This is a genomic window from Cellulosimicrobium sp. NPDC055967 (assembly GCF_042269845.1).
GTDB lineage: Bacteria > Actinomycetota > Actinomycetes > Actinomycetales > Cellulomonadaceae > Cellulosimicrobium.
Genome location: NZ_JBHJYJ010000001.1, coordinates 268,333 through 326,003 on the forward strand (window position 1 = coordinate 268,333; position 57,671 = coordinate 326,003).

Sequence of the window (57,671 nt, forward strand, 5' to 3'; positions counted from 1 at the left end):
CCCCTGCCCCCCTCCGCAAGGCCCGGGCATTACCCCAACACGGCGCCCCGGCCCCCCCCCCCCCCCCGGGGGGGGGGGGCGGGCGCGCGCGCCCCCCCCCCCCCACCTCCCCGAGGACGCCGTCGCGCGTCCTCCCGACCGGCCGGGCACCGCCCGTCGCCGCGCACCGTCCCGCTAGGAGCACGCATGTCTTCCCCCACCCCGTTCCGCTGGCTGCGCCGTCCCGGGCCGCACACGCCGCCGGGCGAGCCCGGTGCGTACACGCCGTCGGTCCTGTCCTACGGCGCGGACTACAACCCGGACCAGTGGCCGCGCGAGGTCTGGGACGAGGACGTGCGCCTCATGCGCGAGGCGGGCGTGACGGTGGTCTCGCTCGCGATCTTCTCGTGGGCCCGCATCCAGCCGACCGAGGACACGTGGGACTTCGCGTGGCTGGACGACGCGATGGACCTGCTCCACGCGCACGGCATCACGGTCGACCTGGCGACGGCGACGGCCTCGCCGCCGCCGTGGCTGACGACGAAGCACCCGGAGGTCCTGCCGCAGACGCGCACGGGCGAGACCCTGTGGCCGGGCGCGCGGCAGCAGTGGCGCCCGACGTCGCCGGTCTTCCGGGAGCACGCGCTGCGCCTCGTCGAGCGCATGGCCGAGCGGTACGGCGACCACCCGGCGCTCGTCGCGTGGCACGTGTCCAACGAGCTGGGCTGCCACAACGTCGACGACTTCTCCGACGACGCCGCCGCGGCCTTCCGCGCGTGGCTGCGCGAGCGCTACACGACCCTCGACGCGCTGAACGACGCCTGGGGCACGGCGTTCTGGTCGCAGCGGTACAGCGCGTGGGAACAGATCCTGCCGCCGCGGCTGGCCGCGTCGCACCCGAACCCGACGCAGCAGCTCGACTTCAAGCGCTTCTCGTCCGACGCCCTGCGGCAGTACCTGCGCGCGGAGGCCGAGATCCTGCGCCGGATCACGCCCGACGTCCCCGTGACGACGAACTTCATGGTCATGGGCGAGACGAAGGGCATGGACTACGCGGCCTGGGCCGACGAGCTCGACTTCGTCTCCAACGACCACTACGTGCTCCCCGGGCCGCAGGCCCTGGACGAGCTCTCGTTCTCCGCCAACCTCACCGGCGGCATCGCCCGGCACCAGCCCTGGTTCCTCATGGAGCACTCGACGAGCGCTGTGAACTGGCAGCCCGTCAACGTCGCGAAGAAGCCGGGCGAGCTCGCGCGCGACTCGCTCACCCACGTGGCCCACGGCGCCGACGCGGTCTGCTACTTCCAGTGGCGCCAGTCCGCGGCCGGCGCGGAGAAGTACCACTCGGGCATGGTCCCGCACGCGGGCGAGCGCTCGCGCCTGTTCCGTGACGTCGTCGCGCTCGGCGCGACCCTGCGCGACCTCGCGCCCGTCGCGGGCAGCACGCAGAAGCCCGCGCGCGCCGCGATCGTCTTCGACTGGGACTCGTGGTGGACGAGCGAGCTCGACTCCCACCCGACGGACCGGCTGCGCTACCGCCAGGAGGCGCTCGACTGGTACTCGGCGTTCCTCGCGCTCGGCGTGCGCGCGGACGTCGTGCCGTCCGCGACGGACCTCGCGACGTACGACGTCGTCGTGGCGCCGGTGCTGCACGTCGTCCCGGCCGGCCTGCGCGACCGCCTCACGGCGTTCGTCGAGGCGGGCGGCCACCTCGTCACGACCTACTTCTCGGGCGTCGTCGACCAGGACGACCACGCGTGGCTCGGCGGCTACCCGGGCGCGCTGCGCGACCTGCTCGGCATCCGGGTCGAGGAGTTCGCCCCGCTGCTGGACGGCGAGAGCGCGACGGTCGAGCTCGCGGGCGAGCAGCTCGAGGGCACGGTGTGGACCGAGCCGGTGGACGTCGTCGACCCCGACGTCGAGGTGCTGGGCTGGTACAAGACCGGCGAGCAGGCCGGCCGCGCCGCCGTGACGCGCCGGACGGTCCGCACCGGCGACGGCACGGGCGCCCGCGAGGGCTCCGCCGCGTACGTGTCCACGCGCTTCGGCCGCCAGGGCCTCGTCCCCGTGCTCGCCCGTCTGCTCGACGACGCGGGCGTGCGCAGCGAGCTGCCCGCCGCCGTGCGCGGCGACGTCGAGCTCGCGGTCCGCACCGACGGCACGGACGACTTCTGGTTCCTCGTCAACCGCACGGCCCGTCCGGTCGAGGTGCCCGACGTCGCGGGCGACGTCCTCGCCGGGCGCCGCCTCACGGCGTCGGGCACGAGGGCCGGCACGGCGGAAGGCACGGCGGAAGGCACGGCGGAAGGCACGGCGGAAGGCACGGCGGAGGCCGCGGTGGAGGGCACGGTGGAAGGCGCCCTGCTGCTCGAGCCGCGCGGCGTCGCGGTCGTCCGCCGCCCGGCCGAGCCGACCCCGCCGAGGAAGCAGCCCGCCACCGCGAGGTAGAGCCCCGGTACCACGAGGTAGAGGCCTGGTACCGCGAGGTAGAGGCCTGGTAACGCCGAGGTGGAGGCAGCGGTCGCGGTCGTCGAGACCACGCCTCTACCTCGGCAGACCAGGGCTCTACCTCGGCAGACAGACCCCGCGGGAACGACCCGCACCCGGTGCACCCCGCCGGTTCGCAGCGACGCGAAGGAGGTGGCTCAGGGATGAGCCCGACCGACACCGACACGACCACGCGGGGTGGACCACCCGGTCCTCGCCGCACGAGCCCGGGCGGCCCGGCCGCCCGCCGGACGGGGGCCCGCGTCGTGGCGGGCCTCGGCGCCGGGGCGCTCGTCGCGGGCTGCGCGCTCGCGACCCTGCCCGCGCAGGCCTCGCCCTTCGGCGCGGTCTCCGCGGCGGGCACGATGGCGGCCGCGGCCGACGTCCCGGGCGTCACCGTCACGCCCGACCCGTCGTACGCGGGCGCTCCGTTCGAGGGCTGGGGCACGAGCCTCGTGTGGTTCGCGAACGCCACGGGCGACTACCCGGACGAGATCCGCGAGAGGCTCGCGGACATGGTGTTCGGCGACGAGGGCCTCAACCTCAACATCGCGCGCTACAACGTCGGCGGCGGCAACGCGCCCGACGTGCCGGACTACCTGCGCGCGGGCGGCGCCGTCGACGGCTGGTGGAAGGCGCCCGAGGGCACGACGCGCACCGACGTCGACTGGTGGGACCCCGAGAACCCCGACCACTGGGACACCGACGCCGACGCGACGCAGCGCTGGTGGGTCGACCGGATCAAGGACGACGTCACGCACTGGGAGACGTTCAGCAACTCCCCGCCGTGGTTCATGACCGTGAGCGGGTACGTCTCGGGCGGGTTCAGCTCGACCGCGGACCAGCTCAAGACCGAGAGCATCGACGACTTCGCGGCCTACATGGTCGGCGTGACCGAGCGCCTCGAGGACGCGCACGGCATCGAGGTCGACACGATCGACCCGTTCAACGAGCCCAACACGAACTACTGGGGCACGCAGCTCGGCGCCGACGGCAACCCCACCGGGGGCCGCCAGGAGGGCGCCCACATGGGCCCCGCGCTCCAGGCGAAGGTCGTCCCGGCGCTCACCGCGGCGCTCGAGGGCTCGTCGACCGACGCCGTGATCTCGGCGATGGACGAGACCAACCCGGGCACGTTCGCGACCAACTGGAACGCCTACCCGCAGGCGGTCCGCGACCAGGTCTCGCAGCTCAACGTCCACACCTACGGCACGGGCCAGCGCACGACGGTCCGCGACATCGCCAAGGGCGAGGACAAGCCGCTGTGGATGAGCGAGGTCGGCGGGAACTGGAGCTCGACGGGCCAGGACTTCGAGACCATGGAGTCCGGCCTCGGCAGCGCGCAGCACATCGTCGACGACCTGCGCGAGCTCGAGCCGAGCGCGTGGGTGTTCTGGCAGCCGGTCGAGGACTACGCCAACATGGCGCCCGGCGGCGAGAGCGCGAACGGCATGAACTGGGGCGAGATCCAGATCCCGTTCGACTGCACCGCCGAGGACACGCTCGAGACGTGCCCGATCTACACGAACACGAAGTACTGGGCGACCCAGAACTTCACGCACTACATCGAGCCGGGCGACTCGCTGGTCCGCTCGGACGACGCCAGCAGCACGGCTGCGGTGTCGGCCGACGGCACGTCGGCGACCGTCGTGCACGTCAACGCCACCAAGGCCGAGCGCGCCGTGACGCTCGACCTGTCGAAGTTCGGTGCGGTCGGGTCCGATGCGACCGTCACCCCCGTGGTCACGAGCACGGCCGGCTACCTCGTCGAGGGCGAGCCGGTGGCCGTCACGCCCCGCGCCGCGGACGGCACGACCGGCCCGAGCGCGACGCTCGTCGTGCCGGCCGAGTCCGTGACGACGTTCGTCGTCGACGGCGTCTCCGGCGTCGCGGACGACGCCGCGCTCGTCCAGGACGGTCACGCCTACCGTCTCGACGGCGTGCAGGCGGACCGCTCGCTCGCGCCGTCGGCGTCGGGCACGGGCGTCGTGATCCGCACCGACGCGCCGGTCGCGGAGCAGGCGTGGGAGCTCACGGCGCTCGGCGCCCCCGAGGGCTCCGGCACGCACCGCACGCGCTACGCCGTGACGAACGCGGCCACGGGCCGCCAGCTCGCCGTCGCGGCCGACACGTCCGCCGTCCTCCAGGACGCGCCCGCCGACGTCACGGACACCCCGCTCGCCGCGCAGTGGATCCTCTCGACGACCGGCGACGGCACCTTCACGCTCGTCAACGCGTCCTCGAACACCCTCCTCGAGGTCGGCGGCCAGGCGACGGCCGACGGGTCGTCCGTGGGCACGTACCTCGCGAACTCCGGCGTGAACCAGCGCTGGCGCGTGGTCGACGAGACGGTCCTCGGCACCGAGCCCGTCCAGGCGTTCACGACGCCGGGCACCGCACCCGCGCTCCCCGCGACCGTCACCCCGGTCTACCGCGACGGGGCGCGCGGCACGCTCCCCGTGACGTGGGACGTGCCGGACGACGACGCGTGGGCCGAGCCCGGCACCGTCGAGGTGACGGGCACCGTGGCCACGCCGACCGGCGGCGAGGTCGCCGCGACGGCGACCGTCGTCGTCGACGAGCTCGCGTCCACGCTCCCCGCGCGCGCCAAGGCGTACGCGGGCGGCACCCCGGCCCTGCCCGCGACCGTCACGGCGGTCGCCGCGGGCGGCGCGGAGGTCCAGCGCCCGGTGGTCTGGGACGACGCCCCCGCGGGCGCGTACGACGCCGTCGGGGTCGTCGAGCTCGCCGGCACGGCCGACGCCGGGGCGGGCGCCACGCTCCCGGCCACCGTCCGCGTCCAGGTGACCGAGGCGGCGTCCGCCGACGGCGCGCTCGCCGCGGGCACGACCGCGAGCGCGACGTTCACCGAGCCGGGCTACGCCGTCGGGGGCGTCGTCAACGGCGACCTCACGGACAAGGCGTGGTCCAACTGGGTGTCGGGCACCAAGCGGACCTCCGACACGCTCACCGTCACGCTCCCCGCCGACCGGGACGTCACGGGCGTCGTGACGCGGTTCTGGAAGGACGGGTCCAGCGCGAGCTGGGCGCAGTCCGTCCGGCTCCAGGCCCTCGTGGGCGGGACATGGACCGACGTCGGCGCGCCTGTCACCGTGGACGCCTCGCCGGACGGCCCCGCGCCCGCGGTCGAGATCCCCGCGGACGTGCGGACGTCGTCCGTGCGCGTCGTCCTCACGGCGCGGGCGAGCACGCACATGGTCGTCTCCGAGATCGAGGTCCTCGCCAAGGTGCCGGGCACGGGGACCGACGCCACGGCGTCGGGCCTCACGGTGGACGGCGAGCCCCTCGCCGGGTTCGACCCCACGGTCACGGCGTACGACGTGCCCGTCGCGGGCGGGGTGCCCGTCGTCGAGGCGGTCGCGCACGACCCCTGGGCGACGGTCGCGGTCGAGGCCGCCGACGCCGTCCCCGGCACGACGACCGTGCGCGTCACCGCCGAGGACGGGACGGAGCATGCGTACACCCTGCGCTGGTCCGCCGACGCGGGCGCCGCCCCGGTCACCGCGGTCGCCGAGACGCGGTGCCTCGCCGGGAAGGTCTACGTCGCGGTCCGCGCCACGAACGACGGCGACGCGCCGCTCGACGTGACGCTCGCGACGCCGTACGCCACGCGGACGTTCACGGGTGTCGCCCCGGGCACGAACGCGTACCAGTCGTTCGCGTCGCGCGCCGCGTCCGTCCCCGCCGGGACGGCCGTCGTGACGGTCGACGGGTACGCGCCGCTCGAGGTCGCGTTCGACGCGCGCACCTGCTGAGCGGTCCGGCCCACCGTGCGGGCCCGGTCGACGTCACCCGTGACGCCGGCCGGGCCCGTCGCCGTCCCGCGGGCCGGCACGTGAGGCGGCACGCGAGGCGGCACGTGAGCCGGCCCTCCGGCCGACGCGCGGGACGGATCCGGAAAGGTCGGCGCCACGCCGCCGATCGCAGAGCGAGCGTCGGCAGGTCCGCGTACCGTGTCCCGGGTGCCCGGCACCGTGCCGGGACGAGGAGGAGCGCACCACGGTGACCCCGACGACGAGCGGCGACGTCCTGACGACGAGCGGCGGCACGCGCTGGACCATGCGAGGCGAGATCGACGCCGCGGTCCAGGCCCGCCGCGAGGACGAGCTGCTGCGGCTCGCGCAGTCCGCGGACGAGCGCATCCACGTCGACCTCGGTGACGTGACCTTCATGGACTCGGGCGGCCTGCGCCTGCTCTACCACGCCGCCACCGCCGGGTCGGGGTCGCCCGTGCTGGAGCGCGTCCCGCGCCGCGTCCGCGACCTGCTGGAGCTCAGCGGGGTCGTCGAGCTCTTCGAGATCGCGGACGACACCACCGGCGAGGGCGGCGCGTGAGCGTCGAGCACGCCGCGGTCCCCGTCGGCTTCGTCGAGATCGGCTCCTGGCCGCTGCGCGGGCTGGGCGACCTCGCGACGCTCCGCGAGGGACTGCACCGCCTCCTCACCGGCGGGCCGCTCCCGCCGGACCGCGCGCTCGAGGCGACACCGGAGCGCGTCGTCCTCGTGGCGAGCGAACTCGCCACCAACGCCCTGCGCCACGGCCTGCCGCCCACTCGCGTCCGCCTGCTCAGCGACGGGCGCGAGCTCGTCGTCGACGTCGTCGACCACTCGCCGGACGCGCCCGTGGTCGCCGGTCGGCGCTCACCGGGGGCGGGCGGGTTCGGCCTCGTGCTCGCGCAGCGGGCGTCCACGGCCGTCGGCTGGTTCCGGGCCGGTACGGGCGAGAAGCACGTGTGGGCGCGGTTCGACGTCCCGGTCTTCCGCGGCGGCGCCTCCGTGCGCAGCGCGCTCCTCCCCGTCGGCTGACCGCTGTCGGCTGACCGCTGTCGGCTGCCCGTTGACCCGCCGCGAGGCGCTCAGGCGTCGCGGCGCACCAGGAGCAGCGTCGCGTCGTCCGCGGAGCGCGGGTCGCGCGCCGCGGTGACGATCCCGTCCGCGTCCACGTCCGGGCCCGCCGCGAAGACCGCCGCGAGCCGGTCGAGCCCGTCCCGGATCGACTCTCCCCGGCGCTCGACCAGCCCGTCGCTGTAGAGCACGAGCGCTCCCCCGGGCGGCACCTGCAGCACGTGCGCGGTCGGGACGCGGTCCACGATCCCCAGCGGGGGGACGCTCGCGCGCTCGGCCCACGTCGTCGTGCCGTCCGGCCGGACGACGAGCAGGGGCGGGTGCCCCACCGACACGTGCTCGACGACGCCGCTCACCGGGTCCAGGAGCGCGACCGCGAGCGTCGCGACCTCGCCCGGCAGCGTCCAGCGGGCGACCTCGCCCAGCCGCGCCACGGCCTCGACCGCCGAGCCCGAGCTCACGAGCGCGGCGCGCAGCGTCGTGCCGAGCTGGCCCATCGTCGCGGCGGCCTGGAGCCCGTGCCCCGTAACGTCTCCCACGACGAGCGCGAGGCGGCCCGACGGGAGCACGAGGGCGTCGTACCAGTCGCCGCCGACCAGGCCCGTGCCGGCGGACTCGTAGCGCGACTCCAGCGTCCAGCCCGGGACGTCGGGCAGGAGCGCCGGCAGGAGGCTGCGCTGCAGCTCCTCCGTCGCGCGCACCGCCTTGCGCCCACGCAGGTACAGCGCCTCGACGAGGTGGCCGCGCAGCGACGTCGCGACGTCGGTCTGGTCCGAGGTCCACGGCACGCTGTGGCCGCGCACGACCTCGCGCCAGCGCTCGAACGACCTGCGCGGGCTCAGGCGGACCGTCTCGCCCTCGCGCAGCGCGATCGCCTTGTTGTACGGGTCGCCGCCCCAGTCGACGTGCCGCAGCACCTCGTCGCGCACCCACACGACGACCTGACCCTCGGGGAGCACGATGCCCAGCACCCCGGCGACGTCGGGCGCGAGCGCCGCCACCTCGGGCGCGTCGCGGCCCAGCGCCTCGGTCGCGACCAGGTCCTCGCCGTGGCCGAGCACCCAGGCGACGAGCGCGCGGCACCCGTCCTCGCCGGGCGTGCTGCCGACCTTGATGAGGCCGCCCTCCGCGACGACGACCGCGCCGTCGGCCCGGACGAGGCGGCGCAGCCACCCGGATCGGGTGAGCGCGGTGCCGATCGGGACGCTCTCGTCGCGGCTGTCGGCGGCGAGGTGGGCGAGGACCCCCTCCGCGCGCCGCACCTCGGCCTCGCGCTCGTCCTCGGCCTGCGCGACGAGCCGGACCGAGAGCGCGGACCCGAGGAACTCCGCGGCCGTGCGCACCTCGTAGGGCGGCTCGTGCGGCCCCGCGTAGTGGTGGCACGCGATGAGCCCCCACAGCCGCCCCTCCCGCAGGAGCGAGATCGACATCGACGCGCGCACGCCCATGTTGCGCAGGTACTCGAGGTGGATCGGCGAGACGCTGCGCAGCGTGGAGTACGTGAGGTCGAGCGGCGCGCCCGTGGTGGGCAGCAGGGTCGGCACGATCGGCTGCGGCGCGTAGTCCACGTCCGCGATGAGCCGGATCCAGTTCTTCTCGTACAGCGCCCGGGCCTGCGGCGGGATGTCCGACGCCGGGTAGTGCAGCCCGAGGAACGCGTTGAGGTCCTCGCGGCGCGCCTCGGCGACCACCTCGCCGTTGTACGCGTCGTCGAAGCGGTAGATCATCACGCGGTCGAACCCGGTGAGCTCACGCACGTGCCGGGCTGCGTCGTCGTACAGCTCGTCGAGGGTCGCGGCGCGCTCCAGGTCGCGCAGCGCGTGCCGCACCGCCAGGTACGTGTTGGGGAACGTCAGCGGGCGCGCGCCCGCCGCGGTCTCGAGCTCGACGACGAGCACCGGCTCCGTCTCCGGCCCGTCCGCGGGCAGCGGCGGCCGGTGGAGCACGGCGTCCACGGCGAGGGCGGCCCCGTCCCAGCGGTCGAGGTGCAGCGTGACCGGGTTGCGCGTCGCGAGGTCGCCGACGCTCGCGGCGTGGTCGAGCACGCGGCGCGCCGGTTCGGCGCCGAGCGCGTCGCCCAGCGGCCGGCCCACCAGCTCCTCGGCCGGGACGCCCACGTGCTGCGCGACGTTCGCCGACGCCTGGAGCAGCACGCCGTCGTGCTCGCGCACGACGAGCAGCACGCCGCGGGGCTGGATCATGCCGGGCACGTGGATGGGCTCGCGCGCGCAGTTGTCGAGGTCCACCGCCTCGCCGGGCGCCAGCAGCTCCGGCTCGTCGACCGTCCTGGTCACGTGGTCCTCCGTCCGGGTCACCGCACGACGACAGGTGCCGCGGTGCGGGTCGACGGACCACCTGGGCTCGAGGATCCTGGTCGAGTGCCCCAGGCTACCGCGCCCGGGACTCCGGGCCTGACCGGGCCCCGCGTCGTGACGCCGCACCGGGGGGCGACGGTCCCCCGCGTGAGCGACGCCACGGAACTCCGCGGTAGCGTCGTTCGTCGGACGAGCGGGGCCCCGGAACCGCCCGCCCGGCCCCGACGACCAGAAGGTGACCCATGAGCACGACGACCACCCCGATCCTGCGCGCCACCGGCCTCGCGGCCGGATACGGAGGGCCCGACGTCGTGCACGGCATCGACCTCGACGTCGTGCCCGGCACGCCGCCGGTCGGGATCGTCGGCGAGTCGGGGGCCGGCAAGTCCACGGTCGTGCGGGCGCTCGTCGGGCTCGTGCGCCCGACGGCGGGCCACGTCACGTACGCCGGCCGCACGGTCACCAAGCTCTCGCGCCGCGACAAGAAGCAGTTCACCGCCGACGTCCGCCGTGTCTCCCAGGACGGCCTCGCCGGGATCGGGATCGACCCGCGCTGGACCGTCGACCGCACCCTGTCGGCCGCGCTCAAGGACGCCCGCAAGGCCGGTCGCCCCAGCGGCCGGTCCGTCGAGGACCTGCTCGGCGACGTCGCGCTCGAGCCGCGGTACGCGCCGCGCACCGTCCACTCGCTCTCGGGCGGCGAGAAGCAGCGCGTCGCGCTCGCCGTCGCGCTCGCCACGCGCCCGCGCGCCCTGCTCCTCGACGAGCCGCTCACCGCCGTCGACCCGGCGATGCGCGGCGACGTCGTGCGACGCCTCGGCGCCGCGACGGCCGAGCTCGGCACGGCGGTGCTGCTCGTCTCGCACGACCTGGAGCTCGTCGAGCGCCTGTGCCCCACCGTGCACGTGCTCGCCGACGGGACCTTCGTCGCCTCCGGCGCGCTGCGCGACGTCTTCGCCGGGACCGCCCCGGGTGCCGACCACCCGGCCGTGCGCGGGCTCGCGGAGGCCGCCCCGCTCGCCGTCCAGCGCTTCCGCTGACGCTCCGGAGAACTCGTCGTCGGCTCGTGTCGAAAACCGGGGGGCGCCGTCCGACGTCAGGGTGAACACGCCTTCACGACACTAGGGTCGAGGAGGCACTCACCGAGGAGGAACGTCATGCGCGTCATGGTCATGATCACGGGCAACGGGGCCGACGAGGACAAGATCGCCCCCACCCAGGAGATGCTCGCCCAGATGGGCGCGTACAACGAGGAGCTCGTCAAGGCGGGCATCATGCTCGACGGCCAGGGCCTGCAGCCCACGGCCAAGGCCGCACGCGTCGTGTTCCGCGGCGGCGAGACGTCCGTCGTCGACGGGCCGTTCACCGAGTCCAAGGAGATCGTCGCCGGGTACTGGATCTGGCAGGTCTCCTCGCTCGAGGAGGCCGTCGAGTGGGCCCGCAAGTGCCCCAGCGACCCGAGCATGGGCCTGGAGGAGGTCCTCGAGATCCGGCCGATCTTCGAGGTCGAGGACTTCGGCGCCGAATACACGCCCGAGCAGCGCGAGAAGGACGAGCGCCTCGCGGAGCAGATCCGCGCCCAGCAGGGCTCCTGAGGGTCACCGGGCGAGGACGGGCACGGCGATGACCGACGTCTCCCGCACCGTCGAGGCCGTGTGGCGCATCGAGTCGCCGCGGCTCGTCGCGGGCCTGGCCCGGACCCTGCGCGACGTCGGCCTCGCCGAGGAGGTCGCCCAGGAGGCGTTCGTCGCCGCGCTCGAGCAGTGGCCCGAGCAGGACGTCCCGGACAACCCCGGCGCGTGGCTGACGACCGTCGCGCGCCGCCGCGCCGTCGACCTGGTCCGCCGCGAGCGCACGCGCGACGAGAAGTACGCGCGGCTCGCGGCGGACCTCGCCGCGCCCGGTGCGCGGTCCGGCGGAGGGACGACGGCGCTCGCGCACCCGGGCGACGGCGGCGCCGTCCTCGTGGGGTCGGTCCCGTCCCCCGACGCGATCGTCGAGGATCCCGTGGGCGACGACCTGCTCGCGCTCGTCCTCGTCGCGTGCCACCCGGTGCTCCCGCGCGACTCCCGCGTCGCGCTCACCCTGCGCCTCGTGGGAGGACTGACGACGGACGAGATCGCGCGGGCGTTCCTCGTCCCGTCGGCGACCGTCGGGCAGCGCGTCTCGCGCGCGAAGCGGACGCTCGCCGAGGCGAACGTCCCGTTCGACGTCCCGCAGGCCGACGAGCTCGCCGCGCGCGTGCCCGCCGTGCTCGAGGTCGTGTACCTCGTCTTCACCGAGGGCTACGCCGCGACGTCGGGCGACGCGTGGGTGCGGCGCGAGCTCGCCGACGACGCGATGCGGCTCGGGCGGGTGCTCGCCGGGTTGCTCCCGGGCGAGCCGGAGGTGCACGGGCTCGTCGCGCTCATGGAGCTCCAGGCGTCACGCTTCGCCGCGCGCACCGGGCCCGACGGCGAGCCCGTGCTCCTCCAGGACCAGGACCGTGCACGCTGGGACCGCCTCCTCGCCCGCCACGGCCTCGCCGCGCTCGACCGCGCGCTCGCGCTGGGCACCCGCGCCGGGAAGCCGCTCGGTCCCTACTCCCTCCAGGCCGCGATCGCCGCGTGCCACGCGCGCGCCGCGACCTGGGCCGACACCGACTGGGAGGCGATCGTGGCGCTCTACGACGCGCTCGCGTCCGTCGCGCCCTCCCCCGTCGTCGAGCTCAACCGCGCCGTCGCCGTCGGCTACGCGGACGGCCCCGACGCCGCGCTCGTCGTGCTCGACGCCGTCGCGGACGACCCGCGCCTCGCCCGCCACCACCTCTACGGCGCCGTGCGCGGCGACCTCCTGACCCGGCTGGGCCGCCACGCCGAGGCCGCCGACGTCCTCGAACGCGCCGCGGCCCTGGCCCCGACCCGCCACGAACGCCAGCTCCTCCTCGAGCGCGCCGCCGCCGCGTCGTCGTCTGCCCATGGCCACGAGGTAGAACCTCCGGGCCCGAGGTAGAGCCCCGCGAGCTCTACCTCACGTCCGGTGGTTCTACCTCGCGAGGGCGGACTCGATCGCGTCCGACTCGTCGGGCGTGAGCGGGGGTGCCGAGAGCGCGGCGACGTTGTTCTCGAGCTGGCGGACGCTGCTCGCCCCGATGAGCGCGGAGGTGACGCGGTCGTCGCGCAGGACCCAGGCGAGGGCGAGCTGGGCGAGGGTCTGGTCGCGGCCGGCGGCGATCTCGTTCAGCGCGCGAGCCTTCTCGAGATACGCCTCGTCGAGGTTCTGCTCGGACAGGAACGGCGAGTCGGGGCGGGCTGCGCGGGACCCCTCGGGCGCGGAGCCGGAGAGGTAGCGGTCGGTGAGCAGGCCCTGCTGCAGCGGCGAGAACACGATGGTGCCGACGCCGAGGTCACCGACGACGTCGAGCAGCGACTCGCTCTGGACGCCGTCGTACCGGTCCTCGTGCGCCGGGTCCTCGACGTGGCGGTTGAGCATCGAGTAGCTGGGCTGGTGGATGAGCAGCGGGGTGCCGAGGTCGGCGAGGATCGCGGCGGCCTCGCGCGTGCGGGACGGCGAGTAGTTCGAGACGCCGACGTAGAGCGCCTTGCCCTGCTGGACGGCGTCGTGCAGCGCCCGCATGGACTCCTCGAGCGGCGTGCTCGGGTCCGGGCGGTGGTGGTAGAAGACGTCCACGTAGTCGAGACCCATGCGCGTCAGCGACTGGTCCAGCGAGGACAGGAGGTACTTGCGCGAGCCGCCGTCGCCGTACGGCCCGGGCCACATGTCGTACCCGGCCTTGGAGGAGATGACGAGCTCGTCGCGGTACGCGCCGAGGTCCTGGGCGAGGTGGCGGCCGAAGTTCTCCTCCGCAGAGCCGTACGGCGGGCCGTAGTTGTTGGCCAGGTCGAAGTGCGTGATCCCGAGGTCGAAGGCGCGGCGCAGCACGGCGCGCTGCGTCTCGAACGGGTTGACGTCCCCGAAGTTGTGCCACAGGCCGAGCGAGATCGCGGGGAGGTCGAGGCCGCTGCGCCCCGTCCGGCGGTAGGTCATGGTGTCGTAACGGTCGTCGGCGGCGACGTAGCGCGGGGCGAGAGGCATGGGCCCATTCTGCCCCTCCGGCACGGTGGGGCTACGCCGAGTCGCGCACGACGAGCACGGGGTCGAAGATCCGCGACGTGACCCGCGGCTCGCCGGTCTCCACCTGCTCCAGCAGGAGGCGCGCCATCTCGGCCGCCATCTCCTCCACGGGCTGGCGCACGGTCGTGAGGGCCGGGCGCGCGAGCGTGCCGGCGGGGCTGTCGTCGAACCCCACGACGGCGACGTCTTCCGGCACCCGGCGGCCCTGCTCGCGCAGCGCGTGGACCGCCCCCTGCGCCATGACGTCGTTCGAGACGAAGACGCCGTCGAGCCCCGGCGCGGCGCGCAGCAGCTCGAGCATCGCGGCCTCGCCGCTCTCGACCGTGAAGTTGCCCTCGACGCTCGGCACGTACGCGTGCCCCCGCCGTGCCATCGCGTCGCGGAAGCCCTCGAGGCGGTCCCGGGCGGCGAGGACGTCGAGCGGGCCCGACACCACCCCGACCGTCCGGCACCCGCGGTCGAGCAGGTGGTGCGCGGCGAGGCGCGCCCCGTCGGCGTTCGCGACGTCGACGTAGCTCACCGGCAGCGGGCGCGGCGGCCGCGCGAAGAGGACCACGGGTCTGCCCGTGGCCAGGAGCTGCTCGGGGAGCGGGTCGTCGGCGTGCGTGGAGACCAGCAGGGCGCCGTCGGCGTTGCCGAACCGCAGGTAGGACACGACCTGCCGCCTCGCCTCGTCGCCGTCGGCGAGCATGAGCACGGGGTGGACGTCGTGCGGTCGCAGCGACCGCACGAACGACCCCACGACGCGGCCGAAGAACGGGTCGGCGAGCAGGCGCGGGAGGTGCAGGCCGTCGTCGGGGCCCGGCTCGGCGCCGGAGACGACGACGGCGACCGTCCCGGTGCGGCGCGTGACGAGCGAGCGCGCGGCCCGGTTGGGCACGTAGCCCGTCGTCGCGACGGCCTCCAGCACGACCTCCTGGACCGCGGGGGCGACCTTGCGCTTGCCGTTGACGACGCGCGAGACCGTCGCGCGCGAGACGCCTGCCACCCGGGCGACGTCGTCGAGCGTCGGCGCCCGGTGCTGCACGTCCTCGCTCACGCTCCCGACGATAGCAGGGGTAAGAGCGCTTTCCCGGCCCTGCGCAGAAGCCGCCACCCTTCCGGTGTGACACGTTTTTCTTACTGACCAGTTTGTCAGACTTATCGTCCGTTTTTACCCTGTTTATACGGGTATTCCCGCCGCATTGAACGTGCCCTGCGCTTGACAGCCCTGGTGAGCGGGTGAAAACTCGGGCCTCGGGTAAGAGCGCTCTCCCTGCTTCACACCTCAGCCGCGGCGCCGCGGCTGGGGGCACGGCTCGACGACGAACTGTGCCCCGGGTCGACGCCGACCTGGGGCGGACGGAGAGGTAGACGAACACGATGCGCACCACATCCCCCACCGCCCCCGGGCGGCCCCGCAGACGCCGAGCGGCTCGCGCCGCGCTCGCGGCGCTGGCCTCCGGCGCTCTCGCGGGTGCGGCGCTGGTCGTGCCGGCGACGACCGCGAGCGCCGAGCCGGTGCTCCTGTCCCAGGGCAAGCCCGCCACCGCGTCGTCCGTCCAGGACGACTGGGCCGGGTACGCCGCGGGCAACGCCGTCGACGGCGACCTCGGCACGCGCTGGTCCAGCGCCTGGAGCGACCCCCAGTGGCTCCAGGTCGACCTGCAGCAGGACGCGGACGTCGACCGCGTGGAGCTCGTCTGGGAGGGCGCCTACTCCTCCGCGTACCAGGTCCAGGTCTCCGAGGACGCCTCCGCGTGGCGGACCCTCTACTCCACGACCCAGGGCGACGGCGGCACCGACGTGCTCGACGTCGACGGCGAGGGTCGGTACGTGCGCGTGCTCTCGACCGCGCGCCCGGGCGGCTACGGCCACTCGCTCTACGAGTTCCGCGTGTTCGGCGAGGCCGGCGGCTCGGGGCCGACCGACCCGACCGACCCCACGGACCCGACCGACCCTTTCCCCGACTACGTGCACCCCGGCCACCCGACGGTCCCGGTCAAGGACTCGGGTCCGAGCGTCGTGAAGGTCGTCGGCGGCAACGGCGACTGGGACCTCCAGGTGGACGGGCAGCCGTACACCGTGCGCGGGTTCACCTGGGGCGGCACGAGCGCGGAGGAGACCGGTCCGCGCATGCAGGGCCTCGCCGACATCAACGGCAACACGACCCGCACCTGGGGCACGGGCGCCGACTCGCGCGCGATCTTCGACGCCGCGGCCGAGCACGACGTCCGCGTCATCGCGGGCTTCTGGCTCCTGCCCGGCGGCGGGCCGGGGTCGGGAGGCTGTATCGACTACCGCACCGACACGACCTACAAGAACGACACCAAGGCCGACATCCTGCGCTGGGTCCAGGAGTACAAGAACCACCCCGCGGTCCTCATGTGGAACATCGGCAACGAGGCGATCCTCGGCCTGCAGAACTGCTACTCGGGCACCGACCTCGAGGAGATCCGCAACGCCTACGCGTCGTTCGTCAACGAGGTGAGCGTCGCGATCCACGCGATCGACCCCAACCACCCGACGTCGAACACCGACGCGTGGACCGGCGCCTGGCCGTACATCCGCGACCACGCACCCGACCTGGACCTGCTCTCCATCAACGCCTACGGCGACGTGTGCAGCATCGCGAGCGCGTGGGAGGCCGGGAACTACGGCAAGCCGTACGTCCTCACCGAGGGCGGCGCGGCCGGCGAGTGGGAGGTTCCCGACGACGTGAACGGCGTCCCGGACGAGCCCACCGACATCGAGAAGAGCCGCGCGCTGCCGCTGTCCTGGAAGTGCCTCATGGAGCACGAGGGCAAGGCGCTCGGCGCGACGTTCTTCCACTACGGCGTCGAGGGCGACTTCGGCGGGGTGTGGTTCAACGTCACGCCCGGCAACAACAAGCGCCTCGGCTACCACGCGATCGCCAAGACGTGGGGCGTCGACCTCACGGGCGTGAACACCGCCCCGCGCATCACCGGCATGGCGATCCCGGGCTCGACGGCCGTGACCGCCGGCGCCACGCTGGACGTCGACCTCGCCGCGACGGACCCCGACGGCGACCCGATCAACTACGTCGCGTTCTTCAACAGCAAGTACGTCGACGGCGCCGGGGGCCTCGCCTGGACCGAGCTCACGAGCACGGGCCGGGGGACGTTCTCGGTCACCGCACCGTCGCGGCTCGGCGTGTGGAAGCTCTACGTCTGGGCCGAGGACGGGAAGGGGAACGTCGGGGTCGAGACGCGGTCGTTCCGCGTCGTCGCACCGCCGGTCGCCGGGACGAACATCGCGCAGGGCAAGACCACCACGGCGTCGAGCTTCGACCCCTGGAACGGCAACTGGTCCCCCGGGCAGGCGACCGACGGCGACCAGGGCACGCGCTGGGCGAGCAGCTGGAACGACGACGAGTGGCTGACGGTCGACCTGGGCTCCGTCCAGGCGTTCCAGCACGTCCAGCTCGTCTGGGAGACGGCGTTCGGCAAGGCCTACCGGATCCAGACCTCCAACGACGGGCAGTCCTGGACGACGGTCCGCACGGTGACGGACGGCGACGGCGGGGTCGACAGCCTCGACGTCGCGGGCACCGGTCGCTACGTGCGGCTCCAGCTCGACGCGCGCGGCACCGAGTGGGGCTACTCGCTGTTCGAGCTCGGCGTCTACCAGCGCTGACACCCACAGACGTCCGGGTGGGGGCGGCGGCAACCGCCCCCACCCGGCACGGCGCCCGGTGACAGACGCCGGGCGTGCCCATCATCCGCGCAGCGTCGCGCGCTCCTGCCCGAGAGGCTCCGCAGCGCGCGACGACCTCGAAGGAGGAGGAAGCATGCACGGCACGACACGCACCACCACGCTAGCGCCTCCCCGGCACGGTACCCGCCGCCCCGGCACGCGCCGACGCCGGGTCGCCGCGACGATGACCGGCGTCCTCGTCGCGTCGACCTCGGTGGTCGTCACGACGAGCGCCGCGGCCGCCCCGGACACCCTGCTCTCCCAGGGTGCGCTCACGGCGGCGTCGAGCTCCGAGTCCGGTGGCCTGGGGCCCCGGTTCGCTGTCGACGGCGACCGGTCCACCCGTTGGGCCAGCCAGCCGAGCGACGACCAGTGGCTCCGCGTCGACCTCGGCGAGCCGCACGACCTCGACCGCGTCGTCCTCGACTGGGAGGCGGCGTACGGCAAGGACTTCACGGTCCAGGTGTCGCAGGACGGCCGGTCCTGGACGACCGTCGCGACCGTCGTCGACGGGACGGGTGGCGTGCAGTCGTTCGACGTCGACGTGGCGGGACGCTACGTCCAGGTCGTCGGCACCGAGCGCGGCACCCAGTACGGGTACTCGCTGTACGAGCTCCAGGTGTTCGGCGACGGCGACGCGCCGGACCCCGAGAACCCGCCGCAGTGGGACGACGAGGTCACGCACCACGAGTTCCAGGCGAACTGCTCGTTCTCGCACTTCCTGCCCGACGACCCGATCGTCTTCCCGGGGCAGCCGGGGAAGTCGCACCTGCACACGTTCGTCGGCAACCGCGTGACGGACGCGTTCACGGTCCCGGAGGACCTGTTCGAGGACACCGAGTCCACGTGCACGGTCCCGCAGGACCACTCGTCGTACTGGTTCCCGGCGATCGAGAAGAACGGCGTCCCGATCGAGCCCGACATCCCCATGACGATCTACTACAAGTCGGGGATCGACGACTACACGAAGGTCAAGCCCTTCCCGCCCGGCCTGCGGTTCGTCGCGGGCGACATGATGGCGACGTACGACGAGTTCCGGACCGCGCCGGGCGCCGTCGAGGGCTGGGAGTGCGGCGACATCTCGAAGAGCTGGGACATCCCGGCGTACTGCCCCGAGGGCACCGAGCTCAACATCCGCTACCAGGCGCCGAGCTGCTGGGACGGCCTGCACCTGTCCCCCGACGCCTCGGCGCACATGGGCCACGGCGCGCACATGGCGTACCCCGTGGACGGGCAGTGCCCCATGACGCACCCGATCGCGGTCCCGATGATCGAGTTCAAGATCGCGTGGCCCGTGAGCGGTGACATGTCCGACGTGCGGCTCGTGAGCGGCTCCGACCAGTCGTGGCACTACGACTTCATCAACGGCTGGGAGCCCGAGGTGCTGGAGCGCCTCGTGGAGCACTGCATCAACGGCGGGCTCCAGTGCAACCCGCGCGGGTACGACCTCTACAAGCCGCACCGCGGCACCGTCCTCGACGAGAACTACCAGCTCGTCGGCTGACACCCCACCGCCCGACGGGTGCGGCGTCGTCGACCACGACGGCGCCGCACCCGGGGCTCGGCCGTGCCCGTGGCACGACCCACCGACCCGAAGAAGGCAGGACCATGCATCTCCGACTCCCGGCCAGGCTCCGCCTGGCCTCCCTCGCCGCAGGGCTGACCGCGGCGTGCGTCGCCGCGCCGCTCGTGGCGGGCGCGGCGCCCGTCGCGGCCGCGGCGGAACCCGTCAACCTCTCCCAGGGCAAGCCCGCGACCGCGTCGAGCGTGCAGGGCGACTACGCCGCAGCACGGGCCGTCGACGGCGACCTGGGCACCCGCTGGGGCAGCGAGTTCGCCGAGGGCCAGTGGCTCCAGGTCGACCTCGGCCAGGTCTCGACGCTCTCCTCCGTCGCGCTGAGCTGGGAGGGCGCGTACGGCAAGGGCTTCCGCATCGAGGCGTCCGACGACGGCTCGACCTGGCGCACGCTGCGGACCGTCACCGACGGCGCGGGCGGGCAGCAGACGCTGCCCGTGTCCGGGAGCGGGCGCTACGTGCGTCTGCTCGGCACCGAGCGCGGCACCGGCTACGGCTACTCGCTGTGGGAGCTCCAGGTGTTCGGCACGCCGGGGACCGACGGCGGCCCGGTCGACCCTGGCGACCCCGGCGACCCCGGCGACGACTGCACGGCGAACGCCGCGCTCGGGAAGGCGGCGACGGCGTCGTCCGCCGAGGGCGCGTACGCCGCGGGCCTCGCGGTGGACGGCAAGGCCGACACGCGCTGGAGCAGCGAGTTCTCCGACGCGCAGTGGCTCCAGGTCGACCTGGGCGCGATCAAGCCCGTCTGCGGGATCGAGATCGACTGGGAGGGCGCCTACGGCAAGGGCTTCCGGGTCGAGACCTCCGACGACGGCACCCTGTGGCGCACGCTGCGCACCGTCACCGACGGGACGGGCGGCACGCAGGTCCTCGACGTCACCGGCTCGGGCCGCTACGTCCGGCTCGTCGGGACCGAGCGCGGCACCGGCTGGGGCTACTCGATCTGGGAGCTGCGCGTGCTGACCACGGCTGACGGGACACCGAACCCCGGCACGGGCGAGCCGATCGAGGGCGGCGGGGACCTCGGGCCGAACGTGCACGTGTTCGGCCCCGGCACCCCGGTCGCCGACATCCAGTCCGCCGTCGACGCCGCGTACGCCGCGCAGGAGGAGAGCCAGTTCGGCCTGCGCCGCGACCAGTTCCTCTTCGAGCCCGGCACGTACCCGGTGCACGTCAACGTCGGCTTCAACACCGCGGTCAACGGCCTCGGCAAGAACCCCGACGACGTGAACATCACGGGCGGCGTCTGGGCCGACGCGGAGTGGTTCGAGGGGAACGCGACGCAGAACTTCTGGCGCTCCATCGAGAACCTCGCCGTCACGCCGACCGGCGGCGACATGCGCTGGGCCGTCTCGCAGGCTGCCCCGATGCGGCGCATCCACGTCAAGGGCAACCTCATGCTGCACTCGTCCCGCTACGGCTGGGCGTCGGGCGGCTTCACCGCCGACTCGATCGTCGACGGCCAGGTGCGGGGCTACACCCAGCAGCAGTGGTACACCCGCGACTCGACGCTCACGGGCGGGTGGGACGGCACGCTGTGGAACATGGTGTTCTCCGGCACCGAGAACGCCCCGCCGACCACGTTCCCCGAGCCCGCCGTCACCACGCTCGACACCACCGGCACGATCCGCGAGAAGCCGTACCTCTACCTCGACGGCGACGACTACGCCGTCTTCGTCCCGTCGCTGCGCGAGGGCACGCGCGGCGCGACGTGGAAGAACGGCTCCACGCCCGGCACGTCGATCCCGCTCGACGACTTCTACGTCGCGCACCCGGGCGACACCGCCGAGCACATCAACGCCGCGCTCGACCAGGGCCTCCACCTCCTGCTCACGCCCGGCGTCTACGAGCTCGACGAGACGATCAAGGTGAACCGCGCCGACACGGTCGTGCTGGGGCTCGGCTACGCGACCATCGTGCCCACCGCCGGCCAGACCGCCCTGCAGGTCGGCGACGTCGACGGCGTCCGGGTCGCCAGCGTCCTGTTCGACGCCGGGGCGGCCGAGTCCCCGAGCATGCTCACCGTGGGCACGGACGGCTCGACCGCCGACCACGCGGACGACCCGATCTCGATCCACGACGTGTTCGTGCGCGTCGGCGGCGCGCACGCGGGCAAGGTCGACAGCGCGATCGTCATCAACGCCGACGACACGATCGTCGACCACATCTGGTCCTGGCGCGGCGACCACGGCGAGGGCATCGGCTGGGACGTCAACACCGCCGACTACGGCCTCGTGGTCAACGGCGACGACGTCGACGGCTACGGCCTCTTCGTCGAGCACTACCAGAAGTACAACACCCTGTGGCACGGCGAGCGGGGGCGCACGATCTTCTACCAGAACGAGCTCCCGTACGACCCGCCGAACCAGGCCGCGTGGAACCACGACGGCATCCGCGGGTGGGCCGCGTACAAGGTCGCGGACCACGTGCAGGACCACGAGGCCTGGGGCCTGGGCTCCTACTGCGTGTTCACCTCGGACGCGTCGATCGTCTCCGACAACGGGTTCGAGGTCCCGATCACCCCGGGCGTCAAGTTGCACTCCCTGCTGACCGTCTCGCTCGGCGGGGTGGGCACGTACGAGCACGTCATCAACGGCGTCGGCCCCCGCGCCAGCGGCGTCGAGACCGTCCCGGCGAAGGTCGTCAGCTACCCGTAGGCCGGTTGCGTCGGGCGGCCTTGCGGTCGCCCGACGCGACGCCGTTCACCGATCGGTGCGAGCGGTCACTGGTCACCTCCGGCCCGACACCTCCGCGGAGGGCGGGGCGGGTCTACCATCCGCCGCTCGTTCCTCGCGGCTCCCGCCAGGCCCGCCACGACCCGCCCCACCCTCCGCTCCGGCGTCGGACCTCGTCCTGGCCCTCACCTCGGGCGACGGTTCAGGACGTGGGCCGGGTCGGCGTCGGGACATCACCGCCGCCGCCCTCCACCCGGTGCAGGGGCCGGGTCGACGGCGACGCACCCACCGACCGTCACGGCGACGGCTGACAAATGACGAGATGCGAGTTGTTGCCCCTCCGCGTACGGAGAAGAGGGCAACAACTCGCATCTCGTCGTCGGGGCCGGGCCGCTGCCGCGGCGAGCCGCGCGCCGACCTTGCCCAGCGCGGGCGGCGTGCGCCGACGCCCAGGTGAGTCGCGGTGCCGCGGCACCCCGTCGCTCCGTCGCGGCACTCACGTCCGCGGTCACCTCGGTGAGACGGACGGGGAGGTCGGGTGGAGCGAGGGGTGGGGCGGGTCGTGGTGGGCCTGGCGGGAGCCGCGAGGGACGAGCGGCGGATGGTAGACCCGCCCCGCCCCTCGCGGAACTCGACCGGACGCGACCCGACCGCTCGACCCCGGGTGACCCGAGGCGCTCGACCAGGGCGACCCGGAGCACCCGACCGCTCACCCGGGAGCGACCCGAACGGCGGCGAAGAAACTCAGCGGGTCGGGGTCTCCACGACCTGGCCGGCCCAGGCGAACCCGCCGCCGAAGCCGAAGAGCAGTGCCGGGACACCGGCGGGGATCTTGCCGGCGTGCCACCACTTGGAGAGCCCGAGCGGGATGGACGCGGCGGACGTGTTGCCGGACTCGACGATGTCGGTGACGACGATCTTGGACTCCAGCCCGAGCGACTTCGCGAGCGGCTCGATGATGCGCAGGTTCGCCTGGTGCGCGACGAGGACCTCGATGTCGTCGAGCGAGACGCCGGAGCGCTCCACGACGGAGCGCGCGCGGTCGGCCGCGCGGGTGATGGCCCACTTGAAGACGGCGCGGCCGTCCTGGGCGAACTTGTCGGCGGGCGACTCGATGAGCACGGCCGGGGTGAGGTCGGGCTCGGAGCCCCAGGTCACGGGCCCGACGCCGGGCTCGTCCGTCGCGCGCAGCACGGCGGCACCCGCGCCGTCGGCGGTGAGGATGCACGTGCTGCGGTCGGTCCAGTCGGTGAACGCGGTGAGCTTCTCCGCGCCGACCACGACGGCCGTGCGGGCGGAGCCGGCACGGATCGCCTGGTCGGCGAGGCCGACGGAGTGGGCGAACCCGGAGCACGCGACGTTGACGTCGAGCACCGCAGGCCCGACGACGCCGCGCAGGTCGAGCTCGGACGCCTCCTCGGGCGTCGACTGCCCGGGCATGACGCCGGTGCGCAGGTGGTAGGCGACGCGCCCCGCGGTGTTGGGCGAGCGGTCGGTCGCGGTGGCGGTGGCGACGATGACGAGGTCGACCTCGGCGGGGTCGACGCCCGCGTCGGTGAGCGCGTGGCGCGCGGCCGCGGTGGCCATGTCGGCGACGGTCGTGTCGTCGTCGGCGACGTGCCGCGTGACGATCCCCGTGCGCGAGCGGATCCACTCGTCGTTGGTCTCGACGAGCTGCGCGATGTCGTCGTTCGTCAGCGTCTTCTCGGGCTGGAAGTGACCGAGGCCGGCGATGCGCGACCCGGCCGCGCCGGTGGCGGGAGTGAGCATGAGGTCGATCATGTCACGCGCCGCCGCGCCCGAACGACCTCGTCACGAGACGCGGACGGACTCCGCCGCGCGCCGGGCCGGTGACATCACACCCGCCATCCCCTACCCTGCACTTGACGCTTTCTTGACCAGAGAGGAGGGCCGTCATGACCGCATCGCGCGACGACCTCGACGGACCGACCGCCGCCCCGCCGGCGGACGCCCCGGGCTGGGGCTCGGCCTCGGAGCCGACGGCCGGGCTGACGGGCCTGCCCGGCAACCCGGGGTTCCTCAGTCCCGGCGTCCCGGCGTTCGCCGTGCGCGACCGGCACGGCCGGGTCGTCGTCGAGACCCCGCTCTCGCCGCCCGCCCAGACGCGCTACCTGACCCGGCTGGTCCTCGGCTCCGCCGTGCTCGTGGCGGTCGTCGGCGGGGTCGCCCTGGCTCTGCTCGCCGGTCACCTGCTCGGCCCGGGCGCGCTGCCGGGCGGTCGCCCGGCGCCGTGGTGGCTCGTGGTCGCACTCGCCGTCGTCGCGCTCCCCGCGTGCGTCCTCCTGCTGGGCGTCCACACCGTCTCCCACGGTGCGAGCGGCTCCGTGCGCGTGGCCTCGCGCCTGACGTGGGCCACCGTGCTCCTCGCGCTCGCGCTGGGGACGGGGACCGTCGTCGGGCTGGACCTGGCCGGCGTCGCCCACCCGCTCGCCCGGGACCTCGAGCTCGAGCCGCTCCTCGCGCTCGCCGGCGTCGCCGTCGGGGCGCTGGCGTGGGGCGTCGTCGCCGTCCTCGCGACGGCCGAGGCGCAGCTCGAGGCCCGCGCCGTCCAGGAGCGCCTGCGCGCGCTGCGGCGTGACGGCGTCCGCGCTCTCGGCTCGCTGGTGGACCGGCGGTACCAGGGTGCGTGGACCGACGACGGGCGGCCCCGGTTCGACGCGACCGTCGCCTACGGCCCGCCGGGGGCGGAGCGGAGCGTCGAGGTTCTGCTCGTCGCCCCGCAGGACCGCGTGCCCCTGCCCGGCGCGCCGGTCGTCGTCGTGCACGACGTGCGCGACGCCGCGGACGCCGCGGACGCCGTCGCGCGGTCCCGCCGACACGGCCGCCGGCCCCGCCTCGACCGCTGGCTCGACGACCTCGTGCTCGTCGAGCTGGACCAGTCGCGACCCGTGGCCTACGACCCCGACGCCGCGGCGTTCGCGAAGGAGGAGTCCGCGAGCGGCACCTGAGCCACGACCAGGGCTCTACCTCGCGGTGCCAGGGCTCTACCTCGGCCTGCCGGAGCTCTCCCTCGCGGGGGTCAGGTGACCGTGCCGAGGTGCCACGGGACGAACTCCTCGCCGCCGAGGTCGAGCTCCTCGCTCGCCGTCTGCTCCCCCGAGGCGACGGCGAGGATGCGCGCGAAGATCTCGTCGCCCACCTCCTCGAGGGTCGCGACGCCGTCGACGACCCGTCCGCAGTCGATGTCCACGTCGTCGCCCATGCGCGCGAAGAGCTCGCTGTTGGTGCCGAGCTTGATGCTCGGCGTGGGCTTGCAGCCGAACACCGACCCGCGGCCCGTCGTGAAGCAGACGACGGTCGCCCCGCCCGCGACGAGCCCGGTGACGGAGACGGGGTCGTAGCCGGGGGTGTCCATGAACACGAAGCCCGGGGTGTCGAGCGGCTCGGCGTACTCGTGCACCGCGGCGAGGTCGGCCTGCCCGCCCTTGGCGACGGCGCCGAGCGACTTCTCGAGGATCGTCGTCAGGCCGCCGGCCTTGTTGCCGGGCGACGGGTTGTTGTCGAGGGTGCCCCCACCGGCCGCGGCGTAGCCCTGCCACCACTCGAGCCGGTCGAGCAGGCGCTGCCCGACCTCCGGCGTGACCGCGCGGCGCGTGAGCAGGTGCTCGGCGCCGAACACCTCGGGCGTCTCCGCGAGCGCCGACGTCCCGCCGTAGGCGACGAGGCGGTCGGACGCGATGCCCAGCGCGGGGTTCGCGGTGATGCCGGAGTAGCCGTCGGAGCCGCCGCAGTTGAGCCCGAGCACGAGCTCGGACACGTCACGGTCGGTGCGCTCCCAGCGCGCGTCGATCTGCTCCACCATCTCGCGCACCGCCGCGACGCCCGCACGGACGGTGGCCCGCACACCGCCGGTCTCCTGGATGGTCAGGGTGCGCACCACCGTGTCCGGCGAGAGGTCCGCGCCCGCGAGCACGGTGTCGACGGCGATCATCTCGCAGCCGAGCCCGAGGACGAGGACGCCCGTGACGTTGGGGTGGGCGGCGTACCCGCGCAGCGTGCGCAGGAGCACCTGCGCGCCCTCGCTGGTCGGTACGAGGCCGCACCCCGACTGGTGCGTGAGGGCGACGACGCCGTCGACGTCGTCGTACGCGTCGAGCGCGAGCCCGCGGAACTGGTCGGCGATCATGCGCGCCGTGCTCGCGGAGCAGTTCACCGACGTGAGGATCGCGACGTAGCTGCGCGTGCCGGTCCTCCCGTTCGCACGCCGGTAGCCGCGGAAGGTCGGGCGTGGTCCGGGCGGCACCTCCAGCACGGCGCGCACGGTGGCGAGCTCGTGCTCGCGCTCCCCCGGCTCGAACCCCAGGTTCTGCGTGTGCACGTGCTGGCCGGCGCGGACGTCGCGCGTCGCGACGCCGATCACCTGCCCGTACTTGTGCACGGGTTCGCCTGCGGGGACGTCCCGCAGCGCGACCTTGTGCCCGCGCGGGACGGCGTCGAGCACGCCGACGACGCCGCCCGCGGGGAGGTCGACGGCGTCGCCCGGCGCGAGGTCGCGCGTCGCGACGGCGACGTCGTCCTCGGGCCGCAGGACGAGCACGTCGGCCGCGCGCGCGGTCGCGGTCACGACCGCACCGCCGACGTCGGGGTGGCGCTCGCCGTCGCGGGACGCTCGAGCGACACCCCGAGGTCGCCGGTGCGCACGACCTGCCCCGTCTCGAGCGAGCGGTTCACGGCGACGCCGACGGCGACGCTGCGCAGGCCGTCGACGTACCCCGCGGCCCGTCCGAGCGGGTCCTCCCCCGGTCCGCGGAACACGTCGGCGAGGAGCAGGCGGTCTCCGCCGCCGTGCGAGCCCTCACCCTCCTCGATGACGACCTCGCGCGCGGGCTCCCAGTGCCGCTGCACCACGAGCCGCGCGCCGTAGGGCCGGACGTCGCTCGCCCTCGGGTCGTGCACGGCGCTCGGGTCGACGGCGGGGCGGCGCTTCCCGTCCGGGCCGAGGTCCTCGGCCGCGTGACCGGACTGCACGTGCGCGCGCTCGACGACGTCGAGCTCGGCCCGGCCGCGCGTGCCGTTGACGGCGACGCGGTACCCCTCCCACGGGCTGTGCGCGGTCAGGGAGTAGGTGAGCGTGGCGCCGCGCCGGTAGCCGACGAGCGCGCCGATCGTGTCCTCGATGGTGACGCCCGGGGCGAACACGTCGCGGTCGCGGACGTAGCCGTCGGCACCCTCCGCGTCGAGGTAGAGCGCGCGCAGCGTGTCGTCGGCCGCGAGGTCGATCCCGAACGGGTCGTCGGGGGCGGCGTCGCGGCCCAGGCCGGGACGCTCCCCGGCGGGCCGCCCGGCGCCGTCGTCCCCGTAGAAGCGGAGACCGCCCCGCGCGGTCACGGACTCGGGGACGTCGTCGAGCCACCAGTTGACGAGGTCGAAGTGGTGGCTCGCCTTGTGCACCGCGAGGCCGCCCGAGGCGGCCTTGTCGCGGTGCCAGCGGCGGAAGTAGTCGGCGCCGTGCACGGTGTCGAGCAGCCACTCGAAGTGGACGGAGACGACGTCGCCGATCTCGCCCGACGCGATCACGCGTCGCAGCGCGGTGTTGCGCGGCGAGTACCGGTAGTTGAACGTCACGGTGAGCGTGGCCGACGAGCGCTCGGCCGCGGCGCGGATGCGCGCCATCCCGGCGGCGTCCGTCGTGAGCGGCTTCTCGCACACGACGTCGACGCCGGCGTCGAGCGCCGCCACGACGTAGCGGGCATGCGTGTGGTCGGGCGACGTCACGACGAGCACGTCGACCGCCTGCTCGGCGAGCATGAGCTCGAGCGCGGCCGGCTCGTAGCGCGGCAGGGCGCCGAGGCCCGCGGCCTCCAGGCGACGGTCGTGCCAGGCGGCGCGCACCGGGTTCGGCTCGCACCACGCGACCAGGTGCCCGTCCGCGCGGTGCTCGCCGAGCAGCGCGTCGACGAACATGCGCGCACGGTGCCCGGTGCCGGCGAGGGCATAGCGGCGCGGACGGCGGGTCGGCTCGGGCTCGGACGGGGCGGTGCCGGGGTGGTGCACGGGTCTGCGGTCCTCTCGGGGTCCTGGTCAGGTCGGGACGGGCGGCGCGACGGAGAGCCGCGGGGGTGCGGCCGGGCCGGTCCGTGGGGCGACGGACCGGCCCGGCCGGTCAGGGGTGGCGGGAGACCACGGCGGGGCTACTGCCCGATGGCCGCGCCCACCTCGTCGAGGAACTGCGTCGCGGCGTCCTGCGGGGACTTCTGCTCGAAGAGCACCTCGGTGTTGATGCGCTTGAGGATCTCGACGACGTCGCCGGCGCCCTGCGGCGGGACCGGCGGGCCGTCGACGATCTCGGCACCGAGCGCCTCCAGGAAGTCCGCGGCCTGCTTGTCGGCCGGGGAGAGGCTGTCCTTCACGGCCGCGCGCACCTCCGTGTTCGCGGGCAGGCCGCGGTCGGACAGCATGAGCGCCCCGGCCTCGGGGTCGTTGAGCAGGAAGTCCACGAACTTGGCGGCCGCCTCGGGGTGCTCGGACGTCTCGGCGACCGAGTAGTACATGGCGGGCTTGAAGTACATGCCCGTGCGCTCGCCCTCGGACTCGCCCGGGAGACGCAGGAGCTGCAGGTCGCGACCCGACGCGGTGCTGATCGCGCCGAGCTGGTTGGTCCACCACATGCCCATCGCGCCCTGGTTGGTCCCGAGGAGCGAGCCCTCCGGGCCGGCGCCCTCGAGCTCGACGGACCGCGCGGCGTCGGGCTGGCCCCCGCCCGCCTGGAGGTCGAGGGAGAGCTGGAAGAAGTCCGCGACGGTCTCCGCGGAGACGCCGAGCTCGCCGTCGGGCGTGTACAGCGCCTCGCCGCGCTGACGCGCGAGGATCGACAGCCCGGCCTCGTTGAAGCCGTAGTCCTGCGTGCCGTAGATGCCGTCGGTCGCCCCCGCGGTCACCGCGTTCGCGACCTCGACGTAGTCCTCCCACGTCCACGTGGCGTCGTCGGGCACCTCGACGCCCGCGTCGGCGAACACCTGCGGGTCGGCGAGCACCGCGTAGGCGTTGACGCCCGTGGGGATGCCGTAGAGCGCACCGCCCGTCTCGCCCGAGCCCACGACCGACTCGTCGATCGAGCTCGTGTCGATGTCGAGCGCCCCGAGGTCGGCGAGGACGCCCCGCGAGGCGTAGTCCGCGAGGTAGCGCTCCTCCTGCGTGATGACGTCGGGCGCGTCGCCGGCCGCGACCGAGGTCGCGAGCTTGTCCCAGTACCCGCCCCAGTCGGTGTAGTCGGCGACGACCGTGATGTCGGGGTTCTCCTCCTCGAAGAGGTCGATGATCTGCTGCGTCGTCTGGTGGCGGGTGTCCGAGCCCCACCACGAGAACCGGATCTGCACGGTCCCGGACTCCGCGGACGACGACTCGTCGTCGCCGCCCGGGTTGGCGACGCCGCCGTCGCCGCCGCAGGCGGTCAGGGCGAGGGCACCGACGGTCAGTGCGGCGGCCAGCGCCGCACGGCGCGTGCCGGGCCGACGCGAGCGGTGGATCGAGGTGTTCATGACTCTCCTTGTGCGTGACGGGACGTCGTCGTTCTGTCGTGCGGAGCGGTGCCGGGCGGCACCGGGAGACCCGCGGGCGGGCGCCCGCGAGCGGGAGGAGCTACTTGATCCCCGTCGTGGCGATGCCCTTGACGAGGTACTTCTGACCGAAGAGGAAGACGAGGAACACGGGGACCAGGGAGACGATCGACATGGCGAACATCGGGCCCCACGAGCTCTGGCCCGTGGCGTCCACGAAGGTGCGCAGCGCGATCGGGACCGTGTACATGTCCGGCTTGGTCAGGAAGATGAGCTGGCTGAAGAAGTCGTTCCAGGTCCAGATGAAGGTGAAGATCGCCGTCGTCGCGAGCGCCGGGAGCGCGAGCGGCATCATGATGCGCAGGTAGATCCGGCCGTGGCCGCAGCCGTCGAGCCGCGCGGCCTCGTCCAGCTCCTTGGGGATCCCGCGGAAGAACTGGACCATGAGGAAGATGAAGAACGCGTCGGTCGCGAGCAGCTTGGGCACGATGAGCGGCAGGAACGTGTTGATCCACTCGAGCGAGGAGAACAGCACGTACTGCGGCACGATCACGACGTGGATCGGCAGCATGATCGACATGAGCATGATCGCGAACCAGACCCCGCGGCCCCGGAACTGGAGCCGGGCGAACGCGTAGGCGGCGAGCGAGCACGAGACGAGGTTGCCCAGCACCGAGCCGAGCACCACGACCGCGGAGTTGAGCAGGTAGTGGCCGAACGGGTGCGTGAGTGCGTTCCACCCGTCGGTGTAGTTGCCGAGGTCGACCGCGGACGGGATGAGGCCCGGTTCGCGGAAGATCAGCGCCGAGGGCTTGAAGGAGCTCGCGAGCATCCACAGCAGCGGGTACAGCATGACGAGCCCGAACGCGACGAGCAGCACGTGCTTGAGCACGGACCGGACGCGCGCCGACTGCGCACGGCGCCGGGGGCGCGGGGCGGTGGGCGGCGCGTCGGCCGCGAGCCGGGAGAGCGTCGAGCGGGCGCGGTCGCCGGGGGTGGCGTCCTCCGTGACGACGGCGTCGGTGGGGGTCCCCGTGGCGGGGTGCGTGGTGTCAGTCATCGTAGAAGACCCAGTACTTCGAGGCGAGGAAGTTGACGAACGTCATCCCGCCGATGATCAGGAGCAGGAACCAGGCCATCGCCGACGCGTAGCCCATCTCGAGCGAGCCGAAGCCCTTGAGGTAGAGGTAGAGCGTGTAGAACATCGTCGAGTCCGCCGGTCCGCCGGTCCCGCCGCTCACGACGAACGCCTGCGTGAAGGACTGGAACGCGTTGATGAGCTGCAGCACGAGGTTGAAGAAGATGATCGGCGTGAGCATCGGCACGGTGATCGAGCGGAACTGGCGCCACCGGCCCGCGCCGTCGATCGAGGCCGCCTCGTAGTACATGCGCGGGATCTGGCGCAGCCCGGCGAGGAAGATGATCATCGGCGCCCCGAACGTCCACACGTTCAGGGCCACGAGCGTGCCCAGCGCGTAGTCGGGGTGCGAGACCCAGCCCTGCCCCTCGATCCCGACGAGCGCGAGGACCTGGTTGATGAGGCCGTCGGCGCCGAAGACCTGGCGCCACAGGATCGCGATCGCCACGCTCCCGCCCAGCAGCGAGGGCAGGTAGTAGATCGAGCGGTAGACCGCGAGCCCGCGCAGGCCCTTGTCGAGCAGGAGCGCCAGGCCGAGCGCGGCCGCGAGCTGGAGCGGCACGGAGACGAACACGTACGTGAACGTCACCTGCAGCGAGTTGAGCAGCCGTGGGTCGGCGAACATCCTCTCGTAGTTGTCCCACCCGATCCAGCTCGGCGCCTGGAGCAGGTCGTAGTCCGTGAAGGACAGGTACAGCGACGCGGCCATCGGGCCCGCCGTGATGAGCGCGAGGCCCACGAACCAGGGGGCGAGGAAGAGCGCCGCTGCCTTCCCGTCCCCCTTCTTGCGTGCGGGCCGCCGCGTGGCGGTCCCTCGCGCGAGCTCGGTCACCGCCATGCGAGACCCTCCTCGCACCTCGTGCCGGTCATCCGTCACCCTCCGGTCGTCGTCGATCGGTAGTCCGGCTCGTCCCCGTCACGGGGAAACCGGTTGCTGGGTGAGGACCGTAGCACACGTGGAACCGGTTTCCCATGGTGTACGGTCAGGTCATCGCGCAGCACCGGCCGACCCCGGCGAGCGCGGGCACCACGCTGCCGTGGGCGCCCGCGGCGCGCGGACCACGACCCGAGGGAGAACGATGGCAAGCGTGAGCACACGGCGAGGCGGGGTGACGATCGCGGACGTCGCGGCGGCCGCGGGCGTCTCCCGGGCGACGGTGTCGCGCGTCATGAACGGTCGCGCGACGGTCGACCCGGAGATCAGCGCGCGCGTCCGGCAGGCGGCCGCCGACCTGAGCTACCGGCCGAGCAACGTCGCGCGGAGCCTGTCGCTCGGGCGGACCAACACGGTCGCGCTCGTCGTCCCGGACCTGGGCAACCCCGTCTTCCAGCAGATCCTGCGCGGCGTCACCTCCGCGGCCGCCCCGGCCGGGTACCGCGTCCTCGTCGCGGACACGGCCGAGGACCCCACCGAGGAGGCGGCCATCGCCCTCGAGGCGCGGTTGCGCTGCGACGCGCTCGTCCTCGTCTCCCCGCGCATGCCCGCCGCCGAGCTCGCGCGGCTCGTCCCCGACGTCGCGCCCGTCGTGCTCGTCAACCGCGAGCTCGCGCCCACGGGCGAGGCGACCGTGCCGTCCCTCGTCGTCGACTACGCCGACGCCGCGGCCCAGGTCCTCGAGCACCTGCTCTCCCTCGGCCACCGCCGGGTCGCCTACCTCGCCGGCCCGCCCGGCAGCGCCTCGGACGCGCTCCGGCGCACGGGGCTGCGTCGCGTGCTCGACCGCACGCCCGACCTCGAGCTCGTCGAGCTCCCCGCGGGGCCCGACATCGCCGCGGGCCACGCCGTCGTCGACGAGGTCCTCACCGCCCGGCCGACCGCCGTCGTCGCGTTCAACGACCTCGTCGCGTTCGGCCTGCTCGCCGGGCTCAACGAGGCCGGCGTCGCCGTGCCCAAGGACATGTCCGTCGTCGGCTTCGACGACATCGAGCTCGCCCGCTTCGCCACGCCGTCGCTCACGACCGTCGCCGTGCCGCAGGCCGAGCTCGGTCGCCACGCGTGGAAGGAGCTCTCCGCGCTCATCGACGACACCGTGCCCGCGTCCCGCACCACGCGGTTCGAGCCCCGGCTCGAGGTCCGCGCGACGACGGGGCCCGTGCCGCGCCAGGTCGCCCGGGCCCGCGTCGCCCCGGCCGCCGAGCCGACCGGGGCGGTCGTCGTCGAGAGCGCCGGGGCCGGGACGCCGGACCAGCCCGTGCCCCGCGTGGTCCGCTGGACGCCCGACGGGGAGGCCGTCGTCCTGCGCGCCGGCGACCTGCGCCTGGCCCGCTACCAGCAGGGCGACCGCATCCCCGCCGTGCACGCGCCGCGCTCCTACCTGCACCCCGTCCACACCCTCGCGGGCGTCCCCCTCACCGACGCCGGCCCCGTCGACCACCGCCACCACTACGGCGCCTCGATGGCCGTCGCGGACGTCAACGGCACCTCCTACTGGGGCGGGCGCACGTTCGTCGCCGACGTCGGCCCGACCCTCCTGCCCAACCACGGCCGCCAGGTGAGCCACGCGCTCGCCGTCGACCCCGTGGAGCAGCACCTCCTGCACGACGGCGTCCGCTGGCACGACGAGCAGGGCGTCCCCCAGCTCGAGGAGGACCGCCGCCTCGACGCGTGGGTGCTCGACGACGAGACCTGGGTCCTCGACTGGCGCTCGACCCTGCGCGCCGAGCGCGGGGCGCTCGTCATCGGCTCGCCCGCGACCAACGGCCGCCCGGGCGCCGGGTACGGCGGCTTCTTCTGGCGCCTGCGCACGGCGGCCTCGACGAGCGTGCTCAGCGCGCATGGCCGTGGCGAGGAGAGCGCTCACGGCAGCACGTCGCCGTGGGTCGCGTTCGTGCAGGAGCACCCCTCCCACACGACGACGCTGCTCCTGGTCCAGCAGGGCGAGACGGTGCCGTGGTTCCTCCGCGCCGCCGAGTACCCCGGCGCCGGGCCCGCGCTCGCCTGGGACGCCCCGCGGACGATCCCCGCGGGCGGCACGCTCGAGACCGGCGCGCGCGCCGTGCTCGTCGACCGCGGGCTCGACCTCGACGAGGCCGCGGCGCTCGCGGAGCGCGTCCGGTGACCGGTTCGCCCCGGGCCGCCTCCGGGACGAACCACGTGCTCGACCGGGAGCAGGCCGCCGTCCCGGTCGCCGTCGTCGGAGTCCACGGCCACGGCGGGTCCCACCTTCGTACGGTCGCCGCGCTCGCGGCGCAGGGCCGCGTCCGGCTGAGCGCGGTCGTCGACCCGCGCCGGCCCGACGACGCCCCCGCACCCTGGTTCCCGACCCTGGGCGACCTGCTCTCGTCGCCCGACGCGGCCGTGCGCCCCGAGGTCGTCGTGATCTCGACCCCGATCCCGACCCACCTCCCGCTCGCGCGCGCCGCGATGGAGGCGGGCGTCGACGTCCTGCTGGAGAAGCCGACCGCCGTGTCGCTCGCGGAGCACCTCGCGCTGGTCGAGGTGGCCGAGCGCACGGGCCGCCGGTGCCAGGTGGGCTTCCAGACCTTCGGCTCGCACGCGGTGGACGCGGTCGCCGAGCTCGTCGCGGACGGCGAGATCGGCGACGTCCTGGGTATCGGCGCCGTCGGCACGTGGGTGCGGACCACCGGCTACTGGCACCGCGCCCCGTGGGCGGGCCGGCGCCGGCTCGACGGGCGCGACGTCGTCGACGGCGTCGTCACCAACCCCCTCGCGCACGCGGTCGCGACGGCGTTGCGCATCGGCGGCGCCCGCACGGCCGACGACGTCGCCCACGTCGTGACGGACCTCTGGCGCGCCAACCCCATCGAGTCCGACGACACGTCCTCGTTGCGCGTCGTCGCGCGCGACGGCCTGCCCTACGGGTTCGGGCTCACCCTGTGCGCGCCGGAGCGCACCCCGGCCCGCGTGCTCGTGCTCGGGACGGACGGCGATGTCACGCTCGAGTACGAGCACGACCGGGTCCTGCTGCGCACCCCGCGCGCCCAGGTCGAGAAGACCTACGGACGCACCGGGCTCCTGGAGGACCTCCTCGCCGCGCGGCACGACCCCGAGCGTCGGCTCGCGTGCGACGTGCGCGACACCGGCGCCTTCATGCGCGTCATGGAGGCCGTGCGGACGGCGGCGGACCCGCGGCCGCTCGACCCGGGCGCCGTGACGTGGACCGGCGAGGGCGACGACCGGCGTCCCGTCGTCGACGACGTCGCGCGCTGGTGCGAGGAGGCCGCCCGCACGGCCCGGACGTTCACCGAGCTCGGCGCGCCCTGGACGCGCTGAGGGTCCGCGCGTGCCGTAGCGTCGGGACGTCCCGCTGTCCCGACCCGGAGGTGCCGTCGTGTCCCGACCCCCGCTGCCGTCCCGTCCCGTCGAGCTGCTGCGCCGCCCGAACGCCGCCGTCATGGCGACCGTGCGGTCCGACGGCGCACCCGTCACCGCAGCGACCTGGTACGTCTGGGAGGACGACGGCCGCGTGCTCGTCAACCTCGACGAGACGCGGGTGCGCCTCCAGCACCTGCGGAAGGACCCGCGCGTCTCTCTCACGGTGCTCGACGAGAACTGGTACACGCACGTCACCCTGATCGGGCGCGTCGTCGAGCTGCGCGCGGACGAGGGCCTGGCCGACATCGACCGGATCTCGCGCCACTACACGGGGCACCAGTACGCGAACCGGAACAGCCCGCGCGTCAGCGCATGGATCGAGGTCGAGCGCTGGTACGGCTGGGGCGACGCGAAGGCCGCCGCCGGGGACGCGTAGCCCGCACCCCCGCGCGGCGAGCCGCCGTCAGGCGTCGTTGCGGAACGCGTCCCAGGCGCCGAGCAGGTACTGGACGCCGAGCGCGCGGTCGTACAGGCCGTACCCGGGGCGGGGCTTGTTGGTCGTGTTCTCGTCCCACAGGTGCCGGCCGTGGTCGGGCCGCACGTAGCCCTGGTAGTCGGCCTCGGCGTACGCGCGCATGATCCCGGTCGTGTCGACGCTGCCCTCGCACGCGCGGTGCGCGACCTCGGTGAAGTCGCCGTTCCCCAGGTGCTTGATGTTGCGCACGTGGGTGAAGTGGATGCGGTCCATGAACGTGCGCACGGCGTCGACCGCGTCCTGCCCGGGGTTCGCGGAGAAGCTGCCGAGGCACAGGGTCAGGCCGTGGTACGGGCTGTCGTGCAGCGACAGCACGCGCGCGAGGTCGTCCTTGGTCGACACGACGCGGGGCCAGCCGAAGACGTCGTAGGGCGGGTCGTCGGGGTGCACGCCGAGCTTGACGTCGGCCTCCTCGCACGCGGGGATCACCGCGTCGAGGAAGTACCGGTAGTGGGCGTACATGTCTTCGCGCGTCACGCCCTCGTACGCCGCGTCGAGCTCGGCGAAGCTCGCGAGCCGCTCGGGCTCCCAGCCGGGCAGCGTCAGCCCGTGCGTGTTCGCCTCCATGTCCGCGATGAGGCTCTGGGGCGACAGCGCGTCCACCACGGCCCGCTCGAAGAACAGCGCGGTCGAGCCGTCGGGCAGCGGGCGCCACAGGTCGGTGCGCAGCCAGTCGAAGACGGGCATGAAGTTGTAGCAGACGACCTTCACCCCGGCCCGGCCCAGCCGGCGGATCGTCGTCACGTAGTTCTCGATCGCCTCGTCGCGGCTGCGCCCGAGGACGGTCCTGCCGAGCTTGATCGACTCGTGCACGTTGACGGACTCGACCACCTCCGCGTCGAACGTCCGGGTGATCCCGCGCGCCTTCGCCTCGTCGCTCAGGCCGGTGATCGTCGCGACCTCGGCGTCGATCTCCGCCTGCTCCCACACCTCGCCCGCCTGCTTGCCGTGCAGGCTCCACACGATCGTCTCCACCCCGGGGACCTGGCGCACGTGGTCGAGCGTGACCGTGTCGTTCCCCTCCCCGTACCAGCGGAACCCCATCTTCACGGCGCAGTCTCCTCGTTCGTCGGGCCGGTCGGGCCGGTCGTGCGCGCGCTGCCGGCCGCGGCGACGGCCCCGTCGGCGATCTCGTCCAGCCGCGCGTCCGGGACCCCGGGGAGCAGGCCGGGGAGGAGGACGAGCGCGCGGACGGCCGCGGCGTCGTCGGACGCACCCGCGACGACCGCGCGCAGCTCGTCGCCGCGCGGGTCGTCCACCGTGCGGCCCGCGCGCGCCTCCGCGACGACGTACCCGCCCCACGCGGCGAGCGCCGCCACGACGCCCTGCGGCGCCGGGTCGTCCGGGCGCGCGGCGAGGAGGTCGGCGAGCGTCGCGCCCCAGCGGAACGGGATCTTCTGCGTGCCGTCCATCGCGACCTGGCGCGTGGTGTGCCCCGTCGCGGGGTTGGCGAACCGGTCGAGCAGCGTCTGCGCGTACGCGGCGAGGTCGACGCCGTCGGGCGCGTCCAGCGTCGCGAGCGCGTCGGCCTGCAGCGCCCGGGCACCCGCGGCGAGCGCCGGGTCGGCGACCGCGGCGGCGATCGTCGCGTGCCCCGCGAGCGAGCCCGCGTAGGCGAGGTAGGAGTGCGCGCCGTTGAGCAGGCGCAGCTTCGCGCGCTCGTAGGGCGCGACGTCGCGCGTGAGGGTCGCCCCGCCCCGCTCCCACGCGGGGCGAGGCCCCGCGAAGCGGTCCTCGATCACCCACTGCAGGAACGGCTCCGCCACGACCAGGCCCTCGTCGCGCGCGCCGAGCAGCGTCTCGACCTCGTCGCGCTGCGCGGGCGTGGTCGCGGGCACGATGCGGTCGACCATGCTGCACGGGAAGGTCACCGACGCGGCGAGCCAGGCGCGCAGCGCGTCGCCCTCCGCGCCGGGGAGCGCGGCGTCGACCGCCTCGCCCACGAGCCGCGCGAGCACGTGCCCGTTGTCGGCGAGGTTGTCGCAGCTCAGCACGGTCAGGGGCGCTCCCCCGGCCCGACGGCGTGCCGCGAGCCCGCGCACGAGGAGCCCGACGGCGCTGGTGGCCGCGGTGGCCTCGGTGACCTCCCCCGCGGCGTCGCCACGGAGTCCCGCGCCCGGCGCGTCCCCGCCCGGCGAGCTCGTGGCCGCCTCCTCACGGCGCAGCACGTCGAGGTCGCCCGCGACGGCGTCGACGTCGAGGTGCCCGTCGGCGCGGCGCGCGTAGCCCTTCTCGGTGACGGTGAGCGTCACGACGTGCGTCGTCGGCGCGGCGAGCGCCGCGAGGACGCGCGCCGTCTCCTCGGCCGGCCACACGACGTCGGTCACGGACCCCACGACGCGCGGGGACGCCCCGTCGGGCCCGACCGTCAGCACGGTGTAGACCCCGCCCTGCGGCCGGAGCTGGTCGCGCACCGACGCGGAACGCTGCGTCACGCCGAGGATGCCCCAGCGCGTCTCGCCCGTGACGCGCGCGGCGTCCTCGGTGACGACCGCCTGGTGCGCGCGGTGGAACGCGCCGATCCCGAGGTGGACGATCCCGACCTGCGTCGGGCGGACGGGCGCCGGCGGGAACGCGGGGTGGGCGTCGCGGCGCAGGCGCGATCGCGCCGACCGTGCCGCGTCGGGCGGCGTCGCAGCGGATGACGCCGGGCCGGGTCGGCTCGGGACGCGGGTCGGGGCGGTCACGCGGCCTCCAACAGGTCTCGGGTCGGTGACGGTGTCACCACGGTGGTCGGGCCGGGTGCGAAGTCCCGGATACGTACGATGCGAACGATTGTAGCCATAGCAGTGCTGGGTGCAGGAGACTCGGGGTGCCGTGACGTGCAAACGTTCGCAGCGATGGGCACGGCGCCGCGCACGTGCGGACGGCGTCACCGCACCGGTGCCGGCACGCTACGCCCCGCGAGGTCGGCCGGGCGCACGACCCGTCCGGTCGCGGCGGCCTCGCGGATCGCGCACAGGAGCCGGACGGTCTCCACGGCGTCGGCGGCGTCGACCGGGGGCGGCGCCGTCCCGTCCAGGGCCGCGAGCACCCGCTCCCACTGCACGCGGTGACCGGCATGACCGATCGCGAGCGGGTCGGCCGCGCCGCCCGCCGAGGTCCCCGACGTGGGCGCCGGGACGCCCGGCACGTCCCAGCGGAGGACCTCGTCCTGCGCGAGCTCCACCGACCCGTGCGACCCGTGGAGCGCGAGGGTGGCGGGGAACCCCGGGGGCGTGGCCGTCGTCGTCGTGACGACGCCGAGCGCACCCGACGCGAGGCGCAGCGTCGCGACCGTGGTGTCCTCGGCGGCGTCGTCGGCGGCGCCCAGCCCGGGGTCTGCGACGCGCGGCGCGCGCGCGAGCGTCCCCGCCTGGGCGGTGACCGACTCGACCGGCCCGCACAGCCAGCGCAGGAGGTCGACGTTGTGCACGCCCTGGTTCATGAGCGACCCGCCGCCCTCCGCCGTGGACGACCGCCACCGGGCCGCGGCGTAGTAGTCGTCGTCGCGGAACCACGGCACATGCGTCGCGACGAGGCGCAGCTCGCCGAGGGCGCCGTCGTCGAGCGCGCGCCGGAGCGCCTGGTGCTGGGGCTCGAAGCGGCGCTGCGAGACCATCGAGACGACCAGGCCCCGCTCGCGCGCCTCCCGCTCGACGCGGAGCGCGTCCTCGACGGTCACCGCGAGCGGCTTCTCCACGACGACGTGCCTGCCCGCCGCGAGCGCCGCGAGCGCGAGGCGCGCGTGGCTCCCGCTCGGCGTGCAGACCGCCACGACGTCGACGCCCTCGTGGCGGACCACCTCCTCCGGCGCCACGTGCGCCGCGGGCCCTGCCGGCGTCACGTCGTCGTCGAGCGGCGCGCCCCCGCTGTACGCGACGAGCCGCGCCCGCGGCGCCAGGTCGCGCAGCGCCCGCGCGTGCAGCACGCCGATGCTGCCCATCCCGACGATCCCGACGCCGACGACGGGAGCGCCGCTCCCCGGAGCCGACCGCACGGACGCGCTCACTCGGCGACGTGGCTGGCGCCGAGCAGGTCGCGCAGCCGCTCGGCGGCCCCCGTGAACCGGGGGTCGACGAGCGTCGTGCCGTAGTCCCGCTCGTCGGGCAGCCCGGGCTCGAGGGTCTCGACGATCCGTCCGGGGCGCGGGCTCATGACGACGATCCGGCTCCCCAGGAACACCGCCTCGGGCACGGAGTGCGTGACGAGCACGATGGTCGTGCCGGTCTCGCGCCAGATGCGGTTCATCTCGATGTTCATCTGCTCGCGCGTGAGCGCGTCGAGCGCTCCGAACGGCTCGTCCATGAGCAGGACGCGCGGCTCGTGCAGCAGGGCCCGGCACAGCGCGACGCGCTGCTGCATGCCGCCGGACAGCTCGTGCGGCAGCGCCTTCTCGAAGCCCGTGAGCCCGGTCAGCGCGATGAGCGCGTCCGCGCGCTCCTGCGCCCGGCGCTTGTCCATGCCCCGCATCTCCGCCTGGAGCAGGATGTTCTTGCGCACCCCGCGCCACTCGAGCAGCGCCGAGCGCTGGAACGCGAACCCGATGTCGCGCTGCGGCCGCGTGACGGGCTGCCCGTGCAGACGCACCGCGCCCTCGGTGTAGGCCGTGAGGCCCGCGACGATCTTCAGCAGCGTGGACTTGCCGCAGCCCGACGGCCCGACGATCGTCACGAACTCGCCCGGCTGGACGCTCAGGGAGACGTCGTCGAGCGCCACGGTCTCCGACCGCTTCGACGTGAAGCGCATCGTGAGGTCGCGGACCTCGATGATCGGGTCGGCGACGGCCGCGTCGACGGGGGCGGTGAGCTCGGTCGCGGTCACAGGTCCGCCCCGAACGCGCCGTCCCAGAAGTCGGCCGGGGTCGTGCCGCCGTCGAAGTCCGTGTTCTCGGACAGGAACGTGAGGGTGTCCGTCCACTGCTCCTCGGTGTTCACGCCGGGGGCGGGGGCGTCCGCGAGGTTGAGCAGCTCGATCGTCGCGGCGAGCTGGGCCGCCAGGACCGCCTCGTCGGGCGCCTGCTCGGCACCCGCGGCCATCGCCGCGACGGCGGCGTCCGGGTCCTCGGACGCCGCGAGGAACGAGCGCGACGTCGCCCGCACCATCGCCTCGACGAGCTCCGGGTCGTCCGCGATGAGCTTCTCGTTGGCCACGAGCCCCGTGCCGAGCAGGTTCATGCCGAAGTCCGCGAACGGCAGCGCCTCGACCTCCTCGCCGGTCTGGTTCTCGATCGTCGGCGCCTGGTCGTGGTGGAAGCCCTGGATCGCGTCGACCTTGCCCTCGATGAGCGCGGCGATCTTGCCCGCGGCGTCGACGTTGACCACGGTCACGTCGGCCGGGTCGACGCCGTTGAGCTCCAGCCAGGCCGGGAACGTCCCGTACATCGCGTCGCCCGGCGTGCCGCCGACCGTCTTGCCCACCAGGTCGGCCGGCTCGGCGATGCCCTGCTCGGCGAAGAACTCCACCGAGCTGGGGCCGGTCTGGAGGAACACGCCGACGCTGCGCACCGGCATGCCCGAGCTGATCGCGTTCGCGAGCGGCGGCGTGTCCGCCCAGCCGAAGTCGGTGTTGCGCTGCGCGACCTGCTGGACCGTGTTCCCCGAGCCGTTGCCGGGCTGGATCGTGAGGTCGATCCCCTCCTCCTCGAAGATGCCCTGCTCGACGCCGTAGTAGAACGGCGCGTGCTCGCCGTAGGGCACCCAGTTGAGGGTGACGGTGACCTCGGTGAGGCCGTCCGCGCCCTCCGCGGGCCCGGACGGGTCGGCCGACTGCCCGCAGGCCGCCGTCCCCGCGACCACGACGCCGGCCACGGCCAGCGAGACTGTCAGACGTGCACCACGCATGGGAAGACTCCTTCTGCTCGCGCCGCCTCGTCGTCGGGGCGGCGAACTCTGGGGTGGGTCAGGGGCGGGTCAGGAGGACGCGAGGACGAGGTTCCCGCGCTGCGACGCGTGCCACGGGATGAGGAGCCGCTCCAGCAGCTCGACGAGGAGGAACAGCACGACGCCGATGAGCGACATGAGGATGAGGTCCGCGAACAGGAGCGGCGCGTCGAGGTTGCCGCTCGCGAGGAGCAGCACGTACCCGAGGCCGCGGTCGGCGCCGACGAACTCGCCGACGACCGCCCCCACCACCGCGAGCGTGACGGCGACCTTCAGGCCGGACATCAGCTGCGGCAGCGACCCCGGGAAGCGGATCTTGCGGAACGTCTTCCAGCGCGACGCGCCCATGGTCGCCGACATCTCCAGCAGCTCCGGGTCGATCGACCGCAGCCCGGCGACGGCCGAGACCACGACCGGGAAGAACGCGATGAGCACCGCGAGGATGATCTTGGGGGCCGCGCCGAACCCGAACCAGACCACGAGGATGGGGGCGATCGCGATCTTCGGGATCACCTGCGCGAAGAGGATGAGCGGGTAGAGCGACTTCTCGGCCGTCGGCGAGTAGACGAGGAGCACGGCCGTCGCGACGCCGATCACGGACGCGAGCACGAACCCGACGACCGTCTCCATCGTGGTCACCCAGGTGTGCTCGGCCAGCATGGCCCAGTCCTCGACCATCGTGTCCCACACGGCCCCCGGCGACGGGACCAGGTACGCCGGCACGAGCTCGCGCCACGCGACGAACCACCACACGGCGAACAGCGCGAGCAGCACCAGCGCGGGGCGCCAGGCCGCCGAGGCGACCGCCACCACCCGGCTGCCGGCCGACGTCGTGCCGCGCGGGCGCGGGCCGGGGCGCCGGGCCGCCCCGGCGGGCGGGCGCGCCTCCTGGCGGGCCGGTCGCACTTCCTGGGCAGTCGTCATCGTGCGGTCCTCCGTGGTCGTGGTCCTGGTCGTCGGCGGGACGTCCGGGCTGGGCGCGTCGGTCATCGGAACGGCACCGCCTCGGCGTCGAGGATCGTGGTGAAGGCCTCCCAGGCCTCGGTGAACAGCTCCGGCCCGGAGAACCCGCCGAGGCTGTGCGCCTCGCTCAGGTGCGGCTCGAGCGAGAAGAACCCGTCGAAGCCGTCGTCGCGCAGCGCCCGCACGGTCTCGCGCACCTCGCCGTCCCCACGCCCGGCGGGCACGACGGCGCGCGTCGCCGCGAGCGCGTCCTTCACCTGGACGTACTCCAGGTACGGGCGCAGCAGCGCGTAGCCGTCGGTGAAGGGCCGCACGCCCACCTGCACGAAGTTGGCCGAGTCCCACGCGAGCGCCAGGTGCGGCGAGCCGACGGACTCGACCACGTCCAGGCACCGCTCCGGGACGTCGCCGTAGATGTCCTTCTCGTTCTCGTGGACCAGCACGACGCCCGCCGCGCGCGCCACGTCGGCGAGCGCCGCCATCCGGCGCAGGACGACGTCGCGCCACGACGCCGGGTCGGTCCCGGGACGCACGAAGAACGAGAACACCCGCACGTACGGGGCCCCGAGCTGCCGTGCGACGCGCGCGGCGTGCCGCATCCGGTCGAGGTGGGGCGCGAAGTCCTCGTCGACGAAGATCTTGCCGACGGGAGACCCGATGCTGGAGACGCGGAGGTCGTGCTTGTGCAGCAGGCTCGCGACGCGCTCGCGCTGGTCGTCGTCGAGGTCGAGCACGTTGGTCCCCCACGCGCTGCGGAGCTCGACGAACCCCAGACCGAGCTCGGAGGCCACGACGCACTGCGTCTCGACGTCGGGCGATATCTCGTCGGCGAAGCCCGAGAGCGTCCACATCGTGCCGCCCTCCCTTCTGCTGGTGGCTCCCGGACGACGACGCGGCCGGCACCGTGGGCCCGCCGGGCCGCAGCCTCCGGCCCGGGGAGGGGCTCGTGCGGAGGGGCGGCGCGGGGTCGGTGACGCGAGGACGCGGGGTCGTACGGGACGGTGGTCGAGGTCCTGCGCACGGAGCTCGTTCTCCGTGCGCCTGGCATGGACAGTAGGTGCGGGCCATGGCACGGACAACGAGTTGCCATTTGTTGCACCTGACAGCGCTGGACGGGCGACCGCGGCGCCAGGCGCACCGGACCGCGGGTGCCGGGCCGTGCGTGGGCACGAAGCGCGCGGGAGGGCGTGGTTGCCGTCGGTTGCCACCGGTCGGCGTCGCCGGGCGACGCCCGGCGACGGTTCCGTGACGGGGCCGTCGACGGCTGCCCGGCCGCGTCGGTGGCGGTCCGGGCGGGGCGCGCGGAGGGCGCGCCGGAGCGTCAGGTGCCGGGGTCCGCGGGGGTGCCGAGGTCGAGCGCGACGAGCCGGAAGCCCGCCGACCGGACGGCCCGCAGGACCTCGCCGCGCAAGGGCTCGGCCGCCACGACCGGCAGCTCCGTGTGGGGAGCCTCGACCCGGGCGAGGTCGCCGTGGTGGTGGACCCGCAGGTCCTCCAGGCCGAGCCGGCGCAGCTCGCTCTCGGCCGCCTCGACCTGGACGGCGGCCTCGCCGTCGCGGACCCGGTCGACGGCGAGGTCGGCCGACGGCGCCTGGTCGGTGCGGCTCATCGACGCCGTCCGCCGGGCACGACCGGGACGGCACCGGAGGGTCGGGGTCCAGGCCGCCGACGTGCCGCCGTCGGGCGCAGGGACGCGTTCGCACGCGAGATCACGGAGCCATTGGAGGATGCCCGTCGGGGCCCGTCAAGGAGTTGCCGTCGGTTGCCGTGGGGTTGCCACGGGACGCACCGCGGGCGGGCCGGGCACGAGGCGGCCACGGCGCGCGTACCGGCTGGTCACGCGGCACAACCGCGACACGAGGGCGACAACCGGTTGTTGTCCACCGCTGTCACGCCCGTTACAGTCCGACCGCATGACCTCAGCCGGCAATGGTGCCAGCCCGACGATCTACGACGTCGCCCAGGCGGCCGGCGTCGCCCCCTCGACCGTGTCACGGACGTTCTCGCGGCCCGGCCGCGTCAACGCGCAGACCGCGGAGCGCATCCGCCAGGTCGCGAGCGAGCTCGGCTACCGGACGAACCCGCTGGCCCGCGGCCTGCCGACCGGCCGGACCTCGCTGCTCGCGATCGTGGTGGCCGACGTGACCAACCCCTTCTTCTTCGAGATCATCCGCGGCGCGGAGAAGACGGCACGTGACGCCGGGTACACGCTGCTCATGGTCGACGCCCACGAGTCCGACGAGGCCGAACGCCGCGCGCTCGACCGGACGCTGCCCCTCGTGGAGGGCCTGATCCTCGCGACGTCCCGGCTCTCGGACTCCTCGATCCGGGTCGCCGCGAAGCAGCGGCCGACCGTCGTCATGAACCGGCACATGACCGACGTCCCGAGCGTCCTGACGGACAACGCCCAGGGCATGCGCAGCGCCGTCGAGCACCTGGCCGGGCTCGGGCACACGAGCCTCGCCTACGTCGCCGGGCCCGAGGCGTCGTGGGCCGACGGGATGCGCTGGCGCGCGTTCCGCGAGGCGACGCGCGAGACCGACGTCCAGGCGCGGCGTGTCGGCCCCTTCGCGCCGACGCTCGCCGGCGGGCTCTCCGCGGCCAAGTCGCTCGTCAAGCACCCCGCCACGGCGGCCGTCGCGTACAACGACCTCATCGCGATCGGCGCGATGCGCGGCCTGCGCCGGCTCGGGGTCGAGGTGCCGCGCGACCTGAGCATCGTCGGGTTCGACAACATCTTCGGCTCGGACTTCTGCACCCCGCCCCTCACGACCGTCGCCGCGCCGCTGCGCCACTTCGGGTCGTTCGCGGTCCAGCGGCTCCTGGCCCAGCTCCGCACGTCGCCCGCTCCCGCCGCCGGGCCGACGCTGCTCCCGGCGAAGCTCGTCGAGCGCGGCTCGACCGGCCGCCCGGCCTGACCGCACCCCCGCGGGCGTCGCCGCCGTCGGGACAGGGGCAACAAGTGGCAACTCGTTGCCCGGACCGCGCGCGCCCCGGATAGTGACGGCACAGCGCACCGATGCGCGCCCTGTGCGCAGTCCGACGCACGGTCCTCGACGGAGAGGCAGGCTGATGGAACACCCCTCGACCGACGCACCACCCCCGCACGGCACGCCCCGGCCCCGCCGCAGAAGACGGCGCGCCGTCGTGGCCGCGCTCGCCGCCCTGGCCGTGCCGTCCGGCGTCCTCACGGCCCAGGCAGCGGTGCCGACCGTCGCACCCGCCGTGGCACCCGCCGCGACGCAGGCCGACATCCGCCCGCAGGAGCCCGGCGTGACGCTGCGCGTCTTCGACGTCCAGGTCATCCTCGACGACTACTGCACGCTCAAGCCCGGGCAGACGCCCAACGTCGACAAGATCATGCCGACCATCGACTGGACCACGGCCGCCGACTTCGGCCTCACGGACAAGTTCGTCACCGAGGTGTCGGGGTACCTGAACGTCCCCGAGGCCGGCACGTACGACTTCCGGATCACGAACGACGACGGCGCGCGCCTGCTGCTGGACGACGAGCTCGTGGTCGACCACCCGGGCCGTCACGGCGCGACGCCCAAGGAGGGGTCGATCGAGCTCGAGGCGGGCTACCGCGCGCTGCGCATCGACCACTTCGACGGCGAGTTCGACCAGCGGCTCAAGCTCGAGTGGCGCCCGCCGGGCGCGTCGGGCTACGTCGTCGTGCCGAACTCGGTGCTGAGCACCGACGCCGACGTCACGCGCGTCACCTCGCCGGGCCGCAAGGAGTGCGAGGGCGTCACCGAGGCGCCGGGCGACGGCCTGCCGCTCACCGAGGTGCACCCCGACTACACCCTCACGGACCTGCGCCCCGAGGGCTTCCAGCCGCAGGTGACGGGCATGGACTGGCTGCCCGACGGCCGTCTGGCCATCTCCACGTGGGGCGGCGACCGGCTCACGCAGCTCGGCGCGGTGTACCTGATCGACCACGTCCAGGGAGACACCGGCGCGGACGAGGTGACGTACACCCAGGTCGCGGAGGGCCTGACGGAGCCCATGGGCCTGAAGTACGTCGACGGCACGATCTACGTGTCCGAGAAGGACGGCCTCACGGCGCTCGTCGACACCGACGGCGACGAGGTCGCCGACGAGTACGACACGATCGCGACCTGGCCGTTCGGCGGCAACTACCACGAGTTCGCGTTCGGTCTGCTCTACGAGGACGGGTACTTCTACGTCACGACCGGCATCGCGATGATCCCCGGCGGCAACTCGCTCGACCCGCAGCTCGCGGAGAACCGCGGCTCGGTCATGAAGATCAGCAAGGAGACCGGCGAGGTCGAGTACGTCGCGGGCGGCCTGCGCACCCCGAACGGGCTCGGCTGGGGCGCCGACGGCGCCATGTACGTCGCCGACAACCAGGGCGTCCGCATCCCGACGTCCAAGCTCGTGCGCGTCGAGGAGGGCGCGTTCTACAACCACTTCACCAACCCCGACGGCCCCTACGACGACCGGCCCGTCACCGAGCCGGTCCTGTGGATGCCGCACAGCGAGATCTCGAACTCGCCCAGCAACCCGGTCGTGCTCACCGAGGGCGTGTTCGCCGGGCAGCTCGCGATCGGCGACGTGACGTACGGCGGCCTGCAGCGCGCCTACCTCGAGGACGTCGCGGGCCAGGAGCAGGGCGCCGTCTTCCGCATGACGCAGGGCCTCGAGTCCGGCGTCAGCCGCACGAGCGTCGGCCCCGACGGCGCGATCTACGTCGGCGGCATCGGGTGGTCGGGCAACTGGGGCCAGGCGGGCAAGCTCTCCTACGGGCTCCAGAAGCTCACGTACGACGACAACACCGCGTTCGACATGCTCGCGATGCGCGCCGTCGAGGGCGGGTTCGAGATCGAGTACACGCAGCCGCTGTCGGAGGAGACGGCGCAGGACCTCGCGTCGAAGTACACCGCCGCCCAGTGGCGCTACGTCGCGACCCCGCAGTACGGCGGGCCGAAGGTCGACGAGGAGGACCTCGACGTCACGGCCGCGACCGTCTCGGAGGACCGGAAGACGGTGACGCTGCAGATCGACGGGCTCAAGCCGGGTCGCGTCGTGAACGTCCACTCCCCGCGCCCGTTCGCGTCGGAGACCGGTCAGGAGCTGTGGAGCACCGAGGCCTGGTACACCCTCACGCGCCTGCCCGACGGGTCCGTCGCGCCGCCGGTCTACGAGGCCGAGGCAGCGAACATCGAGGGCGGAGCCGGGTGGAACAACAACCACGCCGGCTACTCGGGGTCCGGGTTCGTCGACCGCAACTGGGAGCCGGGCGCGCAGACGACGTTCGCCGTCCGCACCGAGGAGGCCGGCCTGCACGACCTCGCGATCCGCTACGCCAACGGCCAGAACAGCGACCCCGCGCCGCTGCCGAGGAACCTGAGCCTCTACGTCAACGGCGAGAAGATCAAGCAGGTCTGGTTCGACAGCACCGTGGCCTGGTCCACCTGGGCCACCCAGGTCGAGACCGTGCCGCTGCGCGAGGGCGCCAACACCATCACGATCCGGCACGACGACGACGACATCGGTCACGTCAACCTCGACAGCCTCACCGTCACCCCGACCGAGCGCATCGCGCTGTTCGACGGCGACGACCTCGACCGGTGGGCGGCCGTCAACGGCGGCGGTCCCGCGACCTGGCCGATCGCCGACGGCTCCGTCGAGTCGTTCGGCGGCGACATCCGCACCCGGGAGAAGTTCGACGACTTCCGGATGCACGTCGAGTGGTACCAGCCCGAGCACGCCCCCGACGTCACGGGCCAGGCCCGCGGCAACAGCGGCGTCTACATCCAGGAGCGGTACGAGGTGCAGGTGCTCGAGTCGTTCGGCATCGACCCGCCGAAGAACAACGACGCCGGGTCGATCTACCTCCAGAAGGCCCCGGACGTGAACGCCGCGACCCCGATGGGCACGTGGCAGACGTACGACCTCGAGTTCCGGGCGGCGCGGTTCGGTCCCGACGGCGCCAAGACCGAGGACGCCCGCATCACCCTCGTGTGGAACGGGCAGGTCGTGCACGACGACGTCGCGGTCACCGGCAAGACCGGCAACGGCAAGAACGAGGGCCCGACGTCGGGGTACATCAAGCTCCAGGACCACGGCGACCCCGGCCTCAACCCCCGGTTCCGCAACATCTGGATCGAGCGCCTCCCCAGCGTGGAGGAGCCCGGCCAGGAGGAGGTCGCGGTCACCGCGACCGCCGAGGTCCGGTGCCTCGCGGGCACGCCGTACGTCGCCGTCCGCGCGCTCAACGAGGACACCGTCCCGCTGGACGTCGTCCTCGACACGCCGTACGGGTCCAGGACGTTCACCGACGTCGCCCCCGGCAAGAACGCCTACCAGTCGTTCGCCGTCCGCGGCGTGGAGGACCCGGCGGCCGGATCCGTGACCGTCACCGCCCGTCCGTCCGACACCTCCGACGAGCGGGAGACCGTCGCGACGCCGGAGCACGGCCAGCCGTCCTGCGGCTGACCCTCCGGTCCCGGACCCGGGGCTGTCTCGTGCGCCACCCCGGCTCACGAGACGGCCCCGGGTCCGTCGTCTGCCGAGGGAGATTCCGGGCAGCGCGAGAGAGAGGTTCCGGTCGCGAGGTAGAGCCCCGCGAGCTCTACCCGGAGACGGGAGGCTCTATCTCGGCGGGACCGGCTGGCCGGTGGGGGCGAGGGTCGTGGAGTCGCGGACGACGAGCTCGACCGGGAGGACGTCGTCCGGGGACGTCGCGACGTCCGGGGAGCCGTCGGCGTCGCTGGCAGTCCCGCGGCGTGTGCCGAGCGCGGCGACCAGGCGGTCGACGGCGCGGGCGCCGAGGCGCGCGAGGTCCGTGCGGACCGTGGTGAGCGCGGGCGACGCGAGGGTCGCGACGAACGTGTCGTCGAACCCGACGACGCTGAGGTCGCGCGGGACGTCGACGCCGCGCTCGCGCAGGCGGGCCACGAGGCCGAGGGCGACGAGGTCGTTGTAGGCGAGCACCGCCGTCGCGCCGGAGGCGACGACGAGGTCGGCCGCCGCACGACCACCCTCGACGCGGGGGCGGAACGACCCCACCGTCACGGTCTCGACGTCCGGGTAGCGCTCGCGGGCGGCGTCGAGACCGGCGCGGCGGCGCGCGTCCGACCAGGACCGGTCGGGCCCGCCGACGTACGCGACACGACGGTGGCCGAGAGCGCGCAGGTGCTCGACGGCGAGGGCGACGCCGTGCGCGTCGTCCGAGGAGACGGAGGGGACGCCGTCGTGCCGGAGGTTGACGAGGACGACGGGGGCGCCCCGCGCGGCGTCCAGGTCGGCCTCGGCGGCGCGCGGAGAGCACAGCACGAGCCCGTCCGTCTGGGACCGCAGCCCGGTGACGAGCTCGGTCTCGAGCGCGGGGTCCTCCCCCGCGTCGACGACGAACACGGCGTGGCCCGTCTGGCGCGCCCGCGCCTGCACGCCCTTGGTCACGGACGCGAAGTACGGGTTCTCCAGGTCGGGCACGACGAGCCCGAGTGCCCCGGTGCGACCAGCTCGCAGCCCGCTCGCGGCGCGGTTGGGCCGGTACCCGAGGCGGTGGGCGACGGCGACGACGCGGTCGCGCGTCTCCGGGGCGACGCGCTCGGGCTCGGCGAGGGCGCGGGAGACCGTGGAGATCGACACCCCGCTCTCGCGGGCGACGTCACGGACGGTGACCACGGCTGCCTCCTCGGCGCTCGGGGCCCGGCGGGGAGACCCGGGACTGCGAACGATTGTAGCGGCCCCGCGGTTTTCGCTCCGCGAGATCCCGTGACGTACGATGCAAACGTTCGCAACGATGCCTCTGGAGGAACCCGTGACGAGCACGGCCCACCTGGACCCGACCACCGCGACGACGCCGTGGTCCCTGCACCCCGACCGCGCGCTCCCCGCCGACCCCGTGCTCCGACCGCTCGCCCGCGAGGTCTACGCGGCGACGCGCGACCTCCCGATCGTCTCCATGCACGGGCACGTCGACGCCGCCCTGCTCGCCGACGACGCGTCCTTCGGCGACCCCGCGGCGCTGTTCGTCACGCCCGACCACTACCTCGTGCGCATGCTCGTCGCGCAGAGCACGTCACCGCACGGCGCGCCGGGCGTGCGCGGTGTCCAGGACCTCGGCGTCGCGCCCGTGCCCGGCGCTCCCGACGGCACCGCGCCCGCCGAGACGGACCCGCGCGAGATCTGGCGCCGGTTCTGCGCGGGCTGGCACCTGTTCCGCGGCACCCCGACGCGCTACTGGACCGAGCACGCGCTCGTCGAGGTCTTCGGCGCCCCGGTGCGCCCGTCGGCACAGACCGCCGACGCGCTCTACGACCACCTGGTCGACCGCCTCGCGCGGCCCGAGTTCAGGCCGCGCGCGCTCTTCGAGCAGTTCGGCCTCGAGCTCCTCGCGACGACCGACCCCGCGCAGTCCCCGCTCGCCGACCACGCTCGCCTCGCCGCGGACGGCTGGGGCGAGCGCGTCGTACCGACGTTCCGGCCCGACCCGCTCCTGCACGTCGACCGCGCCGACTGGGCCGCCCAGGTGGCCGAGCTCGGCGCGGCCGCGGGGACGGACGTCGTCGACTACCGGTCCTACCTCGACGCGCTGCGCGCACGCCGCGCCGCGTTCGTCGCCGCCGGCGCCCGGGCGACGGACCACGGCCACCTGACCGCCGACACCACCCCCCTCGACGACGCCGACGCCGCCCGCATCCTCGACCGCGCGCTGCGCGGCGAGGCCACCGCGGCGGACGCCCGGGCCTTCTCCGCGCACATGCTCTTCCAGATGGCCGCGATGTCGGCCGAGGACGGGCTCGTCATGCAGCTCCACCCGGGCGTCCTGCGCGACCACTGCGCCGGCGTCGCGCAGGCCTACGGGCCGGACAGGGGCTACGACATCCCCGAGCGCACCGAGTACGTGCGCGCGCTGCGTCCCGTCCTCGAGGCGTTCGGTCACCACCCCGGCTTCCGGATGATCGCGTTCACCGTCGACGAGGACACGTTCTCGCGCGAGCTCGCTCCCCTCGCCGGGGTCTACCCGGCGCTGCGGCTCGGCGCCCCGTGGTGGTTCCTCGACACCCCCGACGGCATGCGTCGCTTCCGCGAGGCCGCGACGGACACCGCGGGCTTCTACAACACGAGCGGGTTCGTCGACGACACGCGCGCGTTCTGCTCCATCCCGGCCCGCCACGACCTCGCGCGCCGGATCGACGCCGGCCACCTCGCCCGCCTCGTCGCCGAGCACCGGCTCGACCTCGACGAGGCGCTCGAGACCGCCGTCGACCTCGCCTATCACCTGCCCCAGGCGTCCTACCCGCCGTTGAGTGCATGAAGTCGTCGCCGCGGCGGCCCGATCTCGCGACCATCTCACGCACTCACGCTCAGACCGTTCCCCAGGAGAGACCCGTGACCACCCCGGACCACCCGTCCGTGCACCCCGCCTGGCTGCCCGACGCCGCGACCGCGTTCCTGCGCGGCCGCACCGTGCTCGTCGCGGGCGACGGCCCGCTCGCCGAGACCGTCCGCGGCGAGGCCCGCCGTGCGGGCGCGACCCTCGTCGACGGCGACGCCGACCTCGTCCTGCGCGACACCGGTGCCGTCCCCGGCGGCGAGGGGTTCGTCGTCGCGCACCGAGACGGCCGCCTGGACGTCGCGGCGGACGACGACGCCGCGCTCCTCCACGCGTGGTTCCACGTCGTGCGCTCCGGGACGACGGACGCCGCCGGCCACCCGGAGGCTCGCCACGAGCCCGCGCACGCGCTGCGCATGCTCGACCACTGGGACAACGTGGACGTCCACCCGGTCATGGGCCAGGTCGAGCGCGGGTACGCGGGCGGCTCGATCTTCTACGCGGACGGGCACGTGCGCGAGGACCTGTCGCGCGTCGAGCAGTACGCGCGCGTGCTCGCGGCGACGGGCGTGAACCGCGTCGCGATCAACAACGTCAACGTGCACGCGCGCGAGGCGCGGCTGCTCACGGACGACCTGCCCGACGTCGCGCGCGTCGCCGCCGCGTTCCGGCCGTGGGGCATCCGCGTGCACCTGTCGGTGAGCTTCGCGGCGCCGATCGTGCTCGGCGGGCTCGCGACGTCGGACCCGCTCGACCCGGACGTGCAGGCCTGGTGGGCGGACGCCGTCCGGCACGTGTACGAGGTGATCCCCGACTTCGGCGGGTTCGTCGTCAAGGCGGACTCCGAGGGCCAGCCGGGGCCGTTCGCGTACGGGCGGGACCACGCCGACGGCGCGAACCTCCTCGCACGCGCCCTCGCCCCGTACGGCGGCACGGTGCACTGGCGGGCGTTCGTTTACGACCACACCCAGGACTGGCGCGACCGCTCGACCGATCGGGCGCGCGCCGCGTACGACCACTTCGCCCCGCTCGACGGGCGGTTCGACGAGAACGTGATCGTGCAGGTCAAGCACGGCCCTATGGACTTCCAGACGCGCGAGCCCGTCTCCCCGGTGCTCGCCGCGATGCCGCGCACGCGCCTCGCCGTCGAGCTGCAGGTGACGCAGGAGTACACGGGCCAGCAGCGGCACGCGTGCTACCTGGGCCCGTGGTGGAGCGAGATCCTGCGGTTCGGACCGTGGGGTCCGGTCGAGGGGGACGACAGCTCCCCCACGGTGTCCGACGTCGTCGGGGGCACCGGCCCGAACGCCTCTCCCCAGGTCGCGGCCGCGCGGGGCGGCGGGATCGCGGCGGTGTCGAACGTCGGCGACGACGCGTTCTGGACCGGGCACCCGCTCGCGCAGGCGAACCTCTACGCGTTCGGCCGCCTCGCGTGGGACCCGACGCTCGATCCGACCGCCGTCCTCGACGAGTGGGTCTCCCTGACGTTCGCGTCCCCGTCGCCCGCGGGCGCCGACCGCACCGTCGACCCCGACGTCCGGGCGGCGCTCCACGCCGTCCTCGACGACTCGTGGCGCACCTACGAGGCGTACACCGCCCCCCTCGGCGTGGGCTTCATGGTGAGCCCCGGGCACCACTACGGGCCGTCGGTCGAGGGCTACGAGTACTCGCCGTGGGGCACGTACCACTTCGCCGACCGCGACGGCGTCGGCGTCGACCGCACGCGCGCGACCGGCACCGGCTACACCGGCCAGTACCCCGCACCGTGGCGCGACGTCTACGAGTCGCTCGACACGTGCCCGGACGAGCTGCTGCTGTTCTTCCACCACGTGCCGTACGGGCACGTGCTGCATGGCGGCACGACCGTCGTCCAGCACGTGTACGACACCCACTTCGCCGGCGTCGAACGCGTGGAGGAGTACGCGCGCACGTGGGAGAGCTTGCGGGGGGTGGTCGACGACGCGGTGTTCGCGCGGGTCACCGAGCGGCTCGCGGAGCAGCTCCGCTCCGCGAGCGAGTGGCGGGACCAGGTGTGCACCTACTTCCTGCGCGCGTCCGGGGTCCCCGACGCGCACGGCCGCACGATCTACTGAGCACGTGACAGAGCCTGCGACCGAGCCCGTGACCGCAGCCGTGACCCGGCCCGGCGCGACCGCGCCGTCCCCCGAGGCGCACGGGATCCCGTCTGCCGCGGTCCTCGACCTGCTCGACGCTCTCGAGGACGGCGGGCTCGACCCGCACGGCCTCGTCGTCGCGCGCGACGGCGTCCCGGTGGTCGAGGCGTCGTGGGCGCCGCACGACGCGCGGCTGCCGGGCCTCGTCTACTCCGTGTCGAAGACGTTCACGGCGCTCGCCGTCGGGCACCTCGTGGCCGAGGGGCGCCTCACGGTCGACGACCTCGTCGGTGACGTGCTCGGCCTGCCCGGCCCGACCGGCCTCACCGTGCGGCACCTGCTGACCATGAGCACCGGGCACACGGCGCGGCAGCTCGCGGAGATCGGGTTCGACCTCCCCCGCCTGCTCGCGACCCCGCCCGAGCACGCGCCGGGCACCCACTTCGCGTACAGCTCACCCGCGTCGCGCGCGCTGTCCTCGGTCGTCACCTCCGTGACCGGTGAGCGCCTGCTCGCCTACCTGCGCCCGCGCGTGCTCGACCCGCTGGGGGTCGCGCACCCGTGGTGGGCCGAGATCGACGGCCTCGACCAGGGCTTCTCCGGGCTGCACGTGACGACCTCCGAGATGGCGCGCCTCGCCGTCGCGATGGCCGACGGCGGCCGGTACGCAGGCACGCAGGTGATCCCGCCCGCGTGGCTGGCCGCGATGCGCGAGCCGTGGTCGGACACGGCGGAGCACGGCGGCGCGCCCGGGGTGGCCGGGGGCGAACCGCCGGACTGGTCGCGCGGCTACGGCTACCAGGTGTGGACGAGCCGGCACGGGTTCCGGGCCGACGGCGCGTACGGGCAGTTCGCGATCGCCGTCCCCGAGCGCGGGCTCGCGATCGGGTACCGCGGCGCGACCCGCAGCGCCCAGCCCACCCTCGACGCGATCTGGGCGTTCGTCGAACGCGCGGGCGACGGCAGCACCCCGCTGCCGCCCGACCCCACCGCCGCCGCGCGCCTCGCCGACAGGCTCGCGACGCTCGACGCGTGGCCGGGCGTCGTCGGCCAGGAGCTCGACCCGCAACCGACGCCGCAGGACGCGATTAGCCCCGTGTTGTGGACGCTCCACGCCGTCCGGGCCGGGTCCCCGTACACCTGGCGCCTCGACGTCGGTGGACAGCCGGTCCCCGTCGCCGAAGACCGCTGGACGACGCGCGTCCTGCCCTGGCCCCACGCCGCCGAGGGCTCCGGCCCTGCCGCGGGGCCCGTCGTCGACCCCGTGCTCGTCGTCTCGACGCGCGGCCGCGCGCTGCCCGACGGCGCCGTCGAGGTGCACGTGGTGCTCCCGACGTCGCCGCACCGCCTCGTCGCGACGGGCCGCCCCGGGGAGCGCCTGACCCTCGCCTGGCACACGACGCCGCTGTGGCACCCGAGCCTGTCGACGCTCGTCGTTCCTGCGGCCCACGCCTCGACGTTCTCCTGACGCGAGATCGACCCGCCCGTCTCCAGATCGGCCCTCCGAGGGTCGATCTGGAACGCTCGGGTCGATCTCGCGGGACCTTGCCGCCCCGCCCTGCCGCCGCCCCGACGGAATCCCAGAACTCGTCGCCCCGTCGTGTCGATCTCGCCACCCGGGCTTCGTCGTCCTGGTGAGCGGCCGGATGGGCCGCACGACCAAGGAGGCACGATGCGATTTCTGGAGACGATCCTCGCGGCGAACCGGGAGCAGCCGCCGGACCTCGCGCGCTACCGTGACGGACGGCGCAGCGTCGGCGACGGGATCGACGTCGCCGACGTGGTGCTCTACGGGCCGACGGCGCTCCGCCGGCCCGCGACGACGAGGGCGGAGGACCTCTGATGCGCTACCTGATGCTCGTGCTCGGCACGCCGCACGACCCCGACCTGCGACCCGAGGAGTTCGAGGCGGCCCCGCCGATCGAGGAGTGGGTCGGACGCCACTACGGCAGCGGTGCCGCGGTGGTCGGCGACCGGCTGCGGCCGCCGGAGGACGCGGTGGGCGTCCGGGTGCGCGGCGGCAAGGTGCTCGTCACCGACGGGCCGTTCTCCGAGACGAAGGAGACGATCGCCGGGTTCGACGTCCTCGAGGCGCCCGACCTGGACACCGCGATCGCCATCGCGTCCGAGCACCCCATGGCGTACGGCGGCGCGATCGAGCTGCACCCGGCGTGGCCGCTCGACCTCGACGGGTCCTGACACGCCGGTCGTGACGGACCCGAGCCGCGCCGTCGAGGATGCGTTCCGCACCGAGTGGGGACGCGTCCTCGGCGCGGTCGCGCGCAGCACGGGCGACCTCGACCTCGCCGAGGAGTCCGCGCAGGAGGCGTTCGCGACCGCCCTGCGCACGTGGGGCCGCGACGGCACCCCGGATCGGCCCGGCGCCTGGCTCACGACGACGGCCCGCCGCCACGCGATCGACGTGCTGCGACGGCGCCGCGTCGAGACGGAGCGCGTCGCCGCCGCGGGACGCCTGGGCGAGCGCGTCGACGCCGCGTCCCGGAGCGGCGGCCCGGACCCCGTCGTCGAGCAGGTCGCCCTCGGCCTGGACGACGACGCGTGGGAGCTCGACGACCCCGACGGCGACCTCCTGCGCCTGCTGTTCACGTGCTGCCACCCGGCGCTGCCCGCCGAGGCCCGGGTCGCCCTGACCTTGCGGTCGCTGACCGGCATGACGACGGCGCAGGTCGCGCGCGCCTTCCTCGTCCCCGAGGCGACGATGGCGCAGCGCCTCGTCCGGGCCAAGCGCCGCATCCGCGCGACCGGGATGACGTTCCGGGTGCCGCCCGTCGAGCTCCGGGCGGAGCGCGTCGAGGGCGTCCTCGCCGTCCTGTACGTGCTCTTCACGGAGGGCTACGACGCGTGGGCGGAGCCCGCCGACGCGGTCGAGGGATCGGCCGACCGGCAGGCGCTCGCCGGCGTCGCCGTCCGGCTCGCGCGGCTCGCCGCACGGCTGCTCGACGACGAGCCCGAGGCCCGCGGGCTGCTCGCCCTCCTGCTGCTCCAGCACGCCCGCCGGGACGAGCGCGTCGGCCCGGACGGCTCGACGCGCACCCTCGCGGAGCAGGACCGCGCGCGCTGGCGGCACGACGAGATCGCCGACGGGGTGGCCGAGCTCGAGGCGGCGCTCGCCATGGGGCGACCCGGGCCGTACCAGGTGCAGGCAGCGATCGCCGCGCTGCACGACGAGGCCGCCGACGCCGACGCGACCGACTGGCCGCAGATCCTCGGCCTGTACGACGTGCTGCTCGACCTCACCGGCTCGCCGGTCGTCGCGCTCAACCGTGGGGTCGCGGTCGCCGAGGTGCACGGCGCAGACGCCGGCCTCGCCGCGGTCGACGCGGTCGCCGCCGAGCCCGCGCTCGCGGGGTACCACCTGCTGCCCGCCGTGCGCGCCGAGCTGCTCGTGCGGGCGGGCCGACCCGCGGACGCCGCCGTCGACCTGCGCCGCGCCCTCGCGCTCGTCGACCGCGAGGGCGACCGCCGCCTCCTGGAACGCCGCCTGGCCGGGCTCGCCGAGGCGACGCGAGATCGACCCGTGCGTCCGAGATCGGCCCTCAGGAGGTCGATCTCGTGACGCTCGGGTCGATCTCGGGGGTCAGGGGCGGTCCTCGCGTAGCACGACGACGTCCGTCGGGGCGAGGCGGAGCGGCTCGCCGCGCTCGATGCGGCGGCCGGTGAGCAGGTCGGTGCCCGACACGTGGGCGGCGACCTCGACCGTCTCGGTGGCGTGGTTGAGGACGAAGGCTGTGCGCTCGCCGTCGCGCTCACGCACGGCGAGCTCGAGGTCGGCGACGTCGGCGTAGGGGCCGACCAGGCCGTGCCGGTCGAGCACGCGGCGCACGACCCACGCGATGCCCGGCTCGTCGAGCGCGGTGGCGACGTACCAGGCCTCGCCGGGGACGCCGTCGGTCCCTCCGACGCGGTGCCGCGTCACGGCGGGGGTGCCGGCGTAGAACTCGGCGCCGTACGTCCCGACGACCTCGGCGCCCTGCGGGACCAGGACCTCGAACACGAGCTCGCCACCCACGACGAGCGGCGCCTCCGCGCTGCCCGGCGTCCCGGCGGCACCGGCGACGTCGTCGAGGTCGGGGTCGTGCAGCGCGACCGGGTTCACGACCCCCGGCTCGGCGGAGTCCGTCTCCTCGACCCGGATGCCGAACAGCGGGCCGAGCGGCCCAGGCGCGTCCAGGAGGAACGCGTTGTCGTCCTCGTCGACGCGGCCCGCCCAGAACGACGACAGCACGG

General features: G+C 74.3%; 41 protein-coding genes (1 of these 41 running past the window's edge). 22 read left to right on the plus strand and 19 right to left on the minus strand.

Annotated features, from left to right (window positions below; translation table 11 throughout):
• The first annotated feature begins 186 nt into the window (after positions 1–186).
• The 4 genes from ACFC2L_RS01145 to ACFC2L_RS01160 all read left to right on the plus strand — a co-directional run bounded on the left by ACFC2L_RS01145 (position 187) and on the right by ACFC2L_RS01160 (position 7,292).
• Positions 187–2,427 (plus strand): beta-galactosidase, encoded by a 2,241-nt coding sequence (locus tag ACFC2L_RS01145; protein ID WP_375822396.1) that lies wholly within the window; start codon positions 187–189, stop codon positions 2,425–2,427.
• A gap of 203 nt (positions 2,428–2,630) precedes the next feature.
• Complete coding sequence (locus ACFC2L_RS01150) at positions 2,631–6,242, plus strand: Ig-like domain-containing protein (protein WP_375822397.1); 3,612 nt, start codon at positions 2,631–2,633, stop codon at positions 6,240–6,242.
• Between the two features lie 247 nt (positions 6,243–6,489).
• Entirely contained in the window at positions 6,490–6,822 is a 333-nt protein-coding gene (locus ACFC2L_RS01155) for an STAS domain-containing protein (protein WP_375822398.1), read from the plus strand.
• The gene (locus tag ACFC2L_RS01160; protein WP_375822399.1) at positions 6,819–7,292 is read left to right on the plus strand and encodes an ATP-binding protein; all 474 of its coding nucleotides are present in this window, start codon (positions 6,819–6,821) and stop codon (positions 7,290–7,292) included. Before ACFC2L_RS01155 ends, ACFC2L_RS01160 begins: the two co-directional genes overlap by 4 nt.
• Before the next feature lie 50 nt (positions 7,293–7,342).
• On the opposite strand, the gene ACFC2L_RS01165 is transcribed toward ACFC2L_RS01160, so the two are convergent.
• Entirely contained in the window at positions 7,343–9,625 is a 2,283-nt protein-coding gene (locus tag ACFC2L_RS01165; protein ID WP_375822400.1) for a SpoIIE family protein phosphatase, read from the minus strand.
• A 263-nt stretch (positions 9,626–9,888) separates the two neighbouring features.
• Between ACFC2L_RS01165 and ACFC2L_RS01170 the strand changes: the two genes are divergently transcribed.
• From ACFC2L_RS01170 to ACFC2L_RS01180, 3 genes are all read left to right on the plus strand, one after another.
• Positions 9,889–10,686 (plus strand): ABC transporter ATP-binding protein, encoded by a 798-nt coding sequence (locus ACFC2L_RS01170; protein ID WP_375822401.1) that lies wholly within the window; start codon positions 9,889–9,891, stop codon positions 10,684–10,686.
• Positions 10,687–10,803: 117 nt separating this feature from the next.
• Positions 10,804–11,241, plus strand: coding sequence for a YciI family protein (locus ACFC2L_RS01175; protein ID WP_375822402.1), 438 nt, complete (start codon positions 10,804–10,806; stop codon positions 11,239–11,241).
• Between the two features lie 28 nt (positions 11,242–11,269).
• On the plus strand, positions 11,270–12,637 hold the full coding sequence (locus ACFC2L_RS01180; protein ID WP_375822403.1) for an RNA polymerase sigma factor: 1,368 nt from the start codon (positions 11,270–11,272) through the stop codon (positions 12,635–12,637).
• Positions 12,638–12,670: 33 nt separating this feature from the next.
• Here ACFC2L_RS01180 and ACFC2L_RS01185 read toward each other — a convergent pair whose 3' ends face one another.
• Entirely contained in the window at positions 12,671–13,720 is a 1,050-nt protein-coding gene (locus tag ACFC2L_RS01185) for an aldo/keto reductase (protein ID WP_375822404.1), read from the minus strand.
• A 31-nt stretch (positions 13,721–13,751) separates the two neighbouring features.
• Positions 13,752–14,798 (minus strand): LacI family DNA-binding transcriptional regulator, encoded by a 1,047-nt coding sequence (locus ACFC2L_RS01190; RefSeq protein ID WP_375822405.1) that lies wholly within the window; start codon positions 14,796–14,798, stop codon positions 13,752–13,754.
• Between the two features lie 323 nt (positions 14,799–15,121).
• On the opposite strand from ACFC2L_RS01190, the gene ACFC2L_RS01195 reads away from it, so the two are divergent.
• The 3 genes from ACFC2L_RS01195 (at position 15,122) to ACFC2L_RS01205 (ending at position 21,691) form a co-directional block, all read left to right on the plus strand.
• Positions 15,122–17,395, plus strand: a complete 2,274-nt coding sequence (locus tag ACFC2L_RS01195; protein WP_375822406.1) for a discoidin domain-containing protein — start codon at positions 15,122–15,124, stop codon at positions 17,393–17,395.
• 154 nt (positions 17,396–17,549) lie between these two features.
• The gene (locus ACFC2L_RS01200) at positions 17,550–18,959 is read left to right on the plus strand and encodes a DUF1996 domain-containing protein (RefSeq protein ID WP_375822407.1); all 1,410 of its coding nucleotides are present in this window, start codon (positions 17,550–17,552) and stop codon (positions 18,957–18,959) included.
• Between the two features lie 104 nt (positions 18,960–19,063).
• The gene (locus tag ACFC2L_RS01205) at positions 19,064–21,691 is read left to right on the plus strand and encodes a discoidin domain-containing protein (protein ID WP_375822408.1); all 2,628 of its coding nucleotides are present in this window, start codon (positions 19,064–19,066) and stop codon (positions 21,689–21,691) included.
• 762 nt (positions 21,692–22,453) lie between these two features.
• Here the strand turns inward: ACFC2L_RS01205 and ACFC2L_RS01210 are convergent.
• Positions 22,454–23,479, minus strand: a complete 1,026-nt coding sequence (locus ACFC2L_RS01210) for a 3-oxoacyl-[acyl-carrier-protein] synthase III C-terminal domain-containing protein (protein ID WP_375822409.1) — start codon at positions 23,477–23,479, stop codon at positions 22,454–22,456.
• Between the two features lie 146 nt (positions 23,480–23,625).
• Between ACFC2L_RS01210 and ACFC2L_RS01215 the strand changes: the two genes are divergently transcribed.
• Positions 23,626–24,678 (plus strand): hypothetical protein, encoded by a 1,053-nt coding sequence (locus ACFC2L_RS01215; RefSeq protein WP_375822410.1) that lies wholly within the window; start codon positions 23,626–23,628, stop codon positions 24,676–24,678.
• Between the two features lie 71 nt (positions 24,679–24,749).
• On the opposite strand, the gene ACFC2L_RS01220 is transcribed toward ACFC2L_RS01215, so the two are convergent.
• The 5 genes from ACFC2L_RS01220 to ACFC2L_RS01240 all read right to left on the minus strand — a co-directional run bounded on the left by ACFC2L_RS01220 (position 24,750) and on the right by ACFC2L_RS01240 (position 31,202).
• Positions 24,750–26,294, minus strand: coding sequence for a UxaA family hydrolase (locus ACFC2L_RS01220; RefSeq protein ID WP_375822411.1), 1,545 nt, complete (start codon positions 26,292–26,294; stop codon positions 24,750–24,752).
• Positions 26,291–27,724 (minus strand): Gfo/Idh/MocA family oxidoreductase, encoded by a 1,434-nt coding sequence (locus tag ACFC2L_RS01225; RefSeq protein ID WP_375822412.1) that lies wholly within the window; start codon positions 27,722–27,724, stop codon positions 26,291–26,293. Before ACFC2L_RS01225 ends, ACFC2L_RS01220 begins: the two co-directional genes overlap by 4 nt.
• 137 nt (positions 27,725–27,861) lie before the next feature.
• Positions 27,862–29,208, minus strand: a complete 1,347-nt coding sequence (locus ACFC2L_RS01230) for an ABC transporter substrate-binding protein (protein ID WP_375822413.1) — start codon at positions 29,206–29,208, stop codon at positions 27,862–27,864.
• A 100-nt stretch (positions 29,209–29,308) separates the two neighbouring features.
• Positions 29,309–30,286 carry a carbohydrate ABC transporter permease gene (locus ACFC2L_RS01235; protein WP_375822414.1) on the minus strand — a complete coding sequence of 326 codons (978 nt, stop codon included), beginning with the start codon at positions 30,284–30,286 and terminating at the stop codon, positions 29,309–29,311.
• Complete coding sequence (locus tag ACFC2L_RS01240) at positions 30,279–31,202, minus strand: carbohydrate ABC transporter permease (protein WP_375822415.1); 924 nt, start codon at positions 31,200–31,202, stop codon at positions 30,279–30,281. Before ACFC2L_RS01240 ends, ACFC2L_RS01235 begins: the two co-directional genes overlap by 8 nt.
• A 241-nt stretch (positions 31,203–31,443) precedes the next feature.
• Between ACFC2L_RS01240 and ACFC2L_RS01245 the strand changes: the two genes are divergently transcribed.
• The 3 genes from ACFC2L_RS01245 to ACFC2L_RS01255 are packed head-to-tail and all read left to right on the plus strand — an operon-like array spanning position 31,444 to position 35,076.
• Positions 31,444–33,423, plus strand: a complete 1,980-nt coding sequence (locus tag ACFC2L_RS01245; protein WP_375822416.1) for a DUF6807 family protein — start codon at positions 31,444–31,446, stop codon at positions 33,421–33,423.
• Positions 33,420–34,598 carry a Gfo/Idh/MocA family protein gene (locus tag ACFC2L_RS01250; RefSeq protein ID WP_375822417.1) on the plus strand — a complete coding sequence of 393 codons (1,179 nt, stop codon included), beginning with the start codon at positions 33,420–33,422 and terminating at the stop codon, positions 34,596–34,598. Before ACFC2L_RS01245 ends, ACFC2L_RS01250 begins: the two co-directional genes overlap by 4 nt.
• 58 nt (positions 34,599–34,656) lie before the next feature.
• Entirely contained in the window at positions 34,657–35,076 is a 420-nt protein-coding gene (locus tag ACFC2L_RS01255) for a TIGR03618 family F420-dependent PPOX class oxidoreductase (protein WP_375822418.1), read from the plus strand.
• 27 nt (positions 35,077–35,103) lie between these two features.
• On the opposite strand, the gene ACFC2L_RS01260 is transcribed toward ACFC2L_RS01255, so the two are convergent.
• From ACFC2L_RS01260 to ACFC2L_RS01295, 8 genes are all read right to left on the minus strand, one after another.
• Positions 35,104–36,219, minus strand: coding sequence for a mannonate dehydratase (locus ACFC2L_RS01260; protein ID WP_375822758.1), 1,116 nt, complete (start codon positions 36,217–36,219; stop codon positions 35,104–35,106).
• 2 nt (positions 36,220–36,221) lie between these two features.
• A complete protein-coding gene (locus ACFC2L_RS01265) occupies positions 36,222–37,862 on the minus strand; it encodes a mannitol dehydrogenase family protein (protein ID WP_375822419.1) in 1,641 nt (546 codons plus the stop codon).
• A gap of 185 nt (positions 37,863–38,047) precedes the next feature.
• Positions 38,048–39,166 carry a Gfo/Idh/MocA family protein gene (locus ACFC2L_RS01270; RefSeq protein ID WP_375822420.1) on the minus strand — a complete coding sequence of 373 codons (1,119 nt, stop codon included), beginning with the start codon at positions 39,164–39,166 and terminating at the stop codon, positions 38,048–38,050.
• On the minus strand, positions 39,163–39,978 hold the full coding sequence (locus tag ACFC2L_RS01275) for an ABC transporter ATP-binding protein (RefSeq protein WP_375822421.1): 816 nt from the start codon (positions 39,976–39,978) through the stop codon (positions 39,163–39,165). Before ACFC2L_RS01275 ends, ACFC2L_RS01270 begins: the two co-directional genes overlap by 4 nt.
• The gene (locus ACFC2L_RS01280) at positions 39,975–40,997 is read right to left on the minus strand and encodes an ABC transporter substrate-binding protein (RefSeq protein WP_375822422.1); all 1,023 of its coding nucleotides are present in this window, start codon (positions 40,995–40,997) and stop codon (positions 39,975–39,977) included. Before ACFC2L_RS01280 ends, ACFC2L_RS01275 begins: the two co-directional genes overlap by 4 nt.
• A 69-nt stretch (positions 40,998–41,066) precedes the next feature.
• Positions 41,067–41,960: an ABC transporter permease gene (locus ACFC2L_RS01285; RefSeq protein ID WP_375822423.1), complete on the minus strand. Its 894-nt coding sequence runs from the start codon at positions 41,958–41,960 to the stop codon at positions 41,067–41,069.
• Positions 41,961–42,022: 62 nt separating this feature from the next.
• A complete protein-coding gene (locus tag ACFC2L_RS01290; protein WP_375822424.1) occupies positions 42,023–42,850 on the minus strand; it encodes a sugar phosphate isomerase/epimerase family protein in 828 nt (275 codons plus the stop codon).
• Between the two features lie 470 nt (positions 42,851–43,320).
• A complete protein-coding gene (locus ACFC2L_RS01295) occupies positions 43,321–43,608 on the minus strand; it encodes a hypothetical protein (protein WP_375822425.1) in 288 nt (95 codons plus the stop codon).
• A 304-nt stretch (positions 43,609–43,912) separates the two neighbouring features.
• On the opposite strand from ACFC2L_RS01295, the gene ACFC2L_RS01300 reads away from it, so the two are divergent.
• Both ACFC2L_RS01300 and ACFC2L_RS01305 read left to right on the plus strand, forming a co-directional pair.
• Positions 43,913–44,917, plus strand: coding sequence for a LacI family DNA-binding transcriptional regulator (locus ACFC2L_RS01300; protein ID WP_375822426.1), 1,005 nt, complete (start codon positions 43,913–43,915; stop codon positions 44,915–44,917).
• 154 nt (positions 44,918–45,071) lie between these two features.
• Positions 45,072–48,461, plus strand: coding sequence for a family 16 glycoside hydrolase (locus tag ACFC2L_RS01305; protein WP_375822427.1), 3,390 nt, complete (start codon positions 45,072–45,074; stop codon positions 48,459–48,461).
• Positions 48,462–48,617: 156 nt separating this feature from the next.
• On the opposite strand, the gene ACFC2L_RS01310 is transcribed toward ACFC2L_RS01305, so the two are convergent.
• Positions 48,618–49,655 (minus strand): LacI family DNA-binding transcriptional regulator, encoded by a 1,038-nt coding sequence (locus ACFC2L_RS01310; RefSeq protein WP_375822428.1) that lies wholly within the window; start codon positions 49,653–49,655, stop codon positions 48,618–48,620.
• A gap of 118 nt (positions 49,656–49,773) precedes the next feature.
• Here ACFC2L_RS01310 and uxaC point away from each other — a divergent pair, with 118 nt between their 5' ends.
• The 6 genes from uxaC to ACFC2L_RS01340 all read left to right on the plus strand — a co-directional run bounded on the left by uxaC (position 49,774) and on the right by ACFC2L_RS01340 (position 57,000).
• Complete coding sequence (gene uxaC, locus ACFC2L_RS01315; protein ID WP_375822429.1) at positions 49,774–51,291, plus strand: glucuronate isomerase; 1,518 nt, start codon at positions 49,774–49,776, stop codon at positions 51,289–51,291.
• Between the two features lie 74 nt (positions 51,292–51,365).
• Positions 51,366–53,402: an alpha-glucuronidase gene (locus ACFC2L_RS01320; RefSeq protein ID WP_375822430.1), complete on the plus strand. Its 2,037-nt coding sequence runs from the start codon at positions 51,366–51,368 to the stop codon at positions 53,400–53,402.
• A 4-nt stretch (positions 53,403–53,406) separates the two neighbouring features.
• Complete coding sequence (locus tag ACFC2L_RS01325) at positions 53,407–54,891, plus strand: serine hydrolase domain-containing protein (protein ID WP_375822431.1); 1,485 nt, start codon at positions 53,407–53,409, stop codon at positions 54,889–54,891.
• Between the two features lie 204 nt (positions 54,892–55,095).
• The gene (locus tag ACFC2L_RS01330) at positions 55,096–55,266 is read left to right on the plus strand and encodes a hypothetical protein (RefSeq protein ID WP_313661785.1); all 171 of its coding nucleotides are present in this window, start codon (positions 55,096–55,098) and stop codon (positions 55,264–55,266) included.
• Entirely contained in the window at positions 55,266–55,622 is a 357-nt protein-coding gene (locus ACFC2L_RS01335; RefSeq protein ID WP_375822432.1) for a YciI family protein, read from the plus strand. The genes ACFC2L_RS01330 and ACFC2L_RS01335 overlap by 1 nt, the downstream gene beginning before the upstream one ends.
• 10 nt (positions 55,623–55,632) lie before the next feature.
• Positions 55,633–57,000 carry an RNA polymerase sigma factor gene (locus ACFC2L_RS01340; protein ID WP_375822433.1) on the plus strand — a complete coding sequence of 456 codons (1,368 nt, stop codon included), beginning with the start codon at positions 55,633–55,635 and terminating at the stop codon, positions 56,998–57,000.
• Between the two features lie 21 nt (positions 57,001–57,021).
• On the opposite strand, the gene ACFC2L_RS01345 is transcribed toward ACFC2L_RS01340, so the two are convergent.
• Positions 57,022–57,671, minus strand: partial view of a beta-galactosidase gene (locus tag ACFC2L_RS01345; RefSeq protein WP_375822434.1) — the 3' end only. 1,462 nt of this gene lie beyond the right edge of the window; 650 of the gene's 2,112 nt are visible here — the last part of the coding sequence; its start codon lies off the right edge, out of view; its stop codon occupies positions 57,022–57,024.

What these genes read in the sequence shown, in the direction of transcription:
- ACFC2L_RS01145 (WP_375822396.1), top strand. Translation starts at nt 187, where the DNA reads ATGTCTTCCCCCACCCCGTTCCGCTGGCTGCGCCGTCCCGGGCCGCAC.
- ACFC2L_RS01150 (WP_375822397.1), top strand. Translation starts at nt 2,631, where the DNA reads ATGAGCCCGACCGACACCGACACGACCACGCGGGGTGGACCACCCGGT.
- ACFC2L_RS01170 (WP_375822401.1), top strand. Translation starts at nt 9,889, where the DNA reads ATGAGCACGACGACCACCCCGATCCTGCGCGCCACCGGCCTCGCGGCC.
- ACFC2L_RS01175 (WP_375822402.1), top strand. Translation starts at nt 10,804, where the DNA reads ATGCGCGTCATGGTCATGATCACGGGCAACGGGGCCGACGAGGACAAG.
- ACFC2L_RS01180 (WP_375822403.1), top strand. Translation starts at nt 11,270, where the DNA reads ATGACCGACGTCTCCCGCACCGTCGAGGCCGTGTGGCGCATCGAGTCG.
- ACFC2L_RS01185 (WP_375822404.1), bottom strand. Translation starts at nt 13,720, where the DNA reads ATGCCTCTCGCCCCGCGCTACGTCGCCGCCGACGACCGTTACGACACC.
- ACFC2L_RS01195 (WP_375822406.1), top strand. Translation starts at nt 15,122, where the DNA reads ATGCGCACCACATCCCCCACCGCCCCCGGGCGGCCCCGCAGACGCCGA.
- ACFC2L_RS01200 (WP_375822407.1), top strand. Translation starts at nt 17,550, where the DNA reads ATGCACGGCACGACACGCACCACCACGCTAGCGCCTCCCCGGCACGGT.
- ACFC2L_RS01205 (WP_375822408.1), top strand. Translation starts at nt 19,064, where the DNA reads ATGCATCTCCGACTCCCGGCCAGGCTCCGCCTGGCCTCCCTCGCCGCA.
- ACFC2L_RS01210 (WP_375822409.1), bottom strand. Translation starts at nt 23,479, where the DNA reads ATGCTCACTCCCGCCACCGGCGCGGCCGGGTCGCGCATCGCCGGCCTC.
- ACFC2L_RS01215 (WP_375822410.1), top strand. Translation starts at nt 23,626, where the DNA reads ATGACCGCATCGCGCGACGACCTCGACGGACCGACCGCCGCCCCGCCG.
- ACFC2L_RS01230 (WP_375822413.1), bottom strand. Translation starts at nt 29,208, where the DNA reads ATGAACACCTCGATCCACCGCTCGCGTCGGCCCGGCACGCGCCGTGCG.
- ACFC2L_RS01235 (WP_375822414.1), bottom strand. Translation starts at nt 30,286, where the DNA reads ATGACTGACACCACGCACCCCGCCACGGGGACCCCCACCGACGCCGTC.
- ACFC2L_RS01240 (WP_375822415.1), bottom strand. Translation starts at nt 31,202, where the DNA reads ATGGCGGTGACCGAGCTCGCGCGAGGGACCGCCACGCGGCGGCCCGCA.
- ACFC2L_RS01245 (WP_375822416.1), top strand. Translation starts at nt 31,444, where the DNA reads ATGGCAAGCGTGAGCACACGGCGAGGCGGGGTGACGATCGCGGACGTC.
- ACFC2L_RS01260 (WP_375822758.1), bottom strand. Translation starts at nt 36,219, where the DNA reads ATGGGGTTCCGCTGGTACGGGGAGGGGAACGACACGGTCACGCTCGAC.
- ACFC2L_RS01280 (WP_375822422.1), bottom strand. Translation starts at nt 40,997, where the DNA reads ATGCGTGGTGCACGTCTGACAGTCTCGCTGGCCGTGGCCGGCGTCGTG.
- ACFC2L_RS01285 (WP_375822423.1), bottom strand. Translation starts at nt 41,960, where the DNA reads ATGACGACTGCCCAGGAAGTGCGACCGGCCCGCCAGGAGGCGCGCCCG.
- ACFC2L_RS01290 (WP_375822424.1), bottom strand. Translation starts at nt 42,850, where the DNA reads ATGTGGACGCTCTCGGGCTTCGCCGACGAGATATCGCCCGACGTCGAG.
- ACFC2L_RS01295 (WP_375822425.1), bottom strand. Translation starts at nt 43,608, where the DNA reads ATGAGCCGCACCGACCAGGCGCCGTCGGCCGACCTCGCCGTCGACCGG.
- ACFC2L_RS01300 (WP_375822426.1), top strand. Translation starts at nt 43,913, where the DNA reads ATGACCTCAGCCGGCAATGGTGCCAGCCCGACGATCTACGACGTCGCC.
- ACFC2L_RS01305 (WP_375822427.1), top strand. Translation starts at nt 45,072, where the DNA reads ATGGAACACCCCTCGACCGACGCACCACCCCCGCACGGCACGCCCCGG.
- uxaC (WP_375822429.1), top strand. Translation starts at nt 49,774, where the DNA reads ATGCCTCTGGAGGAACCCGTGACGAGCACGGCCCACCTGGACCCGACC.
- ACFC2L_RS01330 (WP_313661785.1), top strand. Translation starts at nt 55,096, where the DNA reads ATGCGATTTCTGGAGACGATCCTCGCGGCGAACCGGGAGCAGCCGCCG.
- ACFC2L_RS01335 (WP_375822432.1), top strand. Translation starts at nt 55,266, where the DNA reads ATGCGCTACCTGATGCTCGTGCTCGGCACGCCGCACGACCCCGACCTG.